Source organism: Cryobacterium soli (assembly GCF_003611035.1).
Lineage (GTDB): Bacteria > Actinomycetota > Actinomycetes > Actinomycetales > Microbacteriaceae > Cryobacterium > Cryobacterium soli.
The window spans coordinates 286461-343419 of the sequence record NZ_CP030033.1; the positions used below are offsets into that span (position 1 = coordinate 286461).

Sequence of the window (56959 nt, forward strand, 5' to 3'; positions counted from 1 at the left end):
CGATGCCCACCGGGTCACGGCCTGCACCTTCGGTGGCGAGGCCCTCGACCGGCTCTACATCACCACCTCCCGCGAAGGCGTCGCCGACGGTGAGGACCTCCTCGCGGGGTCGATCTTCACGGCCGTTCCCGGCGTCACCGGCCGGCCGGTCGGAACCTTCGCCGGCTGATCCACCGACCGGACCGTGTCCGGGCCGGCGTCAGAGACCCGCGACCAGGTTGATCAGGGTCGCCAGGATGATCGAGCCGAACAGGAACGACATCAGGGCGTGGCGAAGGGCCGCCGAGCGCATGACCGTGCTCGTGAGCGACGTGTCGGAGACCTGGAAGGTCATCCCCAGCGTGAACGACAGGTAGGCGAAGTCCGAATAGCGCGGCGGGTCGACCTGGTTGAAGTCCACCCCGCCCTCCTCTTCGGCGTAATAGAGCGAGGCGTAGCGCAGGGTGAAAAGGGTGTGCACGAGCACCCAGGACAGCCCGACGCTCACCACAGCGAGAGCGGCGAGCAGGGCCTGACCCGCGCCCTGGGCCCCGCGCGCCTGCAGGAGCACAATGAGGATGCTGCCCAGGCTGGCCAGGCTCGCCAGGATCAGCAGGAGGTCGGTGATGCCGCGCGACGGGTCTTCCCTGGTGGCGTGCGCGGCAGTGGTCGGCGCATCCATCCGCGCGACGACGAGCCAGACCCAGCCGATGTAGAACACGGCCGCGGCGCACCATCCGATGGCGGGGGCCAGGAGCCAATCACCGGTCAGTCCGGTGACGAGTCCGGCAGCGGCGCCGACGACGACCATGGCGATGAGCCGGGTGCTGGAGCGGCGCACCCGCGGTACGAGAGCTGAAGTCTTCACCCGCTGATCGTCGCACGGAATCCACGTCCTGGCGGCCGCGCCCACCGTGTCGGCGAGATGCCAGAAACGCTGGCTAGGCTGATGTAGAACCATTTCACCCGATCCAGGCCGAAAGAGACCCGCACGAATGTCAGAGAGTCCGGCTGCGGCCAGCCCGTACGAGGTGCTGGGCGTGAGCCCGTCGGCGACCGACGAAGAACTCCGGCGCGCCTACCGTCGGAAACTTCGCCAGTCTCACCCCGACGTCGGTGGCTCCGCGGCCTCGTTCCACGCCGTGCAGCTGGCCTGGGAACGCATCGGCAGCCCGGCGAGCCGGGCCGCGTACGACGGCGCCCGGTATCCCGGCGCCACGGATGCCGGGGGAGCCGGGAGGGCCGCCGGACCGGCAACTGCGCGATCGGCGTCCACCGGGGTGAAGGCGCGCATGTACGGGCACCCGGGCGGGCATTCCCGGCAACGCTATCTGGCGTTGCTGCGCGAGTGGGCCGGACGCGGCACCACCATCGAGGACCCCTATGCCAGTGACCTGATCCGCTCCGCTCCGCGGGAGATCCGGCACCGCCTCGCCAAGGCCCTCGCCGAGGAGTCCACCGCACAACTCATCGCTGGTCTCGGTATCGGCTACACGGCCTGGCACGATGTGGCCACCCTGGGCGACGTGGAGAAAATCGACCATGTCGTGCTCGGCCCGGCCGGGCTGTTCGCGATCCTCTCGGAGGACTGGGGCGCGCCGGTGCAACTGCGCCGGGGCGAGCTCGTGGGCGACGCCCTCGAGCCGGGGGAAGAACCGCTGAGCGAGTTCGCGGCGGCCGCGCGCATCCTTTCCAAGTCCCTGCGGGTACGCTTCACGGCGCTCATCGTGGTCGCTCCCGACGAGGCCGTGACCGAACCGTTCTCGTTGCCGAGCCGCGGCCGGCGCGCCATGGTCGTCGTCATCCCGCGGTCTCGCCTCGTGGGCGTGCTCCGGGACGGCATCGCGGGCATGGAGCGCGGCAGCTTCGAGAAGGTCTTCGAGCTGCGCAGCACCCTGCAGAACGGTATCCGGTTCGTCGAAGACTAGACGGACACCGTCTCGGCCAGGCCGAGCTTCCGCACCCAGTAGCCGAGGAAGGCCGCTCCCGCCTCGTCGTGGATGAGGTCGCCTTCCACGATCACGGGGTACCCGCGGTCGAGGATCCCGTCGGCGGGCCGCACATCCACGTGCGCGACATCGAACCCGGCCGCGTACAGGTGATCGGCCATCTTGTAGTCGCTGCGGGAATCGCCCACGGAGCGCCATACCCGGGGGAGGGGCCCGCCCTGGGCGAAGAACGCCACGGCCCGTTCGGCGGCGCGGTCCTTGTCGAGGTCGACCGATTCGATATCGGTGGAGATGATGGTGGTGTCGATGCGGAACGGCACCGCGCCGGTCGCGTCGGGGGAGACCAAATGCCCGAACCGCACGCCGAGGCCGTGCTCGACCAGGATCGCATAGGCCGCCGCCTCGAAGGACGCCTGGGCGACGTGGTAGCGTGCCCGGTCCACATCCGTTCGCTGCTCGACGGAGATCATGGCGAGTTTGGTCTCGTCGAAGAACATGCTGTCGGCGTAGTCAGAGGCCACGAGCTCCCGGATGCGGCCGGCCACGACCTCGGGCAGCGCCACACGGGCATCGACGACGATGTCGCCCATGCCCGCGGCGGTGATCGGGAACCAGACGGCGCCTTTCTCGCACACGCCGTACATGCGCATCTCCTGGGGAAGGCCGGCCGCGACCAGCGGCGTCACCACCTGTTCGCTGATGAATTGGGCCGAGCGCCCGGTGATGAAGCCGATCGGCACATTGGCGCCGGCCAGGGTGATGAGGTCGGTGATGATGCTCGGGGTGCTGATGGTGCGGGTGTCCGGGCTGGCGATCGGACCGTCGACATCCAGGAGCAGGCCGAGGGGAGAAACGGTTTCAGGCATGGTTCATTGAACCAGTTCCTCCCTGAGGATGCCGACTGCTGTGCCCGGTGACGGCGCCCAGCACCTATCGTTGACCGTGATGATTACCAGACGAGAAGCAGCGCTCCGCCTCGACATACCCCTCGAGATGGCGCAGCGCCACGACCTTCCCAGCCGCATGACCGAGGCCCAGCTCGCCGAGATCGAGGCGAACCCGCCGGCCTGGCTGGTGCAGTCTCGATCCAACCGCACCGGCAAGAAGCCCGTCTGGGTCTCCCTGACCTGCAGCGTCTGCGGCTTCACTGAGGCGGTCCGGCCCAAGAAGTGGTGGCCGGAGTTCACCTACATGAGTTGCGACCACCACGGCTATGACGAACTCCCCGAGGTGCAGCCCGGCCTCAGCCGCCGCGAGGTCGATGGCATCGGCAGCCGGTTCATCGGCATCGTCGACGCCGCACCGCAGACCGACTGAGCCGGCGCCCCACCTCTTCCCCGCGACCACGCCGATCGGCGACGGTTCCCCGACTTCCCCGCGAGAGTGCAGCACCCATGAGTTTGATCCGGCTGAACGACGTCACCGTGCGTTTCGAGAACACCCAGGTGCTCCGCGAGACCTTCTTCAGGCTGGAGCCGGGCGACCGGGTCGGCATGATCGGCCGCAACGGCTCGGGCAAGACCACCCTGATCAAGCTGATCCTCGGCCAGGTGACGCCGGATACCGGCACGGTCACGGTCGACGACGGCGTGAAGATCGGATACTTCTCCCAGTTCTCCGAGCTCAACGGCGAGTCGACGATCACCGAGGTGCTCGACGCCCTGTTCGTCGAGATCAAGGCCGTCGAGGCCGAGCTCGCCTCGATCGACGCGGCCATAGCCGCCGACTCCTCGGCCAGCGCTGAACTGGACCGCCTGATCCACCGGCAGTCCGAGCTCTTCGAGGACATGGACCGGCTGGACGGCTGGGACTACCCGCGCCGCATCGACGCGGCCCTCACCATCCTGGGCTTCGACGAGGCCCACCGCACGTGCGCGATCGACGAGCTCTCCGGCGGCTGGCGCAACCGCGCCGCCCTGGCCAAGATCCTGCTCGAGGCACCGGACGTGCTGCTGCTGGACGAACCGACCAACTACCTCGACGTCGCCGGCGTGGAATGGCTCGAGAACTGGTTCCGCGACTTCAGGGGCGCCGCCGTCATCGTCTCCCACGACCGCACCTTCCTCGACGTCGTCGTGACCCGCATCATCGAGCTGGAGAACTTCCACCTGCACGAGTACCCGGGCAACTTCGGCGAGTACGTCGTGCAGAAGCAGTTCCGACTCAAGACCCTGGAGGCGCAGTTCGTGCACGAGTCCGAGCTGCTCGCGTTCGAGTCCGAGGGTATCGCCGACCGGCGGGAGGCGCAGAAGGCCGCGAGCCGGAAACTCGGCACCCAGCTGGCCACCATCAAGAAGTCCCGCACTCCGCGGCCGGTCGACAAGATCATCACCGAGATCTACGGCGGCCTGCACGTGAAGGATGTGCTCTGCCGGGTCGAGATGCTCAGCAAGGCCTATGGCGAAAAGGTGCTCTTCAACGACCTGAGCTTCGAGATCCGTCGCGGCAACCGCATCGTGGTGCTCGGCGCCAACGGCAGCGGAAAGACCACGCTGCTGCGTGTGCTCACCGGGGAAGAGTCCGCCGACCATGGCGAGGTCGACTGGGCCAAGGGCGCCGGGATGGTGTCCTACAACCAGGTGCTGGCCGAACTCGACGACACCGACACCGTCAGCCACGCCGTGAACGCGCTCGAGGGCAGCCTGGCGTTCACGGCCACCAAGAAGTCGGTCAACCGGTTCCTCACCATGTTCCAGTTCTCCGAGGCCGACCTCAAGCAGAAGATCGGCAACCTCTCCGGCGGCCAGAAGGCCCGGGTCGCCATGGCCCAGTGCCTGCTCTCCGGCGCCTCGGTGCTGCTGCTCGACGAACCTACCAACCACCTCGACATGTCGAGCACGCAGGTGATGGAGCGCGCGCTGCTGCACTTCCCTGGGGCCGTCGTCGTGGTCAGCCACGACAGGTTCTTCACCGACAAGATCGCCAACCGCCGCCTGATCTTCGGCAGTGCCGGTGCCGAGCCGGGCGAGGTCGAGGTCGCCGTCGCCTGACCCGGCCGGGTTTCGACAAGCTCAACCCGCGGACGGGACACGCCAGACTCGCCCAGGGCCGGGTCTTCCGACCTGGCCCTGGGTGCTGGTGGCAGCTAGAGCGTGGCGCGCACCAGCACGGTGGCGCCGGCCGGGGCGTATGGCACGGTGCGGCCCTCGATGGCGACCCCGTCGACCGTCAGGCTCGCCCGGGATCCCTCGCGGCCGGAGTTGGCCACGGTGATCACATAGGTCGCGCCGCGCGCCTGGCGGGTGACGGTGAACTCGGCGACGTCGGGACCGATTTGCGGGTCGACCACAAGGCCGTCGTAGTCGGTGCGCACACCCAAGAGGTACTGCGAGACGGTCACGAAGTTCCACGCCGCTGTGCCCGTGAGCCAGGAGTTCTTGGCCTCGCCATGCCGGGAGGCCTCCTTGCCCGCGATCATCTGCGCGTAGACGTACGGTTCGGTGCGGTGCACCTCCGAGATATCCTCCCGGTAGGCCGGGGTGATCTTGCGGTAGTGGTCGAACGCCTTCGCGCCGCGGCCGATCACGGTCTCGCCGATGATCACCCACGGGTTGTTGTGGCAGAAGATGCCACCGTTCTCCTTGTATCCCGGGGGATAGGTCGACACCTCGCCCAGTTCGATGCGGTAGCTCCGGTAGGCGGGGTACTGCAGCACCAGACCGTGCTCCGAGCCCAGCATCTTGTCCACCGAATCCAGTGCCCGGTACGCGGGGCTGGTCTTCACCGGTGTGCCATCGTCGTTGTGCTCAACGCCGACACCGGCGAGAACGGCGAAGCCCTGCGGTTCGATCCAGATCCTGCCCTCGGTGTCCTCGTGGGTGCCAACCTTGTTTCCGTAGAAGTCGTAGGCGCGCAGGAACCAGTCGCCGTCCCATCCGTGGGTCAGCAGCGCCTGGCTCATGTCGGCGGCGGCCTGTCGGGCTTTGTCCGCCTGGACGGTGTCCCCGCCGCGTTCGGCGATGGTCGCGTACTGGCCGGCCGCGAGAACGAACTGGGCGGCGATGAAGGTCGACTCCGCGACCCCGCCGGCCTGGTTCTCCGTGGTCTGGAAGGACTCGCCGGGGGTGGTGGAGAAGCAGTTCAGGTTCAGGCAGTCATTCCAGTCGGCGCGGCCGATCAGTGGCAGCCCGTGCGGGCCGAGGTTGTTGAGAGTGAACTCGAACGACCGGGTCAGGTGGGTGTACAGGGTCTCGGCGAGGGCGTCGTTGTTGTCGAACGGCACGATCTCGTCGAGGATCGTGTAGTCGCCGGTCTCCTTGAGATAGCCGTCCACCCCGATGATCAGCCAGGCCGGATCGTCGTTGAAACCCGAGCCGAGCTCGTTGTTGCCGCGCTTGGTGAGCGGCTGGTACTGGTGGTACGCCGATCCATCCGGCAGCTGGGTGGCGGCGATGTCGAGGATGCGTTCGCGGGCGCGGTCCGGGATCAGGTGCACGAAGCCGAGCAGATCCTGGGTGGAGTCGCGGAACCCCATGCCCCGGCCGATGCCGGTCTCGAAGTACGAGGCCGAGCGGCTCATGTTGAACGTCACCATGCACTGGTACTGGTTCCAGATGTTGACCATCCGGTTGAGTTTGTCGTCCGGAGACGTCACCGTGTATGCGGAGAGCAGGTCCGTCCAGTAGACGCCGAGGGCGTCGAAGGCGGCGTCCGCGGCCTCGGTGGTGGAGAGCCGGGCGAGCAACTCCTGGGCGCGGGTCTTGTTGATGACCTGCTTGGCGTCGTCGGCCCACTTCTCCTGGCCGGTTTCGGCGTTGTTCTCGACGTAACCGAGAACGAAGACCAGGTCGCGGCTCTCGCCGGGCTGCAGGGTGGAGTCGACCTGGTGGGAGCCGATCGGGTACCAGCCGGAGGCCATCGAGTTCGCGGCCTTCCCGGCGTGCGGCACCTTGGCCTCGGCGAGGGTCTCGTAGAGGCCCACGAACGTCTCCCGGTCGGTGTCGAAGCCGGCGATCTCCGCGTTGACGCCGTAGACGGCGTAGTGGTCGCGACGTTCGCGGTACTCGGTCTTGTGGTAGATCGCGCTGCCGTCCACCTCGACCTCGCCGATGGAGAGGTTGCGCTGGTAGTTGGTCTGGTCGTCCTGGGCGTTCCACAGGCAGAACTCGAGGTAGGAGAACAGCGAGAAGGTCTTGACGGTGTCCGAGGTGTTCGTGATCGTGACCTTCTGCACCTCCGCCGTCTCGCCCAGCGGCACGAAGTACAGGGTCGAGACGCGAAGGCCACCGCGCTCACCTGTGATGCGGGTGTAGCCCATGCCGTGCCGGGTCTCGAAGAAGTCGAGGTCCTTCTTCATCGGCAGCCAGCTGGACGTCCACACGTCGTCGCCGTCCTTGATGAAGAAGTAGCGTCCGCCCGAGTCGGTGGGGATGTCGTTGTAGCGGTAGCGGGTGAGGCGCCGCATCTTGGCGTCTTTGTAGAAGGTGTAACCACCCGCTGTGTGGGAGACCAGCGAGAAGAAGTCCTCGCTGCCGAGATAGTTGATCCACGGGTAGGGGGTCAACGGGGTCTCGATGACATATTCCCTGGCTTCGTCGTCGAAGTGGCCGAACTTCATGCGTGCACCTTTTCGGTATCCCGGACCGCCTGCAGCTCCGCACCACTATCGTGAATGCTCCGTTGCAGCCGGACCTAGTCTAAATGAGAGCGCTCTCACGACCGCTTGCGTCGACTCTAGCAGCAGGATGCCGGAGCCACCAAGCCTCCCGGCTGCGGCTCACTCGGGGCGGATGACGGCCACTCCCTGAGGGGCCAGCCTCAACCCGAGCGTGCGCGCACCCGTCAGGGCATCGGTGCCGTCGAGCAGGATTTCGGCCTCGTGGGCACCGTGGTTGATCACGAAGACGTAGCCGCCGCGGCGCACGGTTTCCACCCGGTCGCCGCGGGCCGCCGGGGCCGGCAGGTCCAGGCCCGCGTCCCGGACGATTCGTTCGGCCAGGCGGCGCAGGGCCCCGGGGTCGGGGAGGGTGGCGACGTACCAGCCGGCTCCGCCGCCCGTTGCCCTCCGGGTGACGGCCGGCCAGCCGTTCAACGGCCCCTCGGCGAAGGTCGCGACGGTTTCGGCGTCTTCGACCCGCACGTACTCGGCCCAGACCCGGCCGGCCGCCGGGCCGCCGAAGACCTCGCCGTCGAGGACGAGCTCGGGAGGGGTCCCAGCGCCCAGGTTGGTCAGGTCGGGGGCGGCCGGCGGGGCGAACTCCTCGATCCACACACCGAGGGCCCGCCGCAGCGGTTCGCCCAGGTAGCCGCCCAGCCGTACGTGCAGGTTCTCGTCCGTGATCGCGGTGCCGAACCCCACGACGAGGGTGCCCGTCTGGACGACAGCGGCCAGGTTCCGCACCTGACTGTCGGTGGCGGTGAAGTGCGCCGGGACGACGACCAGGCGGTAACCGGACAGATCGGCATCGGCCCGGACGAAGTCCACCGTGAGCCCCACCGAGGTCAGGGCGCTGTGCCAGGCGAACAGGGTCCGGACATAGGACACCTCGGTGGGGGAGGCCGGCTGTTCGAGGGCCCACCAGCTGTCCCAGTCCAGGGCGATGGCCACGTTCGACGGCACCCGGGTCCCGGCGATGGCCGCGTCTTCCGTGCGACCGGACAGCGCCGCCAGTTCCTGGCCCAGCTGTTCGACCTCACGCCACACCCGGGTGTCGGTTCCGCCGTGCGGCACGAGGCCGGAATGGAATTTCTCGGAGCCGACCGCTGACTGCCGCCACTGGAAGAAGAGGATGCCGTCGGCGCCCCTGGCCACGCACTGGTAGGACCAGGCGCGCATCTGCCCGGGGGACTTGGCGGCGTTCCGTCGCCGCCAGTTGACGGCGCCCGGCGCCTGCTCCATCAGCAGCCACGGCGCCCCGTCGCCGAGGGACCGCATGAGGTCGCGGACCATGGCGGCGTAGGCCGGCGAGTCGGGGTCGGCGGGGTCGGGGTAGGTGTCGTCGCTGACGATGTCCACCTCGCGCGCCCAGGTCCAATAGTCCACGGCCTTGAAGAACCCCATGAAGTTCGTGGTGACGGGAACCGTTGAGCCGGCGCGGATGATCGCCACTTCCGACCGGTAGCAGGCGAGGAGCTCGTCGTTGGAGAACCTGTCGTAGTCGAGCAGTTGCGTGGGGTTGCGGAAAGTGGGCGCCGCCCGCGGCGGGGAGACCTCGTCGAACGAGTCGTACCGCTGCGACCAGAACGCCGTTCCCCAGACCCGGTTCAGTTCCTCGATCCGGACGTACTTCGCGCGCAGCCAGTCGCGGAACGCCGCGGCGGACACGTCGCAGTAGCAGTGGCTGATGTGGCAGCCGTACTCGTTGTTGACGTGCCACAACTCCAGGGCGGGGTGGTCGGCGTACCTCTCGACCATGCGCCGCACGAGTTCTCGGGCTCGCTCCCGGTACACGGGCGAGCTCGGGCAGTACTGCTGCCGGCTGCCCACCGACATCCGCACGCCTTGCTCGGTCACCGGCAGGGTCTCGGGATGCCGCAGGGCAAGCCAGGGCGGCGGCGATGCCGTCGCGGTGGCCAGGTCGACCCGCACGCCGTGGGCGTGCAGCAGGTCCAGCACCCCGTCCAGCCAGGCGAAGTCGTACTCTCCCGGGCGGGGCTCGAGGCGGGCCCAGGAGAACACTCCCACCGTCGCGAGGGAGACGCCCGCCCGGTTCATCAGCCGCACGTCCTCGTCCCAGATGTCCGTCGGCCACTGTTCGGGGTTGTAGTCCCCGCCATACCAAATCGTCATGATCAGCCTTTCACCCCGCCGCTGGCGAGTCCGGATTGCCAGTACCGCTGGAGGAACAGGAAAGCGATGACCAGCGGGAGGATCGAGACGAACGACCCGGTGATCACGGTGGAGAACAACGCCTGGGACCCGCCGCCGGCCGAGGCTGCGGACTGCAACTGGGCCAGCCCCACGGTGATGGGGTACAGGCTGGAACTGTTGAGCATGATCAGCGGCAGGAAGTAGTTGTTCCAGGTCGCCACGAGGGAGAACAAGAACACCGTCACGAGGCCGGGGCCCAGCAGACGCAGGCCCACCTGCCAAAAGATCCGGAACTCGCCCGCGCCGTCGACCCGCGCAGCCTCGATCAGCCCGTCGGGGATCGCGTCGGCCGCGTAGACCCGCATGAGGTACACCCCGAACGGGCTCACCAGGGACGGAATGATGACAGCCCACGGGGTGTCCGTGAGCCCGGCCTGCGAGAACAGCAGGTAGGTGGGCAGGGCCAGAGCCGTCAACGGGATCATCACCGCGCCCAGCGTGGCGCTGAAGAGCACCTTCTTGCCCGGGAAGTCGTATTTCGCGAACGAGTACCCCGCCATGGTGGCCAGGAGGGTGGCGCCTGCCGCCGACACGAACGCGTAGAGGAAGGTGTTGAGCATCCAGCGCAGGAAGATCCCGTCCCGCACGGTGAAGAGGGTCTGCAGGTTGTCCCAGAGCGAGAAATCGCCGCCGAACCACATGCCGAAGGTCGAGAACAGGGCCGAGTTGTTCTTCGTCGCGGAGACGAAGAGCCACCACAGCGGCAGCACGAAGTAGAGCACGCACAGCCAGAGCAGAACCGTGAGCAGGATGCTCCGGCGCTTTCCGGGCGCGTACCGGGACCTGCTGCGGCCCGGGGTCACCGCCTCATCGCCGTCGCCGGGGGTCACGAGCGCCGGGCTGACCCGAGAAGTCATGAGAGCTTCCTCTCTCGTCGTTCGCTGCGTTCCCCGCCGAGCTGGACGAAGTACGACACGATCGCGATCACGATTCCGAGCAGGAAGGCGATGGCCGCGGCGAAGTTCAGCTCCCGGTTGATGAACGCGAGGTTGTACGCGTAGTAGTTCGGGGTGAACGAGTTCGTGATCGCATCGGGGGCGATGGCGTTCAGCAGACTCGGCTCGGCGAAGAGCTGGAAGGAGCCGATCACCGAGAAGATCAAGGTCAGCATGAGCGCCGGCCTGATGGCCGGGATCTTGACGCTCCAGGCCAGCCGGAACTGGCCGGCGCCGTCGATCTCGGCGGCCTCATAGAGTTCACCGGGAATGGATCGGAGGGCCGCATACATGATGATCATGTTGTAGCCCACGAATTCCCACGTGACGATGTTCATCATGGAGCCGAGGATCGACTCCGGTGAGAGGAAGTCCGGCGTTCCCAGCCCGACCGCCCGGGAGATCTGCGCGATCGGGCCGAAGTCCGGTCCGTATAGGTAGCCCCACATCAGGGTCGCGACGACCGCCGGTACGGCATACGGCATGTAGATCAGCAGGCGGATGCCCTTGGACCCGTGGGCGCGGGCGCTGTCCAGCGCCAGGGCGAAGAACAGGGCCAGGCCGAGCATGATGGGCACCTGGATGATGAAGAACAGGCCGACCCGGCCGAGGCCCGCCAGGAATGCGGGATCGGTGAGTGCGCGGGCATAGTTGGCCAGGCCCGCGAAGACCTCCCCGCCGATCAGCTTGCTCTCGAACAGGCTGAGGTAGCCCGCGTAGACGAGCGGCACGACGAGCATCGAGAGGAACACGACGAAGAACGGCAGCAGGAACAGGTACGCGGCACGGCGCTGCTTGCGCTTGGCGGGGCTGGTCGGACGTTTCGGCAGCGGCGGCCCGGCGGGGTGCTCGGCGGTGAGCGCGGGGGAGTGCGACATTGCGACTCCTTTTCTGTGAAGGGGGGGATCGGCCGACCGGCCGACGCGGTGCGGGGAAGGACGGGCGCCCGCCGGCCAGCGGGCGCCCGACGGGTCACTCCACGGTGAAACCCTGGTCCGTCGCGTAGGTCACCAGCTGGTCCTGCCAGGTGTCCAGCGCCGCGGCGATGTCACCCTTGGCGGCGATCACGGTGCCCATGGTCTCCTCATAGGTCGAGTACACGTAGTCCATGTACGGCAGCCACTGGAAGTCCGTGTCGACGGTCTGCGAGATCTCGGCGAACAGCTGGTTGACCTTCTGGCCGCCGTAGAACTCCGACTCCTGGTCCACGAACGCCGGGTCCTCGAGCACTGACACCTGCGGCGGGAACAGGAACTGTTCGGTCGCGAGCTTCATGGCCGAGGCCTCGTCGTTGTTGATGAACTTGGCGAGTTCGTACGCGGCGATCTTGTTCTTGCTGGATGCGAGCACCGCGTCGGACGAACCTCCCCAGTTGCCCGAGACGTTGTCGCCCTCATTCCACTGCGGCAGCGGAGCCGCGCGCCAGGCGCCCGACGTGCCCTCGGCCGTGCCCTGCAGGAAGATCGGACCCCACGCGGCGGTGAGCCAGCCCGCATACTTGCCGCTGGCCAGGCCCTGGTACCACTGGTCCTGGAAGTCGACGTCGGTGGAGATCAGGTCCTGCTGGATCAGGTTCGTCCAGTAGTCCGCCACTTTCTTGGCCTCGTCGCTGTTCACGTCGATGCTCACGGTCTCCTTGCCGTCATACCCGAACGGCTTGACGCCGGCCTGCCAGAGGAACCCGATCATCTGGCCCGCCTGGGTGGCGCCCAGGTTCGAGATGTAGCTGCCGGTCGAGTCCTTGACGGTCTTCGCGGCGGCCGCATAGTCGTCCCAGGTCGCGGGAGGGTCGGTGATTCCGGCCTGGCTGAGGATGTCGGTGCGGTACAGGTTGCCCATCGGTCCGACGTCCTGCGGGATCGCCCAGACCTCGGTGCCCGGGGATACCTGGTTCCACGCCCAGTCGACGTAGTCCCCGGAGAGGTCGTCCGCTCCGTAGGCGGTCAGGTCCAGCAGCGAATCGTTCAGCACGAACGACGGGATGTACTGGTATTCGATCTGTGCGACATCGGGTGCGCCTTCGCCGGCCTCGATGGCGCTGCGGAGCTTTTGGTAGTGCGGGAGGCCCTGGCCGACGTTCTCGACCGTGACGTCGATGTCGGGGTACTTCTCTTCGAAGAGCTTCACCTCGTTCTCGATGTCGGGCACCCACGTCCAGAACGTGAGCTTCGTGGGCGTGGTCATCGCCTTGTCGATGTCGTCCTGGCTGACCGTCTCCGGGGAGGCGTTGTCGCTGGAACTGGGCGTGCACCCGGTCAGGAGCATCCCGATCGACACGGCGCCGGTTACCAGCGCCACTGCTGTTCTCCGTGCCTTCTTGTTCATGATCACTCTTTCTGTGGTTGGGAAGGACTCTGGTTGGAAGGGATCAGGCGATCCCGAGGTGCTCACCGGCTGAGGAAGGTCCGCGTCGACCACGCGGCCAGTGAGACATCTGTGCCCGTCGCCAGCAGTTCCCCGGTGACGGTGTCGGCGACAGCGGCCGCAAGCGTGATCGCCCGCGGTTCCCATCCCCAGTTGAAGACGAACCAGGCCCGCCGACCGTCCGGGAGCGCCCCGGAGGAAACCGTCACGGGCAGCGCGGTGTCACCCGCGAGCTCCTGCGCATGGCCCCTGGGCACGGCCCAGCGGACGATGCCGGCGGCAAGGCCCGGCGCGGGCACACACCCGACGACGGTCACCCGGCCCCCGCCCACCGCGCGGCTCGTGACGGCCGGGAAGTCGCGGAACCGCGGGTGGTCGTACCGGGCGAGGACCTCGGAGCCGTCCGCGATAAGGCCGTCGATCCACAGCCTCGCGGCGGCGTCGGCGCCCAGGGGCAGCGTGCCGGATGCCTGGACGACCGCGACCTCAGCCTCGAGGTTGGAGTACTCCTCGTAGCGGGTTCCGGCCAAGTCCGCGAGCCGCGGCGGGGCGACCTCCACCCGGGCGCGCGCCTCATCGTCCGCGTATCCAGTGCGCGGGCCGAGGATCAGATGCCCGCCGGCGGCGACGTAGTCACGCAGCAGCTGGAGGTCGCCATCCGTCGTGACGTACAGACCCGCGGCGATGAGAACCGGAAACCGCGCGGCGAGGGCTGTCGCGCCGAGGGCGTCCGCCTGGGAAAGGTGCAGCAGGCGGGTCTGGCGGCCGGCCTCGATCGAGCCCCGGTGGAACGCGTCGACGATCTTCTCGTACGACTCCGGGTCCATACGGCCGTCGACCTGCAGCGGCGGGCTGAATTGGAGTGCGTAGCGGCTCGGGTTCGACCAGAGGATCGCAACGTCGGCATCCGGCTCGTACCCGTCCAGCGCGGTGCCGATCGAGGTGAGTTCCCCGCCGATCTCGGCGACCTCCGCGTAGACCCGTCCGGGCACGAGGCTGTGCGGCAGTACCCCGCCCCAATAGGTCTCGATGCCGTAGGGCAGCGTGTGCCAGTGCCAGTATTCGATCATGGCCGCTCCCCGGGAGATGAACGTGTAGGCCGCCTGCTTGAGCTGTCCGGGGTAGGGCGGGAAGTTGGTCTCCGAGTGCCCGATCGACTGGGCGTTCGTCTCGGTCACCAGGTAGCGGCCCTGTTTCGAGGAGTACATGCGGTCGGCCTGCCGGAACAGCGCGGGGACCCCGGTCGTCGTCCAGGGTGTCAGCTGTGACAGGTCGAGGGACGCGTCCAGGCGGTCCTGCATGCCGTAGTAGGGATTGCCCGCCACGATGTCGAGGTCCCGGTTCACCCGTTCGTCGTCGAGGGCGGGGCGGCCGTACTGCAGGCAGGTGGTCACGAACTGGCCGGCGTGGCTGTACTCGCGCACGATGCCTGCCTGCCAGGCGATGAATTCGGTCGTCAGGTCGCTCTGGAAGCGACGCCAGGCGAGGTCGTACTGCGGAAACGAGTTGCCGTCCGGCCGCCACAGCTGCGACCAGTCGTCCAGGCGGTGCGACCAGTAGGTGAGGCCCCACTCCCGGTTGAGGTTCTGCACGGTGCCGTGCCGCTCGCGCAACCGCCGCACGAACTCGGCGAAGACGTGGTCATTGTGGAAGAGCTCGAGCCCTGGTTCGTTGTCGACCTGGAAACCGACGACGGCAGGATGGCCGGCGTAGCGGCCGACGACCGCACGGATAACCCGTTCGGCGTAGCGGCGGAAATCGGGGTGGCTGAAGTCGACCTCCTGGCGGGCACCCCAGGGGATGCGCTCGCCCGTGCGCCGTTCCGCCGCGATCTCGGGGTGGGCGATCTGCAACCAGGGCGGGACCGCGTATGTCGGCGTGCCGAGGATGACCCTGATGCCGCGCCGGTGGGCGCCGTCGAGAACCGGGGCGAGCCACTCGAGGTCGAATTCGCCGTCCCGGGGCTCCCAGGTCGACCACACCGATTCGCCGACGCGGATGACGTTGACACCGGCCTGCTGCATCAGGTCGAGGTCGGTGTCGACCCGGTCGGTGAGGTGGTATTCCGGGTAGTACGCGACTCCGAAGAGGAAACCACTGGGGGAGTGCACGGGCACCGCTGGATTCATATGAGGCTCACTTCGTTGTGGGGCTTCAGCTGAGGTTTGCTTATGTTTTCGACCACATTCGGCTGGAACTAGGATGTTGTCGATAACATCGCGTTGTCAAGAGCGATTTGTCTACAGAATGATCACAATGGCCCGAGCGGGCAGCCGCGCACGACGAGACCTGAGGAGAGTGCGACATGGGCGCCAGCGCAGATCCGCTCGGCACCACCCGCGCCACGCCGACGGTGAAGGCCGCGACAATCTACGACGTCGCCCAGGCAGCCGGGGTGTCCCACCAGACCGTGAGCCGGTTCCTCAAGGGCTTCGAAGGGATCCGCCCCGAGACCAGGGACCGGGTGGTGCAGGCGCTCGACGAGCTCGGCTACCGGCCCAACCTCACCGCTCGCAGCCTCAAGTCGGGCCGCTCGCACCGCATCGGCGCGCTGACCCACGAGATCTCCCAGGTCGGCCCGAGCCGGATCGTCGAGGGCGCCAGCCTCGCGGCGCGCGAGGCCGGCTACGTCCTGGACATCGTGTCTCTGGACACCCGCAATCCACGTGCCGTGGATGAGGCCCTCGCGCTCATCACCCAGCACGACCTGGCCGGGGTCCTGGCGCTCGCGGTCACCGATGAGATGACGAGAGCCTTCGAAGCCACGGCCTTCCGCGTCCCCGCGTACGTTGCCAGCGAATCCGACGGCGCCCTGGACGATCCGCGGGGCGTGCTCTCGAGGGTCGGAATTCCCGCCCTCGTGGCGCACCTCGCCCGGCTGGGCCATCGCCGTCTGGTGCATGTGGCCGGGCCCAGCGTCTGGTCGGCCGCGCGCAACCGCATCCACGCGTATGAAGGCGCGGTCGAGGCCCAGGGGCTGCACTCGGCCGGCATCCTGCACGGCGACTGGTCGGCGGCATCCGGATACCGGGCGATCATGGACCTCGCCGACCTGCCGGAGGCGACGGGCTACGTCGTCGCGAACGACCAGATGGCCCTGGGCGCGATGCTGGCCCTCAAGGAGCGCGGCCTTCGCATTCCGGACGACGTCAGCGTCGTGGGCGTGGACGATATCCCCGAGGCCGCGTACTTCGACCCGCCGCTCACGACCCTGCGGAACGATTTCGAGTGCCAGGGCAGGGCCGCCGTGTTCCAGCTGTTGGCGCGGATCGAGCGCACCGCCACGTCACCCGTCGCTGTGCCGCCGCCGAGGCTTGTCGCGCGGCGCTCCTCGGGGCCGGTGCCACCGGGCGGCCCGTGACCACACGGTCGAATCGAGGTGGCACAACCAAGGCGTCAGAATCGCCCGTTAAACGAGACAGGGCCGGATCCTGAGATCCGGCCCGTGAACTGTCTCAACCAGTCCTCGTTGATCGTTGCGCGAGCAACAATCTCCGTGTCCGAGGGGGGACTTGAACCCCCACGCCCTATACGGGCACTAGCACCTCAAGCTAGCGCGTCTGCCATTTCCGCCACCCGGACTGGATGTTTTGGCCGCAGTTATGTTTTGCTGCCGGGGAATAACTTAGCACGGATCCAAACCGCTTCCGGACACCACAGCGCTCCACAGTCCGTCCGACGAGCCCGGAATCACACCCACACTGCGTAGCGGGAACCTGGCCGGGCGGCTGAACCCGGGCGGCGGCGGCCCGCGGCCCGGTAGCGTGAACTGCATGACAGCATCCGCCAGCACACCCCGGTCGGCCGAATCGCTCGACCTGACCGCCGAGATCGCCCGCGACCTGATCCGGTTCGACACCACGAATTACGGCGAGGGCCGGTCCAACGGCGAAACGGATGCGGCGGAATACGTGGCCGAGAAGCTACGGGACCTGGGCCTGACTCCGGAGCTGATCGACTCGGAGCCCGGCCGCACGAGTGTGGTCGCCCGGGTGCCCGGACGCGACCGGTCCAAGAGCGCCCTCGTGGTGCACGGCCACCTCGACGTAGTGCCCGCCGACCCGGCGAACTGGTCGGTGGACCCGTTCGGCGGCGAGATCAAGGACGGCATGTTGTGGGGCCGTGGCGCCGTGGACATGAAGAACATGGATGCGATGATCCTGGCCTCGCTGCAGGACGTGCTCGCTGACGGCGGTGCGCCGGAGCGCGACCTCGTCATCGCGTTCTTCGCCGACGAAGAAGCCGGCGGGGTGCTGGGCTCGCACCACCTCGTGGACACCCGGCCGGAGCTCTTCGCGGGAGCCACAGAGGCCATCAGTGAGGTCGGCGGGTATTCCATCACCCTCGGCGGCCAGCGCGCCTACCTGCTGCAAACGGGTGAGAAAGCTCTCATCTGGATCAAGCTCGTCGCGCACGGTCCGGCGGCACACGGATCCCGACTCATCCACGACAACGCCATCACCCGGCTGGCCGAAGCCGTGGCGAAGGTGGGCCGGCGGGACTGGCCGATCCGGCTCACCGACACGACCCGGCAGCTCCTCGGGGAGATCGCCCGCATCCTCGGCGTCGACCCGCAGGCCACCGGGCCGGATCAACTCGCGCTGGCCACGGGGACCGCCTCCGGTTTCATCCAGGCGAGCCTGCGCACCACGACCAATCCCACGGTTCTCCAGGCCGGTTACAAGCACAATGTGATCCCGGACCGCGCAGAAGCGCTCATCGACATCCGGGCCCTGCCGGGGGAGGAGGACGCGGTTCTGGCCGAACTCGCGGACCTCGTCGGGCCCGACATCGAAATCATCACCATCCACCGCGACGTGGGCCTGGAGACGGACTTCTCCGGCCCGCTCATCGACAAGATCGTACAGACGCTGGGCACCCACGACCCCGGCGCTCCCGTGCTGCCGTACCTGCTGCCGGCGGGGACGGACAACAAGGCCCTGAGCATGCTGGGCATCAAAGGATACGGCTTCGCGCCGCTCAAGCTCCCGGCGGATTTGGATTTTCCGGCGATGTTCCACGGCGTTGATGAGCGCGTACCGCTGGACGCATTAGTGTTTGGCAGAACGGTTTTGACCGATCTGCTGTCGACGTACTAGCCCACTGCCGCGCTACCGGCCAGCATCAGCACGAGCGAAAGAGTAATACGTGGACTTCATCAACGCTGTCATCCTCGGCTTGGTCCAGGGGCTGACCGAATTCCTGCCGGTCTCCTCCAGCGCCCACATCAGCATCGTGGGCCAGTTCCTCGGCACCGGTGAAGACCCCGGGGCACGCTTCACGGCCATCACCCAGATCGGCACGGAAGCCGCCGTGGTGATCTTCTTCTGGCGCGACATCGTGCGCATCATCGGTCAGTGGGCCAAGTCGTTGGTCGGTAAAGTACCGCGCAGCGATGCGGATGCCCGGATGGGCTGGCTGATCATCCTCGGCACCCTGCCCATCGTCGTGCTCGGGCTGCTCTTCCAGGACCAGATCGAGACGAGCCTGCGCAACCTCTGGGTCACCGCGATCATGCTGATCGCGTTCGGTGTGCTGCTCGGCGTCGCCGACTACGTCGGTGCCAAGCGCCGCAAGCTCGGCGACCTCACGGTGGGCCACGGCATCATCTTCGGCTTCGCGCAGGCGCTGGCTCTGATCCCGGGCGTCTCCCGCTCGGGTGGCACCATCACCGCCGGCCTGTTCCTCGGCTACGAGCGGGCCGCCGCCGCACGGTACGCGTTCCTGCTCGCGATCCCCGCCGTGCTCGGTAGCGGCTTCTACCAGGTGTACAAGTCGATCAAGGAGCCCTGCGTCGCCGCGGCGGCCACCTGCACGCCCGAGCTGTTCGGCCCGTGGGAAACCCTGGTCGCCACCGTCGTGGCCTTCGTGGTGGCGTTGTTCGTCATCGGCTTCTTCATGAACTACATCTCCAAGCGCAGCTTCCTGCCGTTCGTGGTCTACCGCATCGCACTGGGCATCGTCGTGATGATCCTGCTCGGCACGAACACCATCACCGCCTAGTTAGGCTGGTCATATGCGCGCTTGGTCACACCCCGTCGTCCCCACGATCCCGGGGCACTCTGACGCTCCACGTCTGCACGACACCGCATCGGACTCGATCGTGGAAGCCCGCCCGAGCGACGTGGCCCGGCTGTATGTCTGCGGCATCACGCCGTATGACGCCACCCACCTGGGCCACGCGGCCACCTATCTGGCCTTCGACACCCTGCAGCGGGTCTGGCGCGACGGCGGGTACCGGGTGCACTACGCCCAGAACGTGACCGATGTGGACGACCCGCTGCTGGAACGTGCCACAGCGACCGGCGTGGACTGGCGCGATCTCGCCGCGGAGCAGACCGACCTGTTCCGCGCCGACATGGAAGCCCTCGGCATCATTCCGCCCGACGACTTCGTGGCCGTCACCGACGTCATCGACGACATCTCCGCCGCCGTCCTGTCGCTCCGCGAGTCCGCGCTGGCCTACCGCGTGCCGACGCCCGATGCGCTGCCCACGCCGGATGGCCCCGGCGCCGACCTGTACTTCGACATCCGTGCCGCCGAACGGCAGGCACCGTGGACGCTCGGCGACGAGAGCAACCTCGACCGCGAGAGCATGCTCGACCTGTTCGCCCAGCGCGGGGGAGACCCCGACCGGGCCGGCAAGCGTGATCAGCTCGACCCCTTGCTCTGGCGTGCAGCACGTGCCGGCGAACCGGCCTGGGACTCACCCGTCGGCGCCGGGCGGCCGGGCTGGCACATCGAGTGTTCGGTCATCGCCCTCGCCGAGCTGGGAACCGACTTCACTGTGCAGGGCGGCGGCAGCGACCTGATCTTCCCGCACCACGACATGAGCGCCGGGCACGCCGCGGCGCTGAGCGGGCATCCGCTGGCCCAGGTCTACAGCCACACCGGCATGGTCGCCTACCAGGGCGAGAAGATGAGCAAGTCGCTGGGCAACCTCGTGCTGGTCTCCAAGCTCCGCGCGGGCGGAAGCGACCCGCGGGCTATCCGGCTCGCCCTGCTCGCCCAGCACTACCGCACCGACTGGGAGTGGACCGCCGACCAGCTCACCGCCGCTGAGGCTCGCCTGGCCGCCTGGACGCTCGCGTTCGGGCCGATCGCGGTGCCCGCAGCCGTGGCGTCCGAAACGGCGGCATTCAGCGCCGCAGCGGTCGTCGAGAGGATGCGCGCTGCACTGGTGAACGACCTCGACACGCGAGGCGCACTGGAGGCCGTCGACGCGGCCATCGAGGCCGGCGTCGACGACCCCGCCCTGGTGGGAAGCGCCATCGACGCGCTTCTCGGCGTGCGGCTCTGACCCACCCGATCCGCTAACCGGGCGTGTCGAGACCGTAACCCGACTGCCCGACGCAACCCACACGTTCGAACCTGCCGAGACCCCGCGGGACGGCACGTGCACGCCGGCCACGACCGCGAGCACGTCACCGGGTCTCGACAAGCTCGACCACCGAGACGGGCACGACACACACGCGTCCCGTGGCGAGGCCGTCTAGGGCTGGCGGGGCTCCGGGCCGGGGCCCTGGCGCCCGTCGGCGCGGCCGTCCCTGCCGTCGCCGCGCTTGCGCAGGTACTTCTCGAACTCCTGGGCGATGGCCTCGCCGCTCGCCTCTGGCGAGTCGACGGTGTCCCTGGCCTGCTCGAGCTGGCCGATGTACGCGGCCATCTCCTCGTCCTCCGCGGCGAGGGCGTCGATGCCCGTCTCCCATTCGGAGGCGTCGGTGACCAAGTCACCGCGGGGGATCACCACATCGATGATCTCCTCGAGCTTGTCGATGAGCGCCAGCATGGCCTTGGGCGACGGGGCGTTGTGCACGTAGTGCGGCACGGACGCCCAGATCGACAGGCTCGGGATCCCGACCGTCTCGGCCGCGGCCGCGAGAACGCTGAGGATGCCCACCGGCCCCTCGTAGCTGCTGCGCTCCACCTGCAGTTCGGCGCGCACCTCGGGGCTGTCGCTGGACACGAAGATCGAGATCGGCCGGGTGTGCGGCACATCCGCCAGCATGGCGCCGAGGAACACAATGCCGCTCACATCGGCGGCGAGCACGGAATCCAGGATCTCGGCCGCGAAGCTCTTCCAACTGCGCGAGGGCTCGGTGCCGATCAACAGGTAGATGTTGCCCGCGTTGGTGCCGCTCACCCTCAGCTGCGCGTCTTCGGCCAGCGGAACGCCGCTGCTGCCCGGCACGACCGGACCGTACATGACGGCGCTGGGCCATTCGATGACCCGGTGGCCGTCCTCGTCGGTCGAGATGGTGGGGCGGTTGAACTGGTAGTCGAAGTAGATCTCGGGGTCGATACTCGTGACTTCTTCGACGTCGAGGAGGTCTTTCAGCGTGCGCACGGCGCCCGTTGCGGCTTCGCCCGCATCGTTCCAACCTTCGAAGGCGACTACCAGAAGTCGCCCGCTGAGGAACCCATTGCCGTCTGTCACTTGCGTAAAACCTCGTGTATTCCGGCCGCCGCCACCGGGCGACCTTCTTCAAGGATAGGCCGTGCCCCCTAAACTTGAACCCCGTGACATCGAACGCTACACACTCAGCCCCACCCGCAGCCGTGCTCTGGGATATGGACGGCACCCTAGTCGACACCGAACCGTACTGGATGCGGGCCGAACACGAACTTGTGGAGTCGTTCGGCGGGGTCTGGACCCACAGTGACGCGATGCTGCTCGTCGGCTCCGGACTGCTCGGCTCGGCCGCGATCCTGCAGAACCGCGGCGTGAACCTGAGCGCCGGGGCCATCGTCGATGTGCTCACCACCCGGGTGCAGGAGCAGCTGGCCTCGGCCGGCATCCCGTGGCGCCCCGGCGCGCATGAGCTGCTTTCCGACCTCCACGGTGCGGGTGTGCCGATGGCCCTGGTGACGATGTCCGAACAGCGGATGGCGCGCCAGATCGCCGGGATCGTCGGCTTTGACGCGTTCACCACCATCGTGTCGGGCGACATGGTGCAGCAGAGCAAGCCGCACCCCGAGGCGTACCTCACCGCGGCGGCCGTCCTGGGCGTGGACGCGGCCCACTGCGTCGCCATCGAAGACTCGATTCCCGGCGTCGCCTCCGCCGTCGCCTCCGGCGCCGTCGTCATCGGCGTGCCCCACATGGTCCCGCTCGAGCACAGCGAGCACTACACACTCTGGGAGACCCTGGCGGGAAGCTCCGTGACCTCGGTCACGGCTCTGTACCGGTCACGGCGCTCCACACTCCTTTCCGGCACCACCTACATCGAGGACGCGACACCCGCATGAGCGACAACCAGGTCATCCAGAACAGCGGACCGTTCCGCGCCGGCGACAGAGTGCAGCTGACCGGTCCAAAGGGCAAGCTGAACACCATCACGCTCGAACCGGGCAAGACCTTCCACACCCACCGGGGCATCCTCGAGCACAACGACATCATCGGCCGACCCGACGCCTCCGTGGTGACCAACAACGTCGGCGTCGAACACCTGGCGCTGCGGCCGCTGCTGATCGACTTCGTGATGAGCATGCCGCGCGGCGCGGCCATCATCTACCCCAAGGACGCCGCGCAGATCCTGGCCCAGGCGGACATCTTCCCCGGGGCTACCGTGGTCGAAGCCGGAGTCGGCTCGGGCGCGCTGTCGCTGTGGCTGCTGCGGGCCATCGGCCCGGCCGGCACGCTGGCCTCCTTCGAACGTCGCGAGGAGTTCTCCGACGTGGCCCGCGCCAACGTAGCGACCTTCCTCGGCCACGACCCGCAGAACTGGTCCATCACCCTGGGCGACCTCAGCGACACCCTTCCGGAGACCATGCCGGCGCAGTCCGTCGACCGAGTGGTCCTGGACATGCTCGCGCCGTGGGAGTGCATCGACGTCGTCTCCGACGCCCTCAAGCCCGGGGGAGTGCTGCTCTGCTACGTCGCCACGGTGACCCAGCTGTCCCGCGTGGCCGAGGCCATCCGCGCCACCGGCAATTACACCAACCCGGACTCGCACGAGACCATGGTGCGCGGCTGGCACGTCGAGGGCCTGGCCGTGCGCCCGGACCACCGGATGATCGGACACACGGGCTTCCTCATCACCGCCCGCCGGCTCGCGCCCGACACGATCCTGCCCGAGCTCAAGCGCCGTCCGTCGAAGACCGACTTCAGCGACGCCGATGTGGAGCTGTGGACCCCCGGCGCCCTGGGCGAACGGTCCGTCAGCGCCAAGGTCATGCGCAAGCGCAACCGCACCGCCGAGAACGGCGCAGCGCTCTCCAAGGCTCGGGACCTCGACGCCGGTTAGGATAGGTTCGGCCCGCCGCCCGCACCAGCGGTTTCCGCCAGAACTTTCCCGCAAGTCATTCGTCAGCATCGCGCTGCCGCCTGTATCGAAATGAGGACCCGTGCGTAAAGTTCCCGCACTCATCGCAACCGCCGGCCTGGTGCTCGCGACCCTGACCGCCTGCAGCCCCGGGTCCGCCTCGGCCGACTGCACGGCGCCGGTGTCGTCGGGTGACGCGTCGAAGCTGGTCTCGGTGACGGGCGACTTCGGCTCAGCGCCCACGGTCGACTTCCCCACCCCGCTCAAGACCGACACCACCCAGCGCAGCGAGATCATCGAGGGCGACGGCGCACCGCTGGTCAAGGGGCAGAAGGTGCAGGTGGACCTGAGCGTCTTCAATGCCACCACGGGCGAGGCCATCGAACAGAGCAGCTACGACGGCACCAGCATGGCCAGCTTCGTCCTCAATGACCAGACCCTCCCGGGCCTCACGGACGGGCTGCTCTGCGCCGAGGTCGGCTCTCGCATCGCCGTGGTCGCGTCCGCGGCAGACACCTTCGGTCCCAACGGCGGTAACGCCGACATCGGCGTCGGCCCCGACGACTCGCTCGTGTTCGTCCTCGACGTGGTCAAGGGCTACCTCACCCGCGCCGACGGCGCCGACCAGCTGCCGGTCGCCGGACTCCCCGCCGTGGTCCTGGCCGAGGACGGCACCCCCGGAATCACCATCCCGTCGGCCGAACCGCCCACCGACCTCAAGGTCGCCGTACTCAAGAAGGGCGACGGCGAAGAGGTCACCGACGGTTCCACCGTCACGGTCAACTACACCGGCGTGCTGTGGGACACCAAGGAGGTCTTCGACTCCAGCTGGGCGAAGGGTTCCCCGGCCGCGTTCGTCGCCGCAGACGGCTCCACCACCGAAGGCGGCGTGATCCCCGGATTCGCCAAGGCCCTCATCGGCCAGACCGTCGGGTCCCAGATCATCGCCGTGATCCCGCCCGACCAGGGCTACGGCGACCAGGCCTCCGGGTCCATCCCGGCCGGCTCCACGCTGGTTTTCGTCGTGGACATCCTCGGCGTCGACTGATCTCGCTGTCCGGTGACGGCCTGCCCCGCTCGACACGTCGAGCGGGGCAGGCCGTTACGCGCACCACCGATAGAATCGCGTACGTGTCGCCCACCCCAGAAAAGCAGCATCCCGTCACTGTCGAGGAACGCCTCTTCAGTCTGGTCCTTGCGCTCATCGCCACCCAGATCGGCCTGACCAAGGCCGAGATCCTCTCGACCGTGCAGGGATACCGGCAACGGTTCCAGGTCGGCGGCGACAATGCGAGCCTGGAGCGCCAGTTCGAGCGCGACAAGGACGACATCCGCGAACTGGGCATCCCGCTCGAGACCATCGAATCGCCGGACGACCCGGGCAGCAACCACCACCTGCGCTACCGCATCCCCAAGGGCCTCTACGACCTGCCCGCCGACATCTCCTTCTCACCCGACGAGATCATGCTTCTCAAGCTCGCCGCCACGGTCTGGCGCGAAGGGTCGCTCTCGGCCGAATCCCGCCGCGCGCTGACCAAGCTCAACTCCCTGGGGATCGATTCCACCGACCCCGTCATCGGCTACGCCCCGTCCCTGCGCGCCAGGGAAGCGTCGTTCGAGCCGCTCAGCAAGGCCATGGACCGAGGTCAGGTCGTGGCCTTCCAGTACCTCAAACCCGGGGAGAGCGCCCCGCGCCGCCGGGTGATCGCCCCGCTGGCCGTGGTGCTGCACGAGGGCCGGTGGCACCTGTACGGCTCCGACCAGGACGCCGGAGCTACGCGCACCTTCCTGCTGTCCCGGATCGTGGGTCCCGTGGTCACGGTGTCCGGCACCATTGCTGCCGCGCCCCCGGCGGACGACCAGGGCCAGCGGGCCCTCACTGAGCTGGATGCCCTCTGGCGCGCCCAGATCGCCCTGATCACGGTCGAACCGGGATCGGATGCAGCCGTGCGACTGAGCAAGCGCGGCACCCCCGGGCCGGGCGAGGGCAGCGTCGAGCTGCACTACACCGACCTCAACATCCTGGCCGACGAGCTCGCCGGGTACGGCCCGGAGGTGCTCGTCCTCACGCCCTCATCCCTGCGCGACGCCGTTCTGTCGCGCCTGCGCCACGTGCGGGATGCCCACACGCCGGCCCCGCAGGCCGAAGAGGAAATGGACCGATGACAGTGAAGCCCGTCGCCTTCGGCGCCACCGACAAACTGACCTTCCTGCTCTCCCTTGTGCCGTTCCTGATGGACCACGACAGGGTCAGCGTCAGCGCCGTTGCCGAGCATTTCGGCGTCTCGCCCCAGCGTGTGCGCGACGCAGTCAACCTCATCGCAATGTCCGGAGTGCCGGGGGAGACCCGGCAGTACCTGCACGGCGACCTCTTCGACATCCAGTGGGACGAGTTCGAGAACAACGACAACATCGTGCTCACCCACCTCGTCGCGATCGACGACTCGCCGCGCTTCTCGGCTCGCGAAGCCGCTGCGCTCATCGCCGGGCTGCAGTATCTCTCTGCCCTGCCTGAGAACGGCGACCGCGACGCCATAGCCACGCTGATGGCCAAGCTCACCCGGTCCTCAACCGGCGCTCCCAGCCAACTCGCGGTCTCCCGCACCGACTCGGATGTGGCGATCTCCATCATCCAGGCTGCCGTGCGCGCGGGCACCCAGGTCGAGTTCGACTACCTCAATGCCCGCGGCACCGCCGAGCACCGCTGCGTCGATCCGCTGCGGATCGAATCCGTCGACAACGACTGGTACCTGCGCGGCTGGTGCCACCTCAGGGAGGCGATGCGCACCTTCCGGCTGGACCGGATGAGCCGGCTGCGCTCCACCGACGTGCCCGCCTTGCCGCACGACGAGTCCGTGCTGCTGCCCGACGCGCTCTTCCAGGGATCCGCGGACGACCTCACCGTCACGATCGAGCTGCCCGCCTCCGCGGTCGGCCTGCTGGCGGATTACGGCCCCGTGCCCACCGGCTCCGGACCCACCGGCGCGGCGGCGGCGGACGCACTCAGCACGGTGCAGCTTCGGGTGTCGCATTACCACGGCCTCAAACGCCTGGCCGCGGGCCTGGCCGGCGTCGTCCGGGTGGTCGACCCCGGGCCCGCCCGGCAGACCGTGGCCGACTGGGCCGCCGCCGGCGTGGCCCGCTATGAGGCCGAGTCCTCGTCGGAGGTCCCGGTGACGGACGGGAGCCACGCGTGATCCCGGTGTGGGCGTGGATCCTGATCTGGACCGTTCTGGCGCTCGCCCTGCTCGGCATGCTCGCCTGGTTCGCCGTGCGCCTGTTCCGCAAGCTCATGGGAACCCTCGGCGCGCTCGAGGACCTCGGCGACCAGGTGGCCGCACTCGACCTGGATACGATGCCGCCGCGGGCGGCTTTCCATCCGGCCGTGTTCCAGGACCGCAGAGAACTCAGTCTGGCCCGCGAGCAGGCCAGGATCGAGCGGGTCCTCCGCCGCGCCCAGCGGCGGGATCTCTCAGTCAGCCGGGGTAAACTACTGCAACACACTCCCTACAAGCCAGAGGATCGACCCACATGTTGAGCAATCTGACCGGATGGCACTTCCTGATCATCCTCGTCGTCATCCTGCTGTTGTTCGGTGCGCCGAAACTGCCCGGTCTCGCGCGCAGCCTCGGCCAGTCGATGAAGATCTTCAAGAACGAAATCAAGAGCGACACCGTCGACGAGCCCGCAGACCCGGCCGCCGCTCCGGCACGGCCCGAGTCCGTGGACGGCACGACACGGCCCGTCGGCCCGGGCGACCAGACGAAGCCGTAGTCCGGTGGCCGTACGCACCACGAAGCGTGCGAAGCGCGGCGGCACTATGTCGCTCGGACAGCACCTGCTCGAGCTTCGCAAGCGCCTGTTCCGGGCCGCCGCGGGAATCGTCGTCGGCGGCGTCATCGGGTGGATGCTCTCCGAAGGCGTCTGGGATGCCCTGCGCCAGCCCATCTACGCCATCATCGAGGCGCAGAACCGTAACGCGCAGATCAACTACCCCGACATAACCTCGGCGTTCGACCTGCGCTTGAAGATCGCCTTCTACGTCGGTCTCGTCATATCGAGCCCGGTGTGGCTGTACCAGATCTTCGCGTTCCTGATGCCGGGGCTGACCCGGGGTGAGAAGAAGTACGTCTACGGTTTCGTGCTCACGGCCGTGCCTCTGTTCATCGCCGGCTGTGCGGCGGGCTGGTACGTGCTGCCCCAGATCGTCGGGCTCATGACGAGTTTCGCGCCGAAAGAGGATGCTGCGTTCATCAACGCGCAGAACTACCTGGACTTCACGCTCAAGCTCATGGTCGCGATCGGGATCGCCTTCGTCCTCCCGGTCTTCGTGGTGCTGCTGAACTTCGCCGGGGTGATCAGCGCCCAATCGATCATCAAGTCCTGGCGGGTCGCGGTCCTGGTGATCATCCTCTTCACGGCCATCGCCACCCCGGCCGCTGACGTCATCTCGATGTTCATGCTCGCGGTGCCCATGATCGTGCTGTATTTCTCTGCCTACGGAATCGCCGTCCTGCACGACCGGCGCGCCGACCGGCGCGCCCTTGCCCTCGAACGGGAGTTGGCGCGCTAGCGCACTACATGACAGATCTACAGTCGCCGGCCGAGCGGTACACCGCGGCCCGCCTCCGCGCCCAGACACCCAGACTGGAAGCCTTCCGGCGGGGCCTCAAGTTCGACCTGGACTCCTTCCAGCTCGCCGCCGGTGCGTCGCTCGAAGCCGGCAACAGCGTGCTTGTGGCAGCCCCGACCGGGGCCGGGAAGACCGTCGTGGCCGAATTCGCGATCTTCCTGGCCATGCAGCAACCGACCGCCAAGGTGTTCTACACGGCCCCGATGAAGGCGCTGAGCAATCAGAAGTTCCAGGAACTCGTCGCCGAGTACGGGGCGGACCAGGTGGGTCTGCTCACCGGGGACACCAACGTGAACGCCGGTGCCCGCATCGTGGTGATGACCACAGAGGTGCTCCGCAACATGCTGTACGCGGATTCCGATCTGCTCAGCAATCTGGCCTTTGTCATCATGGACGAGGTGCACTATCTCGCCGACCGTTTTCGGGGTGCGGTCTGGGAAGAGGTCATCATCCACCTGCCGCAGAGCGTGCGGATGGTGTCGCTGAGCGCGACGGTGTCCAACGCCGAGGAATTCGGCGACTGGCTGCAGGCGGTTCGGGGCGACACCGACGTGATCGTCTCCGAGGAACGCCCCGTACCCCTCGACCAGCATGTGCTGGTCAAGAGCAAGATGCTCGATCTGTTCGATTCGTCCGGCCTGGCCGCCACCCACCGGGTGAACCCCGAGCTCGTGCGACTCGCCCAGTCCGGCGGCCGGCCGGTGCTCGACCGCTCCGCCGGCCGGGGGCGCGGCTCCAGCCGGGACCGGTTCCACCACCAGCGGGCAGGGGCCGAATCCGGCCGGATGGACCGCGCGGAGATCGTGCGGCTGCTCGAGGGCAAGCACCTCCTGCCGGCAATCTTCTTCATCTTCTCCCGGGTGGGCTGCGACCAAGCGGTACGCCAGGTGCTGCGGGCCGGTGTCCGGCTCACCGACACGGCCGAGCGCGACGAGATCCGGCAGATCGTGGACGAACGCTGCCGCACCCTCCTGGACGAAGACCTCGCGGTGCTCGGCTACTGGGAGTGGTTGGACGGGCTCGAACGCGGAGTCGCGGCACACCATGCGGGCATGCTGCCCGCGTTCAAGGAAGTGGTCGAAGAACTCTTCCAGAAAAAGCTGGTCAAGGCGGTCTTCGCCACCGAGACCCTGGCCCTGGGCATCAACATGCCGGCCCGCACCGTGGTTCTGGACAAGTTGGAGAAGTTCAATGGGGAGGCCCGGGTGCCCATCACCCCCGGCGAATACACCCAGCTCACCGGTCGCGCCGGCCGTCGCGGCATCGATGTGGAGGGCCACGCGGTCATCCAGTGGCAGCAGGGTCTCGACCCGCAGGCCGTCGCGTCGTTGGCCTCCCGGCGGACCTACCCGCTGAACTCCAGCTTCAAACCCACCTACAACATGGCCGTCAACCTCATCGACCAGTTCGGCCGGGAACACACCCGGGAGGTGCTCGAGTCGTCATTCGCCCAATTCCAGGCCGACCGAGCGGTCGTCGACCTGGCCCGGCGGGTTCGAGCCCAGCAGAGCTCCCTTGACGGTTACGCCGCGTCGATGACATGCCATCTCGGCGACTTCGCCGAGTATTCGGGCATCCGGCGGCGACTGTCCGACCTGGAGCGGGAGAACGCCGCCGCCGACTCCCACGCCCGCGGACGGGACCGGCGCCAGAAGGAGCTTGCGGCCCTCCGCACACGGATGCGCGCGCATCCCTGTCACAGCTGCCCCGAGCGGGAGGCGCACGCCAGGTGGGCCCAGCGCTGGTGGAAACTCACCCGGGAGACCGAGGCTCTGACCAGTCAGATCACCGCTCGCACCGGCGCCGTCGCCCGGATCTTCGACCGCGTCACCGACGTGCTGCTCGGTTTCGGGTACCTGGTGCCGGGGGAGGGCCGTGCGGTGACCCTCAGCGAGAGCGGCCGCATCCTGCGCCGGATCTACGCGGACCGGGACCTGTTGGTGGCCGAATCCCTGCGTCGTGGCCTGTGGAATTCGCTGGACGCGCCCAGCCTGGCCGCCATGGCGTGCGCGCTGGTCTTCGAACCGCGTCGCGACGAGGGCGAGACCCACGAGCGTTTCCTGCCCAAGGGACCGTTCCGGCCTGCTTTGGACGCCACGCAGATCCTCTGGAGCCAGCTGGACGACCTCGAACGTGACCACAAGCTTCCCGGCAGCAACCCGCTGGCCGCCGGCCTGAGCCTGGCGATGTGGAAATGGGCCAGGGGAGACTCCCTCGGCCTGGTGCTGGAAGAGGCCGAGATGGCCGCTGGGGACTTCGTGCGCTGGACGAAGCAGACCATCGACCTTCTCGACCAGTTGTCCGTCGTCGCCGACGGCCCGGTCGGCCGCACCGCGCGCGTCGCGATGGACGCCATTCGCCGCGGAATCGTCGCGTATTCGTCGGTCGCCTAGGCTGTTGAGGTGAAGACGGAGACTGCCCGCGCCGCCGGCCTGCCGCTGTGGGCGGCCATCCTGCTTGCCGCCGGGGCCGGGGCCATTCTCGACGCCGGCTTCCCCGACCGGTCGTGGTGGATCCTGGCACCGGTGGGTGTGGCCCTGATGCTGCTGGCCCTGATCGGCCGCGGTGCATGGACCGGCCTGTTGGTCGGGCTGGTGGCCGGGCTGTCGTTCTGGCTGATCCACATCAGCTGGCTCACCCTCTATCTCGGACCGGTTCCGTGGCTTGCCCTGGCCGGACTCGAGTCGATCTTCTTCGCCGTCGGGCTCGCGCTCACCGCCGTGGTCCTCACCATCGGCCCCCGGGTCTGGCCCAGCGTCGCCGGCCGGATCGGCGTCATCCCGGTCATCGTGGCCGGCCTGTGGACCGCTCGGGAGGCCATCTCCGCCGTCTGGCCCTACGGCGGCTTCTCCTGGGGCCGGGTGGCCATGTCCCAGTCGGAGAGCCCGTTCAATGTCCTGGTCGCCTGGGTGGGCATGTCCGGGCTGTCGTTCGTGATGGTGTGGCTCAGCGCCCTGATCGTGCAGCTCTGCCGGGAGCCGGGCCTGCGTGTCGACGGTCGTGCGGCGATCGCGGTGGCCGCCGTCGCCCTGCTGCTCGCCTTCCCGGCCTGGCCGACGCTGCAGAGCGGTACCGCCCGGATCGCCGCGGTGCAGGGCGCGTCGGATGCCGGACTCTTCGCCCGGAACGCGCCGGGCCAGATCCTCTCGGACCACGTGTCAGCCACGCTGCCCCTGGTCGGCGAGCCGGTGGACTTCGTCGTGTGGCCGGAGAACGGTATCGACGTGGACCCGCTGCGCTCGGCCGATTCGGCCCGGGTGGCCGATTACGTCAGTCGCGCCATGGATGCGCCGCTGATCGCCGGCACCATCACCCTCCGCGACGGCAAGTACTACAACACCTCCCTGCTGTGGAAGGCGGGGGAGGGAGCCGTGGACATGTACGACAAAGTACACCCGGTCCCGTTCGCCGAATACATGCCGGACCGGGCATTCTGGCGTCCATTTGCTCCGGACCTGATCGATCTCGTCTCCCGGGACTACGAGATCGGCACCCGGGACAACGTTTTCGACGTCGACGGGATCCTCGCCGGCATCGCCATCTGCTTCGACATCGCCGACGATCAGCTCGTCCACGAGATGATCGACAACAAGGCCGAGATCATCCTTGCCCAGACCAACAACGCCGACTTCGGCCGGACCGACGAGTCCGTGCAGCAACTGGCGATCGCCAGGCTGCGCGCCATCGAGGCCGGCCGGACCGTCGTGAACATCTCCACGGTGGGTACGAGCGCGATCATGACTCCCGACGGCAAGACGCTCGACAGTCTGCCGACCTGGGAGCCCGGTGCCATGGTGCAGACGGTTCCCCTGAGCACCACGAACACGCCGGCGATGTCGGCGGGCCGGCCGCTCGAGTGGTTCGTCTCCGGGCTCGGTCTGGCCGGGTTGCTGTTCTGCCTGGTCGCGGGCCGCCGGGCGTCGGCGCCCGAGAGTCCACGCGCCATGCCCGACCGCGCCAGGGTACGCAAACGGCGCCGGGGTTAACCGGCGCCGATGGGGTGATGTGAGAATTCCCGCGGACCGTGCGGCCCGCGCGTGGGGTTACGCGCCGACCTTCTGGCCCCGACGCTGACGCAGCACCGTCAGCCGCTCCTCGAGAAGCTCTTCGAGCTCCGCGCGGGTACGTCGCTCCAGGAGCATGTCCCAGTGGGTGCGGGCGATCTTCTCGTCGGAGTGGTCGACGATGACCGGCTTGGAATCGACCAGCCGGGTGGCGGTCTGGGAGCAAAAACGGCACTCCCACTCGTCGGGCGCTTCGGCCTCGGCGGAGAAAATCATCACCGTCTCACGTCCGCACGTTGCACACAAATACGTGTGACTCACTCGTGGTGAAAAGGTCACGCCCTCTTCGCTCTGCAGGCTCTGTGAACCCAACCTCATGCCACGCAAACTACGATCTGCCATCGTGTGGTCTCCTCTCGCGATGCATTCCTAGTTGTAAACCATCAAGCTGGACGTTATCTTTCCGTTATAGCCCTCTTGGCGGTGATCTCTCAGAAACCGGCCCGCGGAGGGCGAAAGGAGCCGTGCGCATCCACGACCTGCGCGGCGAGGTCGCAGCGGTCGGTGACGAGCCCGTCGACGCCCATCCGGAGCAGGGTTGCCATGCGGGCCGGGTCGTTGACCGTCCACACGTGCACCTCCACGCCGATTCCATGCATCCTGCGGATCAGCCGCGGAGTGACGATGCGCAGCCGGCCCGCGCTCTCCGGCACTTGGACGGCATCGATGCCGCGCAGCAGCCGCGGCAACACCCAGTGTTGACGCAGCGCGAGCACGGTCACCAGGCCGGCGACCCCCGCGGCAGAGGCCGAGGTCGCGGCGCCGGGGACGGCCCTGAGCGCCCGGCGGCGCCGGGTCTCAGAAAACGAGGTGAGCAACACCCGGCTCGCCGCCGCGGCCCTGCGGATGGCGCGGGCCGTAGGGAGCACGGCATCCGCCGATTTGATGTCGATGTTGAAGCGCGCCTCGGGGAAGGCGGCCAGGGCCTCGGCGAGGGAGCAGTAGGCCTGACCCTGGCCCAGGTCGATCCGGCCGAGTTCGGCCATGGTCAGGCTGTTCACCGCCGTGCCGTCCAGCGCGAGGGTGGGGTCGTGGGTGATCACGGCGACGCCGTCCCTGCTGGCGTGCACGTCGGTCTCCAGGTGCGTGGCCCCGTGACTCAGGGCCTGCAGGAACGCCAGCAGGGTGTTCTCGGGTGCGTCGGTGCTCAGCCCGCGGTGCGCGAGAATGCGCGGGCCGGCCGGCCCGAGGAAGGACCGTGGCTCAGCTGTCACGTCCGGCCACCGGCGCCTGACCGGGCGCCCCCTGGCCGTCACTCGGGGCGGCGGACGTCGGGGCGCCGGGGTGTGACCCGGCGACGGGGTTCGGACCGAACGCCCGTCCGATGCCCTTCATTGCCTCGGTCAGTTCGCTCGGCACGATCCAGAGCTTGTTGGAGGTACCGTCGGCCAACTTGGGCAGGGTCTGCAGGTACTGGTAAGCGAGGAGCTTCGGGTCCGGGTCACCGTCGTGGATTGCCTTGAACACCGTGGTGATGGCCTCGGCCTCGCCCTGGGCGCGGAGCACGGCGGCCTTGGCCTGTCCCTCGGCCTGCAGGATCGAGGCCTGGCGGGCACCCTCGGCGGTGAGGATCGCGGACTGCTTGGTGCCCTCTGCGGTGAGGATCAGCGCGCGGCGGTCTCGTTCGGCGCGCATCTGCTTCTCCATCGAGTCCTGGATGGAGATGGGCGGGTCGATGGCCTTGAGCTCGACCCGGCCCACGCGGATTCCCCACTTGCCTGTCGCCTCGTCGAGGACGATCCGGAGCTGGCCGTTGATGTTGTCCCGGCTGGTGAGGGCCTCTTCGAGGTTCAGTCCGCCGACCACGTTGCGGAGCGTCGTGGTGGTGAGCTGCTCGACGGCGCCCAGGTAGTTGGCGATCTCATAGGTCGCGGCGCGGGCATCCGTCACCTGGAAGTAGACCACGGTGTCGATCGACACGACCAGGTTGTCCTCGGTGATCACGGGCTGCGGCGGAAACGACACGACCTGCTCCCGCATGTCGATGAGCGGGCGGACCCGGTCGATGAAGGGCACCAGGATGTTCAGCCCCGGCATCAGGGTCTTGTGGTACTTGCCCAGGCGCTCGACCACGCCGGCGCTGGCCTGCGGGATGATCCGGATGGTGCGGACCAGGATCACGACCACGAACACCAGGACGACGATGATGAGCAGCAGCACGAATATCTGGACGATGATCTGGTCTGGGCTGGGCACGGGTTAGATCCTTTCGAGGGGTTCGACGAGCGCGGTGGAGCCTTCGATGGCCGACACCCGGACACGTTCGCCGGGGTCGAGGATGAGTGTGGCGTGCCCGGGGGAGAGGTGCGCGGTCCAGGTCTCGCCGTTATCGAGTTTGACCAGGCCGCCCAGTTCGCCCACCGTTGCAGCGACGCGCCCGCCCATGCCGATCAGAGCTGCCACATTGCTCGGCGGTACGGCCGGACTGTCCCTGGCGATCGCGCGGAGCAGGACCGGCCGGATGAGCAGCAGCAGCAGGACCGACACGGCGGCGGCGAAGAGGATCTGCACCCACCATTCCCAGCCGAGCAGGTTGGCCCCCAGGCCGGCGACGCTTCCGACGCCGATCATCAGGAAGGTGAAATCGAGAGTCAGAAGCTCGATGATGACGCAGACCAGGATGAACGTCAGCCAGACAATCCACAGGTAGTCGGTCAAATCCACCATATCGCCACCCCTCGCGCGTCGGTATCTACGACGCTAGCACCTGCGGGTGTGAGGCATGTTGATAGTCTTTATCCCCGTGAGCACACCATCGATGAATCCCCTCCAGCCCGGTAGCCTTTCGGGAAAGCGCGTCCTCGTCACGGGTTCCTCCCGCGGGATCGGAGCCGACACCGTCACGTACTTCGCCGAGGCCGGCGCGAAGGTCGTCATCAACTACCGCAACAAGGAAGCGCGGGCGAACAAGCTCGCCGCCGCCATCCGCGAAACCGGCGGAACGGCCATCACCGTGGCCGCCGACCTCACCGATGCCGAGTCGGTGTCGGCGATGTTCGACACCATTCGCGCCGAATACGGCGGACTCGACATCCTCGTGATGAACGCCTCCGGCGGGATGGAGAGCGGCATGGCCGAGGACTACGCCATGCAACTGAACCGCGACGCCCAGGTCAACCTCCTCACTGCCGCCGTCCCGCTGCTCAGCGACGGCTCCCGGGTGGTCTTCATCACCAGCCACCAGGCGCACTTCGTCGACACCGCGGCCAATGTGGACGTGTACGAGCCGGTCGCCCGCAGTAAGCGTGCCGGCGAGGATGCCCTCCGTGCCGTCATTCCCGAGCTGGCCGAGGCCGGCATCGGATTCGTCGTGGTGTCCGGCGACATGATCCAGGGCACCATCACGGCCGTCCTGCTCGAGCGCGCCAACCCCGGCGCGATCAGCGCCCGCCAGGAATCCGCTGGAAAGCTCTACAACGTGAGCGAATTCGCGGCGGAGATTGTGTCGGCCGCCGTCGAGCCGGTTCCGGCCGGGAACACCCGATACGTGGGGGACACCTCCGACTTCACCAGCTGAGCGGCTCGAGCCGGGGCCCCGCGTTGCCGGGCCCCGCTCAGGCCAGCGCGCCTCGACCGAAGGTGAAGGCGCGCACCAGCTGCACAAGCCCGGACAGGATCAGCATGATCCCGCCGATGGTCACCAGTACGCCGATCGTCTCGACCGGGGCGAACAGCACGATGATCCCGGCGAGGATGCCGACCAGGCCCAGGACGATCCCCGGCCACCGGCTGGAGTCTGTCGTGAACTCGACGAGGGCGGCGACGCCCTCCACGATCCAGACGATGCCCACCAGCAGCCCGAGCACGGCCAGCGAGCCCTCCGGGTTGCGCAGCGCCAGGATGCCCAGGATCAGCACCAACACCCCGAACACGATGTTGAGCACCCGGCCGCCGGTGCCGGCTCCGGTCGCGGCCACGCCGCGCACGATGCGCACGACCCCGCTGATCACGAAATAGAGCCCGAACAGCACGGCGATCACGGTTAGAGTCGCCTCGGTCCAGACGAGCAGGACGGTGCCGATGGCGATCGCCAGCACAGCGCTGGCGGCGAAGGCCACCCGGATGCCGGTGATCTCCCTCGCGCTCAGGTGCCCGGGGTCGATGGAGAGGGCGAAGACCGCAGTGCCGGTCCCGGTGCTGTTGGACATGAGACTCCTTCGGGCGATGAGCGTGCGGTTCTGGCAGCGAGTTCTCCCGCACGCGGGGGAGTGTTGGGCGGTTGCCGTCAACCTAATCCGAAGACGACGTACCGGCTATCCCCGGTCGACGCGACGGTCAGGCGCGGCACGAACGGCTCCCAGACACCAGTTCTTTTCGTTGCAACAATAAATGAGCGTGGTGAGAAGCCGGCCCGTCAGCACGGTCACCCCACACACAGCGACCGTTGCGCACAGTCGACCGTCGCAGACCAAGCCATTGGGTGCGACTGCCGCAGGAGCATTCCTGCCACGCAGGCCTCGTGCGAGCCCGAACGCGACCACGTGAAATCCCAGCCGGCCCAGCCATAGCCCCGCTTCTCAGCCCGTGTTGAGATGACCGATAATGCACATTATGTCAACAAGAGGATCCAGGGCCCCGTTTTCGGGACCGCCGCGCCGAGCGTCGTTCACGCGAGACCGGCAGTGGGCGTCAGCGCTCGGGAACCGTCGCCACCGCGTCGATCTCCACCAGTTGAGCCGGCGTCGGCACGCACGGCGAGCACATTCCGGAGGGCCTGTTCGCTCTGCGGCCCCATGCCATCCAGCAGGGTGCCGGACGAGTCGATGCCGTTCTGCCCGCCGACGAAAAGCAACGGACCTGCCGGAGCGATCATTCCCTGCGCGAAGGCGGGGCTGGTCGGCATCCCTGGCGGGTCGACCGGTCGGGGCTCGCCGCTCACTGCGCTTCTCCCCCGGACCCGGACGCCCTGTTCTGTTCCGGGTGGTCGCGCATGACCATTCCGAACTCGTTGACCGGCTCGAAGGCGTCGCGGTCCCAGGCCCCTGGGTGCGGGACCGGGCAGTTCAGCACGGTGTCGTGGGCGGAGTGCTCGATGGTGTGCTCGGTCATCGGCCGACCGCAGACCGGACAGCTGGACAACCCGGTCGTCTCCGCCGCATCGTAGGTGCCCACCGGCGGGGAGTCGAACGCGGGCCGGAGTCGGTCCTCCACCCAGTCGAAGAGTCGCCGTGGGCCGAGCCGGTGCGCCCCGGCCGAGGATTTCTCATTCTGGACCATGCCGCCAGCGTACGCCTCAGCCCCGCCGGTGGACTAGACCCGGGCGCGTCCGGATCCGCTCATTCCTCGCCGAAACCGGTCTCGATCAGGGCCGCCAGCGCCTCGACGGCCGCCCGGGAGCGTTCGTCAGGCCCGGAGATCTCGACGCTCATCCCCCGGGTGAGACCGAGCGACATGATGCCGAGGAGGCTGTGCGCATCCTTGCCGTTGACTCGTACCGGGGCATCGAAGGTGCTGGCCAGCTTTACGAAGTCCGCCGCGGGGCGCGCGTGCAGGCCGTCCCGATTGCGCAGGGTCACCGTCCGCACCACGGCTCCCCCTGAGCCCTCGCCCGGTCGTCCTCCATCGTTCGACGGTCCCGGCTCGACGGACGAGGACCCGCCCGCGGACTCCGCCGCCCGCAGTACGGCCTCGACGTCACCGCCGATCTGAGCGGCAACCGCGGCGGCCACACCACCCTCCACGAGCGGAGCATCCGCAATGCGCACACGCGAACGCACGTCATCGTCGAGGAACTCGATCGCCGTCTCGGCGGTCAGGATGGCTGACCCCAGGTCACACAGGACGACCACACCGCTGCCGTCGTCGGCCTGGGCGATGCCAGCGGCGATCTTGTCGAAGCTGGTGCCGATGCCGTCGTCGTCTCGGCCGCCGGCGGCCACCAATGTCGCCTCCGGCGCCATCTGCCGGGCCAGTGTCACCAGACCGGAGGCGATCTCGGCGCTGTGCGAGACGAAGACTATGCCCACGCGACGCGCCGGTTGAGTGGCGCCCGCCACCACGGAGTCCGACATGGTCAGGACTGCGCGGCCGCGTCGGACGCGCACCGCAGGATCAGCGCCGTGGATCGGGCACCGGGGTCCAGGTGACCGATCGAGCGCTCCCCCAGATAACTGGCCCGGCCCTTACGGGCGATCAGGGGAACCGTGGCTGCGGCACCGGATTCGGCCGCGTCCGCCGCCCGGGCCAGGATCTGTTCTGGGCTCTCACCGGCGGCCTCGGCCGCGATTGCCGCGTCCACCGCAGGGGTCCAGGCGTCGACCATGGTCTTGTCACCGGACTCAGCCTTGCCGCGCAGGACGATGCCGTCCCGTCCGGCCGTGAGCAGTGCGACGACGGCGGGCCCGTCCAGGTCCGCGGAGCCGGCCACGGCCGCGGCGGCCTTGAGATAGGCCGTGCCGTACAGCGGGCCTGCGGCCCCGCCCACGGTGGAGATGAGCGTCGCCGCGAGGGTCTTGAGCAGTTCGGCCGGAGTGCCGGCGTCGGTCGCGGCATCGAGCTTGGCCAGCATGGCCTGGAAGCCCCTGTCCATGTTCTCGCCGTGGTCACCGTCGCCGATCTCCCGGTCCAAGGTGTTCAACTCCGCCCGGTTCTCCGAGAGAATCCGTGCACTGCTCCTGATCCAGGCTTCTGCCCAGGCGACGTCTACGCTCATCCGGTCATCCCTACTTTCCCCACCGCAGTGCGGCCGTGTGCACCGGAGCGTCCCACAGGGCGGTCAACTCGTCATCGAGTTTGAGAACCGTGATCGACATGCCCTGCATCTCCAGTGATGTTGTGAAATTGCCGACGAGCGTGCGTGTCACCTCGATGCCTCGTTCGGCGAGAACTGCGGCGGCCCGTCGGAATACAATGTACAGCTCAACCTGAGGCGTGCCGCCCATTCCGTTCACGAACAACAAGACCCGGTCGCCCGAGGCGAAGGGGATGTCGTCCAGGATCGGTCCGAGAATCCGGTCGACGATGGCGTCGGCGGGTTCCAGCTTGATCCGTTCCCGGCCGGGCTCACCGTGGATTCCGATACCGATCTCGATCTCGTCGTCGGCGAGGGTGAAGCTCGGCTCGCCCGCGTGCGGCACCACGCAAGGGGTCAGGGCGACCCCCATCGAGCGCACCTGCCCGATGACCTTCTCGGCCACTGTCGCCACCGCGGAGAGATCGTCGCCGCGCTCTGCGGCAGCGCCGGCGATCTTCTCGACCAGGACGGTGCCGGCGACCCCGCGTCGCCCCGCGGTGTAGAGCGAGTCCTTCACCGCGACGTCGTCGTTGACGATCACCGTGCGCACCTCGATCTCATCCGCTGCGGCGAGATCCGCTGCCGTCTCGAAGTTGAGCACGTCACCGGTGTAGTTCTTCACGATGTGCAGCACCCCCGCTCCCCCATCGACGGCCTTGGTCGCGGCCAAGATCGGATCGGGTGTCGGCGAGGTGAACACAGCCCCGGGGACTGCGGCGTCCAGCATGCCGAATCCGACGAAACCACCGTGCAGGGGTTCGTGCCCGCTCCCGCCGCCGCTGACGATGCCCACCTTGCCGGCGACCGGAGCGTCTTCTCGCACGATGAACACAGGATCGAGGGATACCCGCACGATATCGCCGTGCGCCGCACCGAAGCCGGCGACGGCCTCGACGACAACGTTCTTCGGGTCGTTGACAAGTTTTTTCATGACCATTCCTTCATTCGTCGGAATCGAGCGGCACGGAGCTATCGTGCCGGGCACGCAGCCGTGCTCCCTGCACAACCTACGCGCTGCGGCTCTTCTCGGTAAGAGGCAGGTGATCCCGTCAATCGGGTCCATTTCGCTCCGGCTCCGGCCGCGCTATGGTAGCTGCAAAATCGCTCAGCGCGAAGGGATTGCTCCGGTTCGTCCGGCATCTCGCTCCTTACGAGAAAGGTCATCGTGGACAATATCGGTCTTGTTTTTTTGTCGGAGGTGCTGGGCACTGGGATGCTCGTCCTCCTCGGTTGTGGTGTCGTGGCCAACGTGGCCCTGACCAAGAACAAGGGCTTCGGCGGCGGGTTCCTCATGGTGACCTTCGGCTGGGGTTTCGCGGTCTTCGCCGGTGTCACGGTCGCCTACAACTCGGGTGCTCACCTCAACCCGGCCGTCACCCTCGGGCTCGTCGCATCGGGCGCCACCGAGTTCGGTCTCGGTGTGCCGGTGAACTTCCTGTCGGTTCTCGTCTATCTGGCCGGTGAGTTCCTCGGAGCCTTCCTCGGCGCCGTCGTCGTGTGGCTGGCCTACAAGCAGCACTACGACGAGGAACCCGAGCCGGCCAACAAGCTCGGCACCTTCTCAACCGGCCCGGCCATCCGCTCGTACGGCTGGAACCTCGTCACCGAGATCATCGGCACCTTCGTGCTGGTGTTCGTGGTCATCGCCTTCGGCGGTGGCCGGCAGGGCGAAAGCGGCGGTCTCGCCGCACTGGGCGCGCTGCCCGTGGCGCTCCTAGTCCTCGTGATCGGTACCTCGTTGGGTGGCCCGACCGGGTACGCCATCAACCCCGCCCGTGACCTCAGCCCCCGGATCGCCCACTTCATCCTGCCGATCAAGGGTAAGGGCTCCTCGGACTGGGCCTACTCCTGGGTGCCAGTGGTCGGCCCGGTGATCGGCGGGCTCCTCGCCGGCTGGGCGTCTCTGATCTGGCTGCCCATAGTCGCGTAGCGCCCGGCAGGCCGGCTCCCCCTGGGGCCGGCCTGCTTCCTGCGCCCGGAACGACCAGAGGGATTCCTCACCCGCACTCAGCAGACGGATTTATAGTTCTGTCCAAGCCATCACGCAACGTACAAGGAGGTACACCATGGCTCAGTATGTTCTCGCCATTGATCAGGGCACCACAAGTTCACGCGCCATCATCTTCGACCACGCCGGCTCCATCGTCTCCACCGGTCAGCTCGAACACGAGCAGATCTTCCCCCGCGCCGGCTGGGTCGAACACGACCCCATGGAGATCTGGGACAACACCCGCGAGGTGATCGGCCAGGCGCTGTCCAAGGCCAACCTCACCCGGCACGACATCGCCGCCGTCGGGATCACCAACCAACGCGAGACCGCCGTGGTCTGGGACCGCACCACGGGCAAGCCGGTCTACAACGCCATCGTCTGGCAGGACACCCGCACCCAGCCCATCGTCGACCGTCTCGCGGCCGACGGCGGCGTGGAACGGTTCAAGCAGAAGGTCGGCCTACCGTTGGCCACCTACTTCTCCGGCACCAAAATCGTCTGGATCCTGGAGAACGTCGAGGGAGCCCGTGAGAAGGCCGACGCCGGCGACCTGATGTTCGGCACCACCGATTCCTGGGTGCTCTGGAACCTCACCGGCGGGCTCGAGGGAGGCGTACACGCCACCGACGTCACCAACGCCAGCCGCACCCTGTTCATGGACCTGGAGACGTTGCAGTGGGACGACGAGATCCTCGGGATCTTCGGCGTGCCGCGCTCGATGATGCCCGAGATCCGCTCCTCCAGCGAGGTCTACGGCACCGTCAACGAGCACAGCCTGCTGCGCGAGGTGCCCATCGCCGGCATCCTCGGCGACCAGCAGGCCGCCACCTTCGGCCAGGCCGCATTCGACCAGGGCGAGGCGAAGAACACCTACGGCACCGGTAACTTCCTGATCTTCAACACCGGCACCGAGATCATCCACTCCAAGAACGGCCTGCTCACCACGCTCGGCTACAAGCTCGGCGACGCCGAACCGCACTACGCGCTCGAGGGCTCCATCGCCGTCACCGGCGCGCTCGTGCAGTGGCTGCGTGACAACCTCGGCCTGATCGGCTCCTCAGAGGAGATCGAGACCCTGGCGGCGTCCGTGGACGACAACGGCGGCGCCTACTTCGTGCCGGCGTTCAGCGGCCTGTTCGCGCCGTACTGGCGGTCGGATGCCCGGGGCGCGCTCGTCGGCCTCACCCGGTTCGTGAACAAGGGCCACCTCGCCCGCGCGGCGTTGGAGGCCACGGCCTTCCAGACCCGCGAGGTCCTCGACGCGGTCAACGCCGACTCCGGCGTGCCACTGACCGAGCTCAAGGTGGACGGCGGCATGATCAAGAACAACCTGTTGATGCAGTTCCAGGCCGACATCATCGGCGTGCCGGTGATCCGGCCGGTGGTCGCCGAGACCACGGCACTCGGTGCCGCCTACGCGGCGGGTCTGGCGACGGGATTCTGGAGCACCCTGGACGAACTGCGCTCGAACTGGCAGGAGGACAGCCGCTGGACACCGCAGATGAGCGAGGAAGAGAGCGCCCGCCAGCTGCGCAACTGGAAGAAGGCCGTCACCAAGACCTTCGGTTGGGTCGACGACGACGTGCTGTAGCCCGCACGAGTCTCACCACCGGCGCCGCATCCGCCACTCTTCTCGAGTCGGGTGCGGCGCCCTGGTGTGCCCGGGTCAGGCGTGACTGGCGTGCACCCACTGGGCTAATTTCGCCGCACCGGCCCCGGAGTCGATGGCGTCGGCCGCCACAACGAGCTTGGCCCGGAACCGGTCCAGGATGCTCACCTGGGACTGGGCCGGGTCGTGGGCGAGGTCGTAGGCCACGAGACCCGCCGCCGCGTTCAGCAACACGATGTCACGCACCGGGCCGGTCTCCCCCGCGAGCACCGCGTGCACCACGGAGGCGTTGTGGGCCGGCGAGCCACCCACCAACTGGCTCATGGTGGCCCGCGGGATACCCAGATCGCGCGGGTCGATGTCGTGCTCGGTGACCAGGCCCCGTGACACCTCCCACACGTGACTGTGGCCGGTGGTGGTGAGTTCGTCGAGGCCGTCGTCACCGCGGAAGACCAGCGCGGTGGCGCCGCGGGTCTGGAACACGCCCACGAAGAGGGGCACCCGGTCGAGCGCCGCGACACCCACGGCCGAGGCCTCCGGGCGAGCCGGATTGACGAGGGGACCGAGGAAATTGAAGACCGTGGGAATGCCCAGCTCGGCCCGCACGGCGGCCGCATGCCGGAACCCGGGGTGGAACGCGGCCGCGAAGGCGAAGGTGATGCCGGTGTCCTCCAGGACGGTGGCGACCACATCCGCGGAGAGACTGAGGTCGATTCCCAGTTCGGCGAGAACATCGGAGGAGCCCGAAGCCGAGCTCGCGGCCTTGTTGCCGTGCTTGATCACGGGAACACCCGCCGCCGCGCACACGATGGACGCCATGGTGGAGACGTTGACGGTGCCGAACCTGTCGCCGCCCGTCCCCACGATGTCCAGGCCCATGGAGTTCACCTTGAGCGGCACCGCGTGATCCAGAATGGCGTCCCGGAAGCCCACGATCTCATCGACCGTCTCCCCCTTGGCTCGCAGGGCGATCAGGAATCCGGCGATCTGGGCCTGACTGGCCTCTCCGAGCACGATCCGTTCCATGCACCAGGCGGCATCGGCCACGCTGAGGTCGGCCCCGCTGAGCAGGGCGTCGAGAATGTTGGGCCAGGACTGGGATTCGAGCATTCTCCGATCTTAATCATCTACTCTCCCCTGACCCGCATTTCCGGTGCCATCAGGCACTAGTTAGGTTAACCTAACCTGCAAATAGGGTCGAATGGCACTTCAGGATGAGAAAAACCTGTGCGGTAATCGGCCATAATGGAATAGTGACGACGACCTCAATTACTCCTCGGGCGACCCTCCCCGTTGTGAACAGGCCCAACAGCGTGGCGGTTGGCACCATTGTCTGGCTGGGCAGCGAGGTCATGTTCTTCGCTGGCCTCTTCGCCATCTACTTCACGCTGCGTTCGACGTCGCCGGAGTTATGGCAGTTCGAGACGGAGAAGCACAACTTCACCTTCGCCCTCGTGAACACGCTGATCCTGGTGTCCTCCTCGGTCACCTGCCAGTTCGGCGTCTTCGCGGCCGAACGCCTGCAGGCCCGGTCCACCGGATGGAAGCCCAGCCAGTGGGGCATGGTCGAGTGGTTCTTCCTCACCTACGCCCTCGGCGCGATCTTCGTCTCCGGCCAGGTCCTCGAGTACGCCACGCTGGTCTCCGAAGGCGTCACCCTGGCCTCGAACGCCTACGGCTCTGCGTTCTACCTGACCACCGGTTTCCACGGCATCCACGTGACCGGCGGACTCATCGCCTTCCTCCTCGTGATCGGCCGCGGCTTCGCGGTCAAGAACTTCGGTCACAAGGAAGCCACCAGCGCCATCGTGGTCTCGTACTACTGGCACTTCGTCGACGTCGTCTGGATCGGGCTCTTCCTGGTCATCTACGTTCTTAAATAACAAGCAGGAGCGGACACACTCAGCATGCCCAGGACTCAGAAACCTACCGCCGGACGTTCCCGTCGTTCCGGCCGTCGCAGCCCTCTCGCGAGCGTCGCCCTCATTGCCATCGGACTGCTCTTCACAGGCGGCGCGTACGCGATGTTCAGCACCGGCACCGCCAGCGCAGCCACGGACACCGCATCCCAGCAGACCGTCAGCGAGGGCGAAAAACTCTTCGCTGCGAACTGCGCCACCTGCCACGGCCTCAGCGCAGAAGGCACCGGAGCCGGACCCAGCCTCATCGGCGTCGGAGCAGCCTCCGTCGACTTCCAGGTCGGAACCGGTCGCATGCCCATGCAGGCCAACGGCCCGCAGGCCATCGTCAAGCCCGTTCAGTTCACCGAGGAACAGACCGCAGCCCTGGCGGCCTACGTCGCCTCCCTCGCCCCCGGACCTGCCATTCCGGCCCAGGAGCTGCTCGACGCACAGGGAGACGCCGCATCCGGCGCCGAACTGTTCCGCATCAACTGCGCCATGTGCCACAACGTGGCCGGCGCGGGCGGCGCCCTCACCGAGGGCAAGTACGCCCCCGCTCTGGACGGCGTCACCCCGCAGCACATCTATGAGGCCATGGTCACCGGACCGCAGAACATGCCGGTCTTCAACGACATGAACATCTCGCCTGAGGACAAGCGCGACATCATCACGTACCTCAAGTACGTGGAGAACAACCCGTCGCCGGGCGGATTCGCCCTGGGCTCCCTCGGTCCCGTCTCCGAAGGCCTCTTCCTCTGGATCTTCGGACTGGGAGCCATCGTGGCCCTGACCGTGTGGATCACGGCGAAATCGAATTGATCGGCACCCTGCACATGACCACCCCGCACCTGACACAGCGAACACAGACAGCGCCCCTGAAGGAGAACAATGGCCAGCGATGAGACCAGCGGAAAGGACCTGACCGCTGCCGACTCTTCGGGCGTCGAGCACGGCACCGCCGCCGCGGGTACCGCCGTCGTCGCACGCGACGCCGTGGCCAACCCCGGCTTCCCGCCGCACCGGCCGCGCGTCACCGACCTGGACCCCCGCAAGGAGAAGCAGGCCGAGCGCACCGTCTACACGCTCTTCTACCTGTCGATCGTGGGCAGCGTGTTCGCCATCGCCGCGTACATGATCTTCCCGATCGTCCCCGAGGACCCGGGTTCCGTCCGCCTGAACAACCTGTTCATCGGCATCGGACTGGCCCTGGCCCTGTTGGCGCTGGGAATCGGTGCTGTGCACTGGGGCAAGGCCCTGATGCACGACGAAGAAGGCATCGACGAGCGTCACCCGGTCCGCGGCACCGACGAGACCCGTGCGCGCGCCGTGGAGATCTTCCAGGAAGCGAACACCGAGTCCGGCTTCGGCCGCCGCACGCTGATCCGCAACAGCCTGATCGGCGCCCTGGTGGTCTTCCCCCTCCCCGCCGTCGTGCTGTTCCGCGGACTCGCACCGCAGGACCAGGACCCGGTCGCTCTGCTCAAGCAGACCATGTGGGAGAAGGGCACCCGCCTGGCGCTCGACCCCTCCGGCGCCCCGATCAAGGCATCGGACGTCACCCTGGGTTCCTCGTTCGCCGTGATCCCCGAGGGCCTGATGGACCTCGAACACGGACGCCTCGAAGAAAAGGCCAAGTCGGTCGTGATCCTCGTGCGCATGAAGCCGCAGGACCTCATCGAGTCGCCGGAGCGCGCCAGCTGGTCATACGACGGCATCGTCGCGTATTCCAAGATCTGCACCCACGTCGGCTGCCCCGTCGGCCTCTACGAACAGCAGACGCACCATCTCCTCTGCCCCTGCCACCAGTCACAGTTCAATGTGGCTGATGAGGCCAAGGTCATCTTCGGCCCGGCCAAGCGTCCGCTCCCCCAGCTCCCCATTGCGGTGGATGCCGAGGGATACTTGATCGCACAAAGCGATTTCCTTGAACCAGTCGGACCGAGCTTTTGGGAGCGACAGTGAGTACGACAACTGATATGAAACCCGCCGAGACGAAGAAGTCCGGCGGCTTCACCGGCGCCGCGGCCAACTACATCGACGAGCGCACGAGCATCTCCACCGCGGTCAAGGAACTGGGTCGCAAGATCTTCCCTGACCACTGGTCGTTCCTGCTGGGCGAGGTGGCGCTGTACAGCTTCGTCATCATCCTGCTCTCGGGGTCTTTCCTGACGTTCTTCTTCCAGGCGTCGATGGCCGAGGTGCACTACGACGGTTCCTACGTCCCGCTCAAGGGCGTGGAGATGTCGGTGGCCATGGCCTCATCGCTCGATATCTCCTTCGATGTGCGCGGCGGACTCCTGATGCGCCAGGTACACCACTGGGCGGCCCTGCTGTTCGTGGCCTCCATCGGCCTACACATGCTGCGCATCTACTTCACGGGTGCTTTCCGCAAGCCGCGTGAACTCAACTGGGTGATCGGCTTCGTGCTCTTCATCCTCGCCATGGCAGAGGGCTTCACCGGCTACTCGCTCCCCGACGACCTGCTCTCCGGAAACGGCCTGCGCATCATCGACGGCATGGTCAAGGGCATCCCCGTCGTGGGCACCTGGATCTCGTTCCTCCTCTTCGGCGGCGAGTTCCCGGGCACCGATATCGTGGGCCGCCTGTACTCCCTGCACATCCTGCTGCTGCCGGCGATCATCGTGGCGCTGATAGCCATGCACTTGCTTTTCGTGGTTGTGCACAAGCACACCCAGTACCCCGGAGCCGGTCGCACGAACAACAACGTCGTCGGCTACCCGGTGCTTCCGGTCTACGCCGCGAAGGCCGGTGGGTTCTTCTTCATCGTCTTCGGCGTCGTGATGCTGATGGCCTCGTTCTTCACCATCAACCCGATCTGGAACTACGGACCGTACGACCCGTCCCCGGTTTCCGCCGGAACCCAGCCGGACTGGTACATCGGCTTCGCCGACGGTGCCCTTCGTCTGATCCCGCCGGGACTCGAGTGGGTCTGGCTCGGACACACCTGGTCGTTCAACATCCTGATCCCCCTCGTGGGCCTGGGTCTGTTCATCGCCGTGGTGCTGTTCTACCCGTTCCTCGAGGCCTGGGTCACGGGCGACAAGCGCGAGCACCACGTCCTGGACCGCCCGCGAAACGCTCCGACCCGCACGGCGATCGGCGCCGCCGGTGTCACGTTCTACGCGGGCCTCTGGGCCGCGGCGTCGTCGGACATCATCGCCACGCACTTCAAGCTGACGATGGAAGGCGTGATCCACACCCTGCAGGCCGTCGTCATCCTCGGCCCGTTCATCGCGTACTTCATCACCAAGCGCGTGTGCCTGGCCCTGCAGAAGAAGGACCGTGAGATCGTGCTGCACGGCTACGAGTCCGGACGCATCGTCCGCCTGCCCGGCGGCGAGTACATCGAGGTGCACCAGCCCGTCGACGAGTACGAGCGCTGGAAGCTGGTGAGCTACAACGACTACAAGCCGTTGACGGTGAAGCCGAACGCCCAGGGGAAGATCTCCGGCGTGCAGAAGGTCCGTGCGGGTCTGTCCCGCTGGTTCTTCGAAGACCGGATCGCTCCGGTGGGCACGAAGGAAATCGAAGAGAGCCACGGCGATCACCACTAGCTACACGGGTGACCCCATTCGGGCACCGAAGCCACTCCAGACCCTGTCGGAGTGGCTTCGGTGCCCGAACTGTTTCCGTGACCTCTCCCCCCACACCGACCGAGTGCTCGGCTGCGATGCAGGGCACCGTTTCGACGTCAATCGTCGCGGCTACGCTTCTCTGCTCAGCGGCTCAACCAAACTCATCGGCGACTCAGCGGCCATGCTGGACGCCAGGGACGCCTTCCTGGAGAAGGGCTGGTACACGGAGCTCCGTGACGCCCTGAGCAGGCTTGTCGGTGCCGGGCGCCCCCGGCGGGTGGTCGACATCGGCTGCGGCACCGGGTACTACCTGCGCGGTGTCCTGTCAGCGCTCGAACAGGCGGGAACTGCTGATGGATCGTCAGCGGAAGCGGAACTCCGCGCGCTGGCCGTCGACCTGTCCCCCGTGGCCGTAGCGCGTACGCTGCGCACAGCCACCATCCGTGCAGAGCCAGCCGGTTCAGACTCCGTGGCAGCGGACACGGCCGGTCTGGTGGCCGATGTGTGGTCGCCCCTGCCGATCCGGGATGCTGCGGCCGACGTGATCATCAACGTCTTCGCTCCCCGCAACGCGACGGAATTCCACCGTATCCTCAGTCCGGACGGTCTTCTCGCCGTGGTGGTGCCGCACCCGACACACCTGCAGGAGTTGCGCGCGGCCGGCCTCGCACTCGACGTGCACGCCAACAAGGTGGACGGCCTGATCGACAGCCTGTCCGGCGGCTTCCGGCTGGAGTCTGCCGACGACATCTCCCGGGTGCTCTCGCTCTCGCCCACCGACGTCGGCGCCCTCATCGGCATGGGCCCGTCGTCGCACCACAGCGGCTCCCCCGCCAGCGTGGCTGCGCCTGCGCCCACAGACGTCACTGTCGCGTTCAGCCTGCTCGGCTTCCGCCGCACCGGAGCCTGACGGCGCCGACGCTTCGGCGGCACACACAGAAAGGCGCCAGTGACCGTGAGGTCACTGGCGCCTTTCTTGACGAGTATCAGCGGGCGAAGAGGCCCCGGTAGTATTCGTAGACCCAGCCGACGAGGCTGATCACGCCGATACCGATCCCGATGTACGCGATCCAGAAGCCTGCCGCGAGTCCGAGGAACAGCAGAGCCGCACTGGCCGCGAGCATGATGGGCCACCAGCTCCAGGGGCTGAAGAAGCCCATCTCGGGGTCACCGTCGTCGATGTTCGCACTGAGGGTGTCCTCGGGCAGCTCGCCGCCCTGCGCCTGGTGAACCTTGGACAGGTAGAAAGCGACGAAGGCCACCAGCACGCCGCTCAGGGCGATACCGAAGGTGCCGACCCATTCGATTCTGCCGTGCATCGGATCAACGAGACTCCAGACCACGTAGACACCGGTGAGGAGGGCGAAGAAGACGGCCAGGATCCAGTAGAGCTTGATATTGGCGTTCATCTACTTGACCTCTTCCGATGCGGCATCGTATGTCGGGGCGTCGGGGGCGTCTTTCGCCGGGCCGATTCCGACGGGCATGCCGGCCTCGGGGTGGTTCAGGTCGAAGGCGGGACGCTCGGAGCGGATCCGCGGGATCGAGGTGAAGTTGTGGCGCGGAGGCGGGCAGGACGTCGCCCACTCCAGCGAGGCGCCGAAGCCCCATGGGTCGTTCACGGTGACCTTCGGAGCCGAGCGGGCGGTGATGTACACGTTCAGGAAGAACGGGATCATCGATACAGCCAGGATCATCGAACCCACCGTGGACAGCTGGTTCATCCAGGTGAAGCCGTCTTCAGGCAGGTACGAGGCGTACCGACGGGGCATACCCACGACGCCGAGCCAGTGCTGCACGAGGAAGGTGGTGTGGAAACCGATGAACAGGAGCCAGAAGTGCCACTTGCCCAGGCGCTCGTTCAGCATCTTGCCGGTCCACTTGGGCCACCAGAAGTAGAAACCACTGAACATGGCGAACACGACGGTGCCGAACACGACGTAGTGGAAGTGCGCCACGACGAAGTAGGTGTCGGACACGTGGAAGTCCAGGGGCGGCGACGCGAGGATCACGCCGGTGAGCCCGCCGAAGGTGAACGTGATGAGGAACCCGATGGCCCAGAGCATGGGCGTCTCGAAGGTGATCGACCCCCGCCACATGGTGCCGATCCAGTTGAAGATCTTCACACCGGTGGGAACCGCGATGAGCATGGTCATCAGCGAGAAGAACGGCAACAGCACCGATCCGGTCACGTACATGTGGTGCGCCCACACCGTGACGGACAGGGCGGCGATCGAGATAGTCGCGTAGATCAGGGTCTTGTATCCGAAGATGGGCTTACGGCTGAAGACCGGGAAGACCTCGCTGACGATACCGAAGAACGGCAGCGCGATGATGTACACCTCGGGGTGACCGAAGAACCAGAATAGGTGCTGCCACAGGATGGCGCCACCGTTGGCCGGGTCGTAGATGTGCGAGAGGAAGATCCGGTCGCTGGCGGCGGCGAGCATGGCCGCGGCGAGGACCGGGAAGGCCATCAGGATCAGCAGCGACGTGACGAGGGTGTTCCAGGTGAAGATGGGCATCCGGAACATGGTCATGCCGGGGGCGCGCATGGTGATGATCGTGGTGATGAAGTTCACGCCACCGAGGATGGTGCCGAACCCGGACAGGCCCAGACCGACCATCCAGAGATTGCCGCCGATACCTGGCGAGAACGTGGTCGAAGCCAGCGGTTGGTACGCGAACCACCCGAAGGACGCCGCACCCTGAGGGGTGAGGAAGCCGCCGACGGCGATCAGGCTGCCGAAGAAGAACAGCCAGAACGAGAACGCGTTCAGCCGCGGGAACGCGACGTCGGGGGCACCGATCTGGAGGGGCATGAGGGCGTTGGCGAAGCCGAAGAACAACGGCGTCGCGAACATCAGCAGCATGATCGTGCCGTGCATGGTGAAGAGCTGGTTGTACTGTTCCTTCGTCTGCACGATCTGCAGGCCGGGCTCGAAGAGCTGGGCGCGCATGACGAGCGCCATCACCCCGCCCAGGCAGAAGTAGATGAACGAGGTGATCAGGTACATGTACCCGATGACCTTGTGGTCGGTGGAGGTGATCCACCGGACGACGATGTTGCCCTTGCGGTCAACGCCGGTGGGGCGAGGAGCCGGTGAGGCGACGGGTGCGCCGGCCGGAGCGGTTGCTGTGCTCATGGTCTAGTTGCCTTCCTCAGCCGTCGGGGCGCCGGTGCCCGGGAGATTCGAGTTGCGGTCGTACTCGTTGGAGACCTGGCCGTCGTTGCCGGCCGCCCGCAGGGAATCGACATACGCTTCATAGTCGGCCTCTGAGACCACATCGACGTTGAAGAGCATCAGGGAGTGGTACTCACCGCAGAGCTCCGCGCACTTGCCGGCGTAGGTGCCGATGCGTTCGGGGATGACCGACATGTAGTTGGTCTTGCCGGGGATCATGTCCTTCTTGTAGAGGAAGTCGATGACCCAGAAGGAGTGGATGACGTCGCGGGCCTCGAGGGCGATCTCGATCTTCTTCCCTACCGGGAGAACGAGCGTGGGCAGCTCGGATTCGACGAGTGCGCCCTTCTCACCCTCGAGGTCGGGCTGCCCCTGGATGCCCTGCGTGAAGACGTCGTCGGTGACGTAGTTGAAGTCCCAGGCCCACTGCTTGCCGATGACCTCGATCTTCACGTCGGGCTCGTCGAAACGGGCCTCGATGGCGTTCTGGTCACGGGCGGTGAAGGCGAAGAAGCCCAGCACCAGGATGAGCGGCACGATCGTGTAGAAGATCTCGATCGGCATGTTGTAGCGCAGCTGCACCGGCAGACCGGTCTGGCCTTTGCGACGGCGGTACACGACGACGGCCCAGATGGTCAGGCCCCACGTGATCAGGCCCACGATGAGCAGGACGATCCACGAGGTGGTCCACAGACCGGAGACGCGCTCGGTGTTGTTGGTTACCGGCGCCTCACCCTCGACGAAGCCGGGCAGGTACCCGTTGAGTTCGGCCTGACTGCATCCGGCGAGAACAAGAGCGAGCGTTGCTGCGACCGGAATGGCGGCCCATCGGAGACGGCGGTTTCTGAGCACCGGTGACCTTTCGGGAGACGTGAGGGCACTACACAGGAAGTGCATTTATCATCTCTAGCCTACTCCGGGTCGATTGCCCAGGAGTGCAAGCGGGGCCCGTCAGGCGAAGTTTTCATTCCGATTGGGTACCGTGCGCAAGGGTCGAAGGGCCTGTTCCGGTCCCCATTCCGGGGGCTGATCGGCGGAGCGGAGAGTCCGGCTGATAGGCCACAGGGAGACCATCCGATGGATGGTCTCCCTGTGTTCGCCCTGCATTGCGGGGCGACTGCTAGTGGAATGAATCCCCGCAGGCGCAGCTGCCGCCGGCGTTCGGGTTGTCGATGGTGAAGCCCTGCTTCTGGATGGTGTCCTCGAAGTCGATCGAGGCGCCTTCCAAGTAGGGAACGCTCATCTTGTCCACGACGACCTCGACACCGTCGTAGTCCCTGACCGCGTCACCCTCGAGAGTGCGCTCGTCGAAGTAGAGCTGGTAGATCAGGCCGGAGCATCCACCGGGCTGCACGGCGACCCGCAGGCGCAGGTCCTCGCGGCCCTCCTGAGTGAGCAGGCTGCGTACCTTCTGGGCGGCGACATCCGTGAGGCCGACCCCGTGGGCTTCGGTGCGGGTTTCGATCGTGTCGGTCATGGTTCTCCTCGGTATTATCCGGTTTTCGCGTCCGGCGGCTTCCCTCGGCGACGGGGAATGCGCTCGGCGAATGGTCTTCATACTACCTGCCGTTGCCCGGAATCGGCTGGACGGGCAGCGGCGCAATTCAGGCGGTGGCGCCGGTGCGGCCGTTGAGTCGGCCGAGCAGGAAGGCTTCGCTCAGGATCGCCCGTTTGAACACCCCCAGGTGCAGAGACTCGTTGGGGCTGTGCGCCCGGGAGTCGGGGTCTTCAACGCCGGTGACGAGGATCTGCGCCTCGGGGAATTCCCTGACCAGGTCCGCGATGAACGGAATGGAACCACCGACACCGATATCGACAGGCTCCACTCCCCAGGCGGCGGTCATGGCCAGGCGGGTCTCGGCCACGGCCCATCCATCGGTGTCCACCAGGAACGGCTCTCCGGTGTCGAGGTCGTCGATGGCGATGTGGGCGCCGAAGGGGGCGTGCTCACGCAGGTGCGCCTCGATCAGTCCGGCGGCGTGGGCGGCGGACTGCCCGGGAGCGATGCGCACGCTGATCTGCACGCTGACTGACGGGGTCAGGGTGTTGGAGGCGTTGGCGACCGTGGGTGCGTCGATGCCGGTGACTGTGAGGGCCGGTTGGGACCAGATGCGGCTGAGAATCGAGCCGTGCCCGATGGGTGACACCCCGGGCAGCAGGCCGGTTTCGCCCCGCAGGGCCTCCTCGGCGTAGGGCGGGGTGGGCGCGTCGTGGCTGGTGAGCCCGGCGACGGCGACGGAACCGTCCGGCGCGTACAGTGTGCCGAGCAGCCGGATGGTGGCCATCATGGCGTCGGGCACGGCACCGCCGAACATCCCGGAGTGTGAGGCGTGCGCCAGGGTGCTCACGGTGAGTCGGAACGTCACGTTGCCGCGGAGCCCGATGGTGATGGCGGGCGTGTTGATATCCCAGTTGTTGGAATCGGCCACGACGATGGCGTCGGCGCGCAGGGCGTCCTTGTTCTCGCTGAGGAAGGTGGCGAAGGAACGACTGCCGAACTCCTCCTCTCCCTCGATGAAGAGGGCCAGTCCCAGGTCTATGTCACCGCCGGTCACGGCGACGAGGCCGCGGAGGGCGGCGACGTGGGCCATCACGCCGGCCTTGTCATCCGCGGCACCGCGCCCGTACAGTCGGTCACCGCGAACTGTCGGCTCGAACGGCGGCGAGTCCCAATGCTCGTCCTGCCCGGGAGGCTGCACGTCGTGGTGAGCGTAGAGCAGCACCGTCGGCCGCCCGTTCCTGGCCGCCCGGGTGGCGAGGATGGCCGGCTGGCCCAGTTCGTCTGACCCGGGAATCCCCGCCTGCGTCACGGTCACGGAGTCGAAGATCCCGATCTCGCGCACCAGTGCGGCGACGGCCTCGGCGCTCGTGCGCACGTGTTCACGGTCGAAGGCGGCCCACGACACCGACGGGATGCGCACCAGCGCACACAGGTCGGCGAGGGTGCGCGGGAGTTCCTGCTCGACCGCGTTCCGCAACCCGGAATCGAGCGGCCCTGCGGCCTCCGGCTGAGTGATTCCTGCTGCTGTCTCCACGGTATCCGTCATGCGAGTAATCTTAAGGCAACCTGACTGCAAGGAATTGATGTGGCTAAGCAACCTGTAAACCCCGACGCAGAACCGTCGATCGAGACCGTCGACCAGACGAAGGCTCGCCTCGCTGGCACGCCGACGGGCAAGGGCCAGCCGACCCCGAGTCGCCGGGTCCAGGAGGCTGCCAACAAGCGGCCGCTGGTTCCGGACGACCGTAAGCTCGCCGCGAAGCAGGCCAGGGCCAAGTCCTCCGAGGCCCGCGAACGGGCCCGGCTCGGCATGGCGGCCGGCGAGGACAAGTATCTCCCGCTGCGGGAACGAGGCCCGCAGAAGCGGTTCGCCCGCGACTACATCGACGCCAGGTTCAACGTGGGCGAGTTCATGATCCCGGTCATGTTCCTGGTCATCCTGCTCACGTTCTTCCCCGACCCCTCTGTGCAGACCTACGGCATCCTCGCCCTGTGGGCGTTCTTCCTCGTCGCGATCGTGGACTGCATCGTGCTGGGCTTCATTCTGACCAAGAAGATCGAGGCCAAGTTCGGCGCCGACCGGGCCGAGCGGGTGCGCTGGTACGCGGCGATGCGCGCCCTGCAGCTGCGGGTCATGCGTCTGCCCAAGCCCCAGGTCAAGCGCGGTCAGTACCCCGCCTGATCCTCACGAGCCGTGCTCGTACGGCGTTTCCCCTCCACGCGTGGCGTGCGAGGGGTTTCGTCGTTTAACGCCGGTCAGCGCCGGTAGGCGCCCAGACGGATCACCGGAACGCGCAGCTCCTCATCGGTGAGCGAACCGTGCTGACCGATCATGTTCCGGGCGGACTGGTTCGGTTCCCGGGAGTCGTAGTAGGCGATGAGCTTGCGGGCGGCCACGATGACATCCCCGATCCGGCTGGTGGCGTCGGGCCGCACCATTCCGAAGAGGCCGGCGTCCATGGCTTCCGCCCGGGTGAAGACCCAGGCCCGCTCCCCCTCGACCGACCGCCAGGCCCCGGCAAGGGCGTCCGCGTTCACGCCAGGTTCCGTGTAGAGGTGCAGGCATCGTGGGTCTCCGCCGATGTGGCGGACGCCGGCGACGAGTTCGGGCACCGTGTCGAAGAGCACCTGCTTGGCCGCGGGGACGTCCACGACACCGTGGTCGGCCGTCAGGATGAGTCCTTCGTCGGCGCGCAGGCCGGCCGCCGCCCGGGCCATCTCGGCGTCGAGGCTCTCCAGCTGGGTCAGCCACCGGCCGGACTCCCAGCCGTGCGCGTGGGCCGCGATGTCGAGCTCCGGAACGTACAGGTAGATGAGCGCACGGGGTTCGGCGTCGAGGATCTCGCGTGCGGCTTCGAACCGGGCCGCAATGGACTCGGCCGGGACATACCGTGCTCCGCGGAGCACCGCTTGGCTGAAGCCGGAGTCGGCGAAGCGTTTCGGTCCGACCGCGAAACCCGGGATGCCGGCCGCGGCGGCCGCGTCGAACACCGTGGGCTGCGGCTGCCAGCTGAGCGGCGCCATCCGCTCGTCCCAGCCGGTGAGCTGGTTGACGACCCGGTCGTTCGCGGCGTCCAGGACCCGGTAGCCCACCAGCCCGTGCGCGCCGGGGGCCAGCCCTGTCGTCAACGAGGCGATCCCCGCCGCCGTGGTGGCCGGGAACACGCCGTCCACGGCGTCGGCCTTGGCCAGATGCGCGGTGAGGAAGCGGGCATGCCCCGCCCGGGCCCGGAGGTTGGCGACCCCGAGTCCGTCGGCCAGGACCACGACAGCCCGGGCCGCCGGCGGCAGGCCCAGCGGGTTCGGGGCGTTCTGCAGCGATGCCAGCGAACTTGTCAGGACATCGGCAAGGCGAACGGCGCTGAAAGGCCGGACCGGTAGCATAGGGGACATCTGGCCCAGTCTGACATAGACGAGGCCGCACGTATTCTTCGCGCACGTCCGTGCGCATCAGCCTGGCGCAGCCGGTCCTGCCGGTGTGCCCCACCCAGCAGAATCTACGAATGAGCCGCTCAGACAACACCGTGCCCACCGCGTCCACCGAGCGCATCGAAGACGTCGACGTGTCGACGGAGATGCAGGGCTCCTTCCTGGAGTACGCCTACTCGGTGATCTACTCGCGGGCCCTCCCCGACGCGAGGGACGGCCTGAAACCGGTGCAGCGCCGCATCCTGTACCAGATGAGCGAGATGGGCCTGCGGCCCGACCGCGGCCACGTCAAGTCGGCCCGCGTCGTCGGTGAGGTGATGGGCAAGCTGCACCCGCACGGCGACACCGCCATCTACGACGCCATGGTGCGCATGGCGCAGGCGTTCACTCTGCGGGTTCCGCTCATCGATGGCCACGGCAACTTCGGCTCCCTCGACGACGGCCCGGCCGCACCCCGGTACACGGAAGCGCGTCTGGCCGCTCCGGCGCTGTCGATGACGGAGCACCTCGACGAGGACGTCGTGGATTTCGTGCCCAACTACGACAACCAGCTCACCCAGCCCGACGTGCTGCCGGCCGCGTATCCCAACCTTCTTGTGAACGGTGCCAGTGGCATCGCCGTGGGTATGGCGACGAATATGGCGCCGCACAACCTGGTCGAGGTCATCGGCGCCGCCCGGCACCTGCTCGCCCACCCGCGCGCCACCCTCGACGAGCTGATGGAGTTCGTGCCGGGCCCCGACCTGCCCACCGGAGGCACCATCGTGGGTCTGGCGGGGATCAAGGACGCGTATCTCACGGGACGCGGGAGCTTCAAGACCCGCGCCAAGGTGTCCGTCGAGGCGATCACGGCCCGCAAGGCCGGGCTGGTCGTCACCGAGCTTCCCTACCTCGTCGGCCCTGAACGGGTGATCGAGAAGATCAAGGACGGCGTCACCTCCAAGAAGCTCAGCGGGATCTCCGACGTCACCGACCTCACGGACCGCACCAAGGGCCTGCGCCTGGTGATCGGCATC

General features: G+C 67.4%; 54 protein-coding genes and 1 tRNA gene (2 of these 55 only partly in view). 28 read left to right on the forward strand and 27 right to left on the reverse strand.

What is annotated here, in order from left to right:
- Positions 1-169: the 3' end of an SMP-30/gluconolactonase/LRE family protein gene (locus DOE79_RS01370; protein WP_120336957.1), read on the forward strand. It extends 680 nt beyond the left edge of the window; the window shows 169 of its 849 coding nt (coding positions 681-849); its start codon lies beyond the left edge, outside the window; its stop codon occupies positions 167-169.
- Between the two features lie 30 nt (positions 170-199).
- Here the strand turns inward: DOE79_RS01370 and DOE79_RS01375 are convergent, their stop codons facing one another.
- Positions 200-847 (reverse strand): DUF1345 domain-containing protein, encoded by a 648-nt coding sequence (locus DOE79_RS01375; RefSeq protein WP_245977064.1) that lies wholly within the window; start codon positions 845-847, stop codon positions 200-202.
- A gap of 127 nt (positions 848-974) precedes the next feature.
- Here DOE79_RS01375 and DOE79_RS01380 point away from each other — a divergent pair, with 127 nt between their 5' ends.
- Complete coding sequence (locus tag DOE79_RS01380) at positions 975-1907, forward strand: DnaJ domain-containing protein (RefSeq protein ID WP_120336959.1); 933 nt, start codon at positions 975-977, stop codon at positions 1905-1907.
- Here DOE79_RS01380 and DOE79_RS01385 read toward each other — a convergent pair.
- Positions 1904-2794 carry a hypothetical protein gene (locus DOE79_RS01385; protein ID WP_120336960.1) on the reverse strand — a complete coding sequence of 297 codons (891 nt, stop codon included), beginning with the start codon at positions 2792-2794 and terminating at the stop codon, positions 1904-1906. The genes DOE79_RS01380 and DOE79_RS01385 overlap by 4 nt on opposite strands.
- Before the next feature lie 79 nt (positions 2795-2873).
- Between DOE79_RS01385 and DOE79_RS01390 the strand changes: the two genes are divergently transcribed.
- Together DOE79_RS01390 and DOE79_RS01395 are read left to right on the forward strand one after the other, a co-directional pair.
- Positions 2874-3245, forward strand: coding sequence for a hypothetical protein (locus DOE79_RS01390; RefSeq protein WP_120340085.1), 372 nt, complete (start codon positions 2874-2876; stop codon positions 3243-3245).
- A 77-nt stretch (positions 3246-3322) separates the two neighbouring features.
- Positions 3323-4918 (forward strand): ABC-F family ATP-binding cassette domain-containing protein, encoded by a 1596-nt coding sequence (locus DOE79_RS01395; protein WP_120336961.1) that lies wholly within the window; start codon positions 3323-3325, stop codon positions 4916-4918.
- Between the two features lie 95 nt (positions 4919-5013).
- Here DOE79_RS01395 and DOE79_RS01400 read toward each other — a convergent pair whose 3' ends face one another.
- The 6 genes from DOE79_RS01400 to DOE79_RS01425 all read right to left on the reverse strand — a co-directional run bounded on the left by DOE79_RS01400 (position 5014) and on the right by DOE79_RS01425 (position 15154).
- Positions 5014-7485, reverse strand: a complete 2472-nt coding sequence (locus DOE79_RS01400) for a glycoside hydrolase family 94 protein (RefSeq protein WP_120336962.1) — start codon at positions 7483-7485, stop codon at positions 5014-5016.
- A 159-nt stretch (positions 7486-7644) separates the two neighbouring features.
- A complete protein-coding gene (locus DOE79_RS01405) occupies positions 7645-9657 on the reverse strand; it encodes a beta-galactosidase (RefSeq protein ID WP_120336963.1) in 2013 nt (670 codons plus the stop codon).
- Positions 9658-9659: 2 nt separating this feature from the next.
- Entirely contained in the window at positions 9660-10595 is a 936-nt protein-coding gene (locus tag DOE79_RS01410) for a carbohydrate ABC transporter permease (RefSeq protein ID WP_120336964.1), read from the reverse strand.
- Complete coding sequence (locus tag DOE79_RS01415; RefSeq protein WP_120336965.1) at positions 10592-11551, reverse strand: carbohydrate ABC transporter permease; 960 nt, start codon at positions 11549-11551, stop codon at positions 10592-10594. The genes DOE79_RS01410 and DOE79_RS01415 overlap by 4 nt, the downstream gene beginning before the upstream one ends.
- Positions 11552-11645: 94 nt before the next feature.
- Positions 11646-12998 (reverse strand): ABC transporter substrate-binding protein, encoded by a 1353-nt coding sequence (locus DOE79_RS01420; protein ID WP_181445845.1) that lies wholly within the window; start codon positions 12996-12998, stop codon positions 11646-11648.
- A gap of 62 nt (positions 12999-13060) precedes the next feature.
- Positions 13061-15154 carry a beta-galactosidase gene (locus tag DOE79_RS01425; RefSeq protein ID WP_245977065.1) on the reverse strand — a complete coding sequence of 698 codons (2094 nt, stop codon included), beginning with the start codon at positions 15152-15154 and terminating at the stop codon, positions 13061-13063.
- A gap of 188 nt (positions 15155-15342) precedes the next feature.
- On the opposite strand from DOE79_RS01425, the gene DOE79_RS01430 reads away from it, so the two are divergent.
- On the forward strand, positions 15343-16398 hold the full coding sequence (locus DOE79_RS01430) for a LacI family DNA-binding transcriptional regulator (protein ID WP_120336968.1): 1056 nt from the start codon (positions 15343-15345) through the stop codon (positions 16396-16398).
- Positions 16399-16534: 136 nt separating this feature from the next.
- On the opposite strand, the gene DOE79_RS01435 is transcribed toward DOE79_RS01430, so the two are convergent.
- A tRNA-Leu gene (locus DOE79_RS01435) sits at positions 16535-16619 on the reverse strand.
- A 191-nt stretch (positions 16620-16810) separates the two neighbouring features.
- Between DOE79_RS01435 and DOE79_RS01440 the strand changes: the two genes are divergently transcribed.
- From DOE79_RS01440 to mshC, 3 genes are read left to right on the forward strand one after another with little or no spacing between them, the layout of a single operon-like run.
- Positions 16811-18136 carry a M20/M25/M40 family metallo-hydrolase gene (locus tag DOE79_RS01440; RefSeq protein WP_120336969.1) on the forward strand — a complete coding sequence of 442 codons (1326 nt, stop codon included), beginning with the start codon at positions 16811-16813 and terminating at the stop codon, positions 18134-18136.
- A 49-nt stretch (positions 18137-18185) separates the two neighbouring features.
- Entirely contained in the window at positions 18186-19040 is an 855-nt protein-coding gene (locus DOE79_RS01445) for an undecaprenyl-diphosphate phosphatase (RefSeq protein WP_120336970.1), read from the forward strand.
- A 13-nt stretch (positions 19041-19053) separates the two neighbouring features.
- A complete protein-coding gene (mshC, locus tag DOE79_RS01450) occupies positions 19054-20337 on the forward strand; it encodes a cysteine--1-D-myo-inosityl 2-amino-2-deoxy-alpha-D-glucopyranoside ligase (protein ID WP_120336971.1) in 1284 nt (427 codons plus the stop codon).
- A 192-nt stretch (positions 20338-20529) separates the two neighbouring features.
- Here the strand turns inward: mshC and DOE79_RS01455 are convergent, their stop codons facing one another.
- Complete coding sequence (locus tag DOE79_RS01455; RefSeq protein WP_120336972.1) at positions 20530-21474, reverse strand: proteasome assembly chaperone family protein; 945 nt, start codon at positions 21472-21474, stop codon at positions 20530-20532.
- Between the two features lie 134 nt (positions 21475-21608).
- Here DOE79_RS01455 and DOE79_RS01460 point away from each other — a divergent pair, with 134 nt between their 5' ends.
- From DOE79_RS01460 to lnt, 10 genes are all read left to right on the forward strand, one after another.
- On the forward strand, positions 21609-22286 hold the full coding sequence (locus DOE79_RS01460; RefSeq protein ID WP_120340086.1) for an HAD family hydrolase: 678 nt from the start codon (positions 21609-21611) through the stop codon (positions 22284-22286).
- Complete coding sequence (locus tag DOE79_RS01465; protein ID WP_066595378.1) at positions 22283-23284, forward strand: tRNA (adenine-N1)-methyltransferase; 1002 nt, start codon at positions 22283-22285, stop codon at positions 23282-23284. The genes DOE79_RS01460 and DOE79_RS01465 overlap by 4 nt, the downstream gene beginning before the upstream one ends.
- Positions 23285-23384: 100 nt before the next feature.
- Positions 23385-24350, forward strand: a complete 966-nt coding sequence (locus DOE79_RS01470) for an FKBP-type peptidyl-prolyl cis-trans isomerase (RefSeq protein WP_066595376.1) — start codon at positions 23385-23387, stop codon at positions 24348-24350.
- Positions 24351-24433: 83 nt separating this feature from the next.
- On the forward strand, positions 24434-25468 hold the full coding sequence (locus DOE79_RS01475) for a helix-turn-helix transcriptional regulator (protein ID WP_120336973.1): 1035 nt from the start codon (positions 24434-24436) through the stop codon (positions 25466-25468).
- Positions 25465-26499 (forward strand): helix-turn-helix transcriptional regulator, encoded by a 1035-nt coding sequence (locus DOE79_RS01480; protein ID WP_120336974.1) that lies wholly within the window; start codon positions 25465-25467, stop codon positions 26497-26499. The genes DOE79_RS01475 and DOE79_RS01480 overlap by 4 nt, the downstream gene beginning before the upstream one ends.
- A complete protein-coding gene (locus DOE79_RS01485) occupies positions 26496-26840 on the forward strand; it encodes a hypothetical protein (protein ID WP_120336975.1) in 345 nt (114 codons plus the stop codon). Before DOE79_RS01480 ends, DOE79_RS01485 begins: the two co-directional genes overlap by 4 nt.
- Positions 26834-27076, forward strand: a complete 243-nt coding sequence (gene tatA, locus DOE79_RS01490) for a twin-arginine translocase TatA/TatE family subunit (RefSeq protein ID WP_066595366.1) — start codon at positions 26834-26836, stop codon at positions 27074-27076. Before DOE79_RS01485 ends, tatA begins: the two co-directional genes overlap by 7 nt.
- A gap of 46 nt (positions 27077-27122) precedes the next feature.
- On the forward strand, positions 27123-27875 hold the full coding sequence (gene tatC, locus DOE79_RS01495) for a twin-arginine translocase subunit TatC (RefSeq protein WP_120336976.1): 753 nt from the start codon (positions 27123-27125) through the stop codon (positions 27873-27875).
- Positions 27876-27883: 8 nt separating this feature from the next.
- Positions 27884-30328 carry a DEAD/DEAH box helicase gene (locus DOE79_RS01500; RefSeq protein WP_120336977.1) on the forward strand — a complete coding sequence of 815 codons (2445 nt, stop codon included), beginning with the start codon at positions 27884-27886 and terminating at the stop codon, positions 30326-30328.
- A gap of 9 nt (positions 30329-30337) precedes the next feature.
- Positions 30338-31921, forward strand: coding sequence for an apolipoprotein N-acyltransferase (gene lnt, locus DOE79_RS01505; protein ID WP_120336978.1), 1584 nt, complete (start codon positions 30338-30340; stop codon positions 31919-31921).
- Between the two features lie 57 nt (positions 31922-31978).
- Here lnt and DOE79_RS01510 read toward each other — a convergent pair whose 3' ends face one another.
- The 4 genes from DOE79_RS01510 to DOE79_RS01525 all read right to left on the reverse strand — a co-directional run bounded on the left by DOE79_RS01510 (position 31979) and on the right by DOE79_RS01525 (position 34666).
- Positions 31979-32341: an RNA polymerase-binding protein RbpA gene (locus tag DOE79_RS01510; RefSeq protein WP_066595362.1), complete on the reverse strand. Its 363-nt coding sequence runs from the start codon at positions 32339-32341 to the stop codon at positions 31979-31981.
- A gap of 89 nt (positions 32342-32430) precedes the next feature.
- Entirely contained in the window at positions 32431-33213 is a 783-nt protein-coding gene (locus DOE79_RS01515; protein ID WP_120336979.1) for a glycerophosphodiester phosphodiesterase family protein, read from the reverse strand.
- Positions 33203-34195: an SPFH domain-containing protein gene (locus DOE79_RS01520; protein ID WP_120336980.1), complete on the reverse strand. Its 993-nt coding sequence runs from the start codon at positions 34193-34195 to the stop codon at positions 33203-33205. Before DOE79_RS01520 ends, DOE79_RS01515 begins: the two co-directional genes overlap by 11 nt.
- A gap of 3 nt (positions 34196-34198) precedes the next feature.
- Positions 34199-34666: an NfeD family protein gene (locus tag DOE79_RS01525; RefSeq protein ID WP_120336981.1), complete on the reverse strand. Its 468-nt coding sequence runs from the start codon at positions 34664-34666 to the stop codon at positions 34199-34201.
- Between the two features lie 91 nt (positions 34667-34757).
- On the opposite strand from DOE79_RS01525, the gene DOE79_RS01530 reads away from it, so the two are divergent.
- Positions 34758-35516 carry an SDR family oxidoreductase gene (locus DOE79_RS01530; protein WP_120336982.1) on the forward strand — a complete coding sequence of 253 codons (759 nt, stop codon included), beginning with the start codon at positions 34758-34760 and terminating at the stop codon, positions 35514-35516.
- A gap of 37 nt (positions 35517-35553) precedes the next feature.
- On the opposite strand, the gene DOE79_RS01535 is transcribed toward DOE79_RS01530, so the two are convergent.
- The 6 genes from DOE79_RS01535 to dhaK all read right to left on the reverse strand — a co-directional run bounded on the left by DOE79_RS01535 (position 35554) and on the right by dhaK (position 39663).
- Entirely contained in the window at positions 35554-36147 is a 594-nt protein-coding gene (locus tag DOE79_RS01535) for an HdeD family acid-resistance protein (protein ID WP_120336983.1), read from the reverse strand.
- A gap of 458 nt (positions 36148-36605) precedes the next feature.
- On the reverse strand, positions 36606-36878 hold the full coding sequence (locus DOE79_RS01540; RefSeq protein WP_162942562.1) for a RidA family protein: 273 nt from the start codon (positions 36876-36878) through the stop codon (positions 36606-36608).
- Positions 36875-37216 (reverse strand): hypothetical protein, encoded by a 342-nt coding sequence (locus DOE79_RS01545; RefSeq protein WP_120336985.1) that lies wholly within the window; start codon positions 37214-37216, stop codon positions 36875-36877. The genes DOE79_RS01540 and DOE79_RS01545 overlap by 4 nt, the downstream gene beginning before the upstream one ends.
- Positions 37217-37275: 59 nt before the next feature.
- Entirely contained in the window at positions 37276-38010 is a 735-nt protein-coding gene (dhaM, locus tag DOE79_RS01550) for a dihydroxyacetone kinase phosphoryl donor subunit DhaM (RefSeq protein ID WP_120340087.1), read from the reverse strand.
- A 2-nt stretch (positions 38011-38012) separates the two neighbouring features.
- On the reverse strand, positions 38013-38651 hold the full coding sequence (gene dhaL / locus DOE79_RS01555; protein WP_120336986.1) for a dihydroxyacetone kinase subunit DhaL: 639 nt from the start codon (positions 38649-38651) through the stop codon (positions 38013-38015).
- Between the two features lie 10 nt (positions 38652-38661).
- Complete coding sequence (gene dhaK / locus DOE79_RS01560; protein ID WP_120336987.1) at positions 38662-39663, reverse strand: dihydroxyacetone kinase subunit DhaK; 1002 nt, start codon at positions 39661-39663, stop codon at positions 38662-38664.
- Positions 39664-39945: 282 nt separating this feature from the next.
- Between dhaK and DOE79_RS01565 the strand changes: the two genes are divergently transcribed.
- Together DOE79_RS01565 and glpK are read left to right on the forward strand one after the other, a co-directional pair.
- The gene (locus DOE79_RS01565; RefSeq protein WP_245977066.1) at positions 39946-40662 is read left to right on the forward strand and encodes an MIP/aquaporin family protein; all 717 of its coding nucleotides are present in this window, start codon (positions 39946-39948) and stop codon (positions 40660-40662) included.
- Between the two features lie 136 nt (positions 40663-40798).
- A complete protein-coding gene (gene glpK / locus DOE79_RS01570; protein WP_120336989.1) occupies positions 40799-42313 on the forward strand; it encodes a glycerol kinase GlpK in 1515 nt (504 codons plus the stop codon).
- A 75-nt stretch (positions 42314-42388) separates the two neighbouring features.
- Here glpK and trpD read toward each other — a convergent pair whose 3' ends face one another.
- Positions 42389-43441 carry an anthranilate phosphoribosyltransferase gene (trpD, locus tag DOE79_RS01575; RefSeq protein WP_120336990.1) on the reverse strand — a complete coding sequence of 351 codons (1053 nt, stop codon included), beginning with the start codon at positions 43439-43441 and terminating at the stop codon, positions 42389-42391.
- Between the two features lie 143 nt (positions 43442-43584).
- Here trpD and ctaE point away from each other — a divergent pair, with 143 nt between their 5' ends.
- The 5 genes from ctaE (at position 43585) to DOE79_RS01600 (ending at position 48738) form a co-directional block, all read left to right on the forward strand.
- Positions 43585-44214, forward strand: coding sequence for an aa3-type cytochrome oxidase subunit III (gene ctaE, locus DOE79_RS01580; RefSeq protein ID WP_484066187.1), 630 nt, complete (start codon positions 43585-43587; stop codon positions 44212-44214).
- A gap of 24 nt (positions 44215-44238) precedes the next feature.
- A complete protein-coding gene (qcrC, locus tag DOE79_RS01585) occupies positions 44239-45051 on the forward strand; it encodes a cytochrome bc1 complex diheme cytochrome c subunit (protein WP_120336992.1) in 813 nt (270 codons plus the stop codon).
- A 69-nt stretch (positions 45052-45120) separates the two neighbouring features.
- Entirely contained in the window at positions 45121-46194 is a 1074-nt protein-coding gene (gene qcrA, locus DOE79_RS01590) for a cytochrome bc1 complex Rieske iron-sulfur subunit (protein ID WP_120336993.1), read from the forward strand.
- Between the two features lie 14 nt (positions 46195-46208).
- Positions 46209-47807 carry a cytochrome bc1 complex cytochrome b subunit gene (gene qcrB / locus DOE79_RS01595; RefSeq protein WP_120336994.1) on the forward strand — a complete coding sequence of 533 codons (1599 nt, stop codon included), beginning with the start codon at positions 46209-46211 and terminating at the stop codon, positions 47805-47807.
- A gap of 103 nt (positions 47808-47910) precedes the next feature.
- Positions 47911-48738 (forward strand): class I SAM-dependent methyltransferase, encoded by an 828-nt coding sequence (locus DOE79_RS01600; RefSeq protein WP_245977067.1) that lies wholly within the window; start codon positions 47911-47913, stop codon positions 48736-48738.
- Between the two features lie 76 nt (positions 48739-48814).
- Here DOE79_RS01600 and ctaF read toward each other — a convergent pair whose 3' ends face one another.
- The 5 genes from ctaF to DOE79_RS01625 all read right to left on the reverse strand — a co-directional run bounded on the left by ctaF (position 48815) and on the right by DOE79_RS01625 (position 54060).
- A complete protein-coding gene (gene ctaF / locus DOE79_RS01605) occupies positions 48815-49237 on the reverse strand; it encodes an aa3-type cytochrome oxidase subunit IV (protein ID WP_120336995.1) in 423 nt (140 codons plus the stop codon).
- Positions 49238-50974, reverse strand: coding sequence for an aa3-type cytochrome oxidase subunit I (ctaD, locus tag DOE79_RS01610; protein ID WP_066595327.1), 1737 nt, complete (start codon positions 50972-50974; stop codon positions 49238-49240).
- A gap of 3 nt (positions 50975-50977) precedes the next feature.
- Positions 50978-51865: an aa3-type cytochrome oxidase subunit II gene (gene ctaC, locus DOE79_RS01615; RefSeq protein WP_120336996.1), complete on the reverse strand. Its 888-nt coding sequence runs from the start codon at positions 51863-51865 to the stop codon at positions 50978-50980.
- Between the two features lie 268 nt (positions 51866-52133).
- A complete protein-coding gene (locus DOE79_RS01620) occupies positions 52134-52490 on the reverse strand; it encodes a HesB/IscA family protein (RefSeq protein ID WP_066595323.1) in 357 nt (118 codons plus the stop codon).
- A gap of 127 nt (positions 52491-52617) precedes the next feature.
- Entirely contained in the window at positions 52618-54060 is a 1443-nt protein-coding gene (locus tag DOE79_RS01625) for a dipeptidase (protein ID WP_120336997.1), read from the reverse strand.
- Between the two features lie 39 nt (positions 54061-54099).
- Between DOE79_RS01625 and DOE79_RS01630 the strand changes: the two genes are divergently transcribed.
- Positions 54100-54696, forward strand: a complete 597-nt coding sequence (locus tag DOE79_RS01630) for a DUF3043 domain-containing protein (protein WP_120336998.1) — start codon at positions 54100-54102, stop codon at positions 54694-54696.
- A gap of 74 nt (positions 54697-54770) precedes the next feature.
- On the opposite strand, the gene DOE79_RS01635 is transcribed toward DOE79_RS01630, so the two are convergent.
- Complete coding sequence (locus DOE79_RS01635; protein ID WP_120336999.1) at positions 54771-55907, reverse strand: alkaline phosphatase family protein; 1137 nt, start codon at positions 55905-55907, stop codon at positions 54771-54773.
- Between the two features lie 110 nt (positions 55908-56017).
- Here DOE79_RS01635 and DOE79_RS01640 point away from each other — a divergent pair, with 110 nt between their 5' ends.
- Positions 56018-56959 carry the 5' end (the start) of a DNA gyrase/topoisomerase IV subunit A gene (locus tag DOE79_RS01640; protein WP_120337000.1) on the forward strand. It continues 1530 nt past the right edge of the window, so the window shows 942 of its 2472 coding nt (coding positions 1-942); it begins with the start codon at positions 56018-56020; its stop codon lies beyond the right edge, outside the window.

What these genes read in the sequence shown, in the direction of transcription:
- ctaF (WP_120336995.1), bottom strand. Translation starts at nt 49,237, where the DNA reads ATGAACGCCAATATCAAGCTCTACTGGATCCTGGCCGTCTTCTTCGCC.
- trpD (WP_120336990.1), bottom strand. Translation starts at nt 43,441, where the DNA reads ATGCTCGAATCCCAGTCCTGGCCCAACATTCTCGACGCCCTGCTCAGC.
- DOE79_RS01545 (WP_120336985.1), bottom strand. Translation starts at nt 37,216, where the DNA reads ATGGTCCAGAATGAGAAATCCTCGGCCGGGGCGCACCGGCTCGGCCCA.
- DOE79_RS01390 (WP_120340085.1), top strand. Translation starts at nt 2,874, where the DNA reads ATGATTACCAGACGAGAAGCAGCGCTCCGCCTCGACATACCCCTCGAG.
- DOE79_RS01430 (WP_120336968.1), top strand. Translation starts at nt 15,343, where the DNA reads ATGGGCGCCAGCGCAGATCCGCTCGGCACCACCCGCGCCACGCCGACG.
- DOE79_RS01565 (WP_245977066.1), top strand. Translation starts at nt 39,946, where the DNA reads ATGCTCGTCCTCCTCGGTTGTGGTGTCGTGGCCAACGTGGCCCTGACC.
- DOE79_RS01420 (WP_181445845.1), bottom strand. Translation starts at nt 12,998, where the DNA reads ATGAACAAGAAGGCACGGAGAACAGCAGTGGCGCTGGTAACCGGCGCC.
- DOE79_RS01380 (WP_120336959.1), top strand. Translation starts at nt 975, where the DNA reads ATGTCAGAGAGTCCGGCTGCGGCCAGCCCGTACGAGGTGCTGGGCGTG.
- DOE79_RS01410 (WP_120336964.1), bottom strand. Translation starts at nt 10,595, where the DNA reads ATGACTTCTCGGGTCAGCCCGGCGCTCGTGACCCCCGGCGACGGCGAT.
- qcrC (WP_120336992.1), top strand. Translation starts at nt 44,239, where the DNA reads ATGCCCAGGACTCAGAAACCTACCGCCGGACGTTCCCGTCGTTCCGGC.
- DOE79_RS01400 (WP_120336962.1), bottom strand. Translation starts at nt 7,485, where the DNA reads ATGAAGTTCGGCCACTTCGACGACGAAGCCAGGGAATATGTCATCGAG.
- glpK (WP_120336989.1), top strand. Translation starts at nt 40,799, where the DNA reads ATGGCTCAGTATGTTCTCGCCATTGATCAGGGCACCACAAGTTCACGC.
- tatC (WP_120336976.1), top strand. Translation starts at nt 27,123, where the DNA reads ATGTCGCTCGGACAGCACCTGCTCGAGCTTCGCAAGCGCCTGTTCCGG.
- DOE79_RS01625 (WP_120336997.1), bottom strand. Translation starts at nt 54,060, where the DNA reads ATGACGGATACCGTGGAGACAGCAGCAGGAATCACTCAGCCGGAGGCC.
- DOE79_RS01480 (WP_120336974.1), top strand. Translation starts at nt 25,465, where the DNA reads ATGACAGTGAAGCCCGTCGCCTTCGGCGCCACCGACAAACTGACCTTC.
- DOE79_RS01620 (WP_066595323.1), bottom strand. Translation starts at nt 52,490, where the DNA reads ATGACCGACACGATCGAAACCCGCACCGAAGCCCACGGGGTCGGCCTC.
- mshC (WP_120336971.1), top strand. Translation starts at nt 19,054, where the DNA reads ATGCGCGCTTGGTCACACCCCGTCGTCCCCACGATCCCGGGGCACTCT.
- dhaK (WP_120336987.1), bottom strand. Translation starts at nt 39,663, where the DNA reads ATGAAAAAACTTGTCAACGACCCGAAGAACGTTGTCGTCGAGGCCGTC.
- qcrA (WP_120336993.1), top strand. Translation starts at nt 45,121, where the DNA reads ATGGCCAGCGATGAGACCAGCGGAAAGGACCTGACCGCTGCCGACTCT.
- DOE79_RS01460 (WP_120340086.1), top strand. Translation starts at nt 21,609, where the DNA reads ATGGACGGCACCCTAGTCGACACCGAACCGTACTGGATGCGGGCCGAA.
- DOE79_RS01500 (WP_120336977.1), top strand. Translation starts at nt 27,884, where the DNA reads ATGACAGATCTACAGTCGCCGGCCGAGCGGTACACCGCGGCCCGCCTC.
- DOE79_RS01465 (WP_066595378.1), top strand. Translation starts at nt 22,283, where the DNA reads ATGAGCGACAACCAGGTCATCCAGAACAGCGGACCGTTCCGCGCCGGC.
- dhaL (WP_120336986.1), bottom strand. Translation starts at nt 38,651, where the DNA reads ATGAGCGTAGACGTCGCCTGGGCAGAAGCCTGGATCAGGAGCAGTGCA.
- DOE79_RS01385 (WP_120336960.1), bottom strand. Translation starts at nt 2,794, where the DNA reads ATGCCTGAAACCGTTTCTCCCCTCGGCCTGCTCCTGGATGTCGACGGT.
- qcrB (WP_120336994.1), top strand. Translation starts at nt 46,209, where the DNA reads ATGAAACCCGCCGAGACGAAGAAGTCCGGCGGCTTCACCGGCGCCGCG.
- DOE79_RS01395 (WP_120336961.1), top strand. Translation starts at nt 3,323, where the DNA reads ATGAGTTTGATCCGGCTGAACGACGTCACCGTGCGTTTCGAGAACACC.
- dhaM (WP_120340087.1), bottom strand. Translation starts at nt 38,010, where the DNA reads ATGTCGGACTCCGTGGTGGCGGGCGCCACTCAACCGGCGCGTCGCGTG.
- DOE79_RS01525 (WP_120336981.1), bottom strand. Translation starts at nt 34,666, where the DNA reads ATGGTGGATTTGACCGACTACCTGTGGATTGTCTGGCTGACGTTCATC.
- DOE79_RS01535 (WP_120336983.1), bottom strand. Translation starts at nt 36,147, where the DNA reads ATGTCCAACAGCACCGGGACCGGCACTGCGGTCTTCGCCCTCTCCATC.
- tatA (WP_066595366.1), top strand. Translation starts at nt 26,834, where the DNA reads ATGTTGAGCAATCTGACCGGATGGCACTTCCTGATCATCCTCGTCGTC.
- ctaD (WP_066595327.1), bottom strand. Translation starts at nt 50,974, where the DNA reads ATGAGCACAGCAACCGCTCCGGCCGGCGCACCCGTCGCCTCACCGGCT.
- DOE79_RS01635 (WP_120336999.1), bottom strand. Translation starts at nt 55,907, where the DNA reads ATGTCCCCTATGCTACCGGTCCGGCCTTTCAGCGCCGTTCGCCTTGCC.
- DOE79_RS01440 (WP_120336969.1), top strand. Translation starts at nt 16,811, where the DNA reads ATGACAGCATCCGCCAGCACACCCCGGTCGGCCGAATCGCTCGACCTG.
- DOE79_RS01415 (WP_120336965.1), bottom strand. Translation starts at nt 11,551, where the DNA reads ATGTCGCACTCCCCCGCGCTCACCGCCGAGCACCCCGCCGGGCCGCCG.
- DOE79_RS01530 (WP_120336982.1), top strand. Translation starts at nt 34,758, where the DNA reads ATGAATCCCCTCCAGCCCGGTAGCCTTTCGGGAAAGCGCGTCCTCGTC.
- DOE79_RS01510 (WP_066595362.1), bottom strand. Translation starts at nt 32,341, where the DNA reads ATGGCAGATCGTAGTTTGCGTGGCATGAGGTTGGGTTCACAGAGCCTG.
- DOE79_RS01405 (WP_120336963.1), bottom strand. Translation starts at nt 9,657, where the DNA reads ATGACGATTTGGTATGGCGGGGACTACAACCCCGAACAGTGGCCGACG.